Genomic DNA, 56,553 nt, shown 5'->3' with positions numbered 1-56,553 from the left:
CACGGCGGACCACCCCCGCGTGTGCGGGGCCCACTGTCCCCGTTCGCGTTGCTCCTGCTGAGCCCGTGGACCACCCCCGCGTGTGCGGGGCCCACGCGCAGTCGCGCGGGCACTCGGTGAGGTGCGGGGGACCACCCCCGCGTGTGCGGGGCCCATTACAACGACCGCCTGTTCACCTCCTGGTACGGCGGACCACCCCCGCGTGTGCGGGGCCCACTGTCCCCGTTCGCGTTGCTCCTGCTGAGCCCGTGGACCACCCCCGCGTGTGCGGGGCCCACGGCGAGGAGGTAGCTCTCCAGGCCCCGGAGGAGGGACCACCCCCGCGTGTGCGGGGCCCACACTTGCTGACCTGTGACGTTACCGCGAGGTCGGTCCATTTTCGATCGGTGCCATCGGGCACGTCACCCTTCCGTGCAGGCCGTACCGCGCTGCATTGTTCTCACCCCTTCGGGGAACTTGGCCCTCCATTTTCAGTGCCTCGTTCTACGATCCATCCAACTTAGATCACCTGAGCGGGAGTTGGAGCCATGGACACCGATGGCTGGCAGGAAGATGAGGCGCGATTAGCTGAGGCTGCCCTGGCTGTCCTCTGGGGAAAGTCGGCTGACCGTGCGGGGGGCACGACGAACCTGCTGCTGTCCCATCTGCTCGATACCGCAGCGGTCGCCGAGCGAATCTGGGACGAGCTCCTGGCTGCCTCGACCAAGAGGTATTGGGAAGGCATCGCAGGCGGCGACGGGCGTCGCTTGTTCGCTTGGTTGTGTGGGGTGCACGACTGCGGCAAGGCCACGCCGGCCTTCCAGCACCTATGGGCACCTGGCGCTGATGCGGTGCGCAGCGCCGGGCTCGGGTGGCATGGGCCCACGGTCGCCAACCCGCGCGCCAAGTGGCGTCACGAGCTCGCAGGGGCGTACCTGCTGAAGACGATCTTGCCGCAGGCCGATTGGGAAGACCGGCACGTGGCATGGGTGTGGCCGCTCGTGGCCGGGCACCATGGAGCGGTGCCCTCCGAGGACCGTACGCAGCCACCTCGGGCCGGGCGGAAGCAGATGCAGGGAGGCGAGCCCTGGCCGCGGGTACAGGCCCTTCTGCTTGAGCGCTTCAGCAGGGAACTCGGGTATCCGAGCCTGAGTGCCGTGCAGCCTGCCCACGTCCCGACACGTGCCGCGCAGTTGCACCTCAGCGGCATGGTCATCATGGCGGACTGGATCGCCAGCGATCAGGAGCACTTCGAGGGCTTGGACCAGCTGGCGCAGGTGCACATGGACAGCGCGAGAAGCCGAGCTGCGGTGGCTTGGAAGGAGTTGCGCCTCCGGGGAGGATGGCGACACCTCCAAGAGGCGGGGAGTGACGCCTTCGCCAAGCGGTTTGGGCACGATCCACGACCGTCCCAGGTGCTGGTGATGGATGCGGCGCGCCGTATGGAGCAGCCGGGGCTGTTGATCGTGGAGGCCCCGATGGGGGAGGGGAAGACCAAGGCTGCCTTGCTGGCGGCGGAGATTCTGGCCGCCCGCTTCGGAGCCGACGGAGTCTTCATCGGGATGCCCACCCAGGCGACGAGCGACCCGATGTTCGAGCAGGTGCGGGAGTGGCTGGGCGCTCTCGGCGACAGCGACGGCGACCTCGCCTCGCAGGTGGCCCTTCTGCACGGCAAGCGCATGTTCAACAAGGCGTGGCGCGACCTGGTGGAGGGGCGGGAGAGCGGGGATCCGGAGGCCGACTTCGCCGGTGTCAACGAGTACGGGGACTGCGAGGACGATGATCTTTTCGGCCCTGGGGTCGCTGCCTTCTCCGGGCGTGGGCTCTCCGGGGCCGCGCGGGGGCCGGCCGAGTGGTTCCTCGGCGCGAAGCGAGGCCTGCTGTGCCCATTCGTCGTGGGCACCATCGACCAGCTCCTGTTCGCCGCGACCCGCAGCCGGCACGTCATGCTGCGTATGGCGGGCTTGGCCGGGAAGGTCGTGGTGCTCGACGAGGTGCACGCCGCGGACGTCTACATGTCGCAGTTCCTCGTGGAGGGGCTGCGCTGGCTGGGTCAGGCTCAAGTGCCCGTGGTGCTGCTGTCCGCGACACTGCCCCCGCAACAGCGCCAGAAACTGGTCGAGGCATACCTTGCGGGCGCTGCGTCGCAGGAGGAAGCCACGCTCGACGAACTGCCGAACTCCCAGCGCTATCCGTCGGTGACGGCTGCTTGGGCGGCTTCCGACGGGACGGGGTACGGGATACACGTCGATGCCTGCGAAGGGTGGCGCAGCGATCTGCGGGTGGAACTCGCGCTTCTGCCGGAGGTCGTCCCCGACCGTTCCAGGGCAGCCGCATCCGAGGAGGCGCAGCGGAAGGCCGACGGTTCAATCGCGGCGCTCCTGCGCGCCGAACTCGCCGATGGCGGTTGCGCGCTGGTGATCAGGAACACGGTGGGCCGGGCCCAGTCGCTCTACACCGCGCTGAGTACGGAGTTCGGGAAGGACACTGTTCTGCTGCTCCACGGACGTCTGGCCGTCGCAGCACGAGCCGACCGCACCGAGCGATGTCTGAAGCTGCTCGGTGCTCCGGGGGAGCAGGGCACCGATGCGCTGCGGCCCAAGCAGTTGATCGTCGTGGCCACGCAGTTGGCGGAGCAGTCCTTCGACGTCGACGCCGACCTGCTCGTCACCGACCTGGCTCCTGTCGACCTGCTGCTCCAGCGGATCGGGCGGCTGCACCGGCACGACGGGCGGGTACGGCCGGACGGCCTCAGCCGGCCCCGGGTGTATCTGACCGGCCTGACCGGCCTCGGCCTCCCCGGAGGTGAAGCGTCGACCGCTCCTTGCGGCTCACCACCAGAAGCGTCGCCTCGCTTCCTCACCGCCTCGGAAGCGATCTACGGACGGCATCTGCTCCTGCGCACCGCTGCCGTGGTCAGAGAGTCACTGGACGCTGACGGAGCCGATGCGGGAACGTGGGCGGTTCCTGGCCAGGTACCGGAACTCGTCGCCTCCGTGTACGGCACCGACGAGGTCGTACCACCACCATGGGCAGAGGACGCACAAGCCGCCCAGTCGCTCTGGGAGACGGAGCAACGCCGTAGGGCGGAAGAGGCCGAGCGCTACCTCCTCACCCGACGAGGTGACAAGGAGGGTGCCACACTGGCCGGCCTGCACGAGGTGTCCTTGCCCGAAACAGGACTGGACGGAGAGCTGGACGCTGTCGTACGGGATGGGGAGCCCAGCGCCGAAGTGGTGCTCGTGACCCACGATGGTGCGACGTACCGGACGTTGTCCGGGCGAGCACTCTCCGCGAACGGTGATGTGGCCGATGACCTCCTTGATGACGTGCTGGGCGGCGCGGTCCGACTGCCCGGCGGCCCGGCTTCCAAGGCTGCCGAGACACTGCGCCCCCTCCCCGGTTGGATGGGCGACCCGCGCCTGCGTTACTCGCGGGCCCTCGTACTGGACGGCGAACGGGCGGGGCAACTCGGTGACCACCAGGTCCGTTACGACGACGCGCTGGGGCTGACAGTGGTTCTGAGCGCGACTGGAAGGTTCGGCCCGTGAACGGGAAGGGAACGGGCGCGGGCCGACGGACCCGCACCCTCCCTGCCCGCGGAGGCGGAGCCAACGACGGCCACAGACCGAACCACGGGACACCCCCGCTCCGGATGCGAGCAGCGTCTGCCGATCCGTCGTCGGAGTCGACACGTCCGCAGCGGGGCCACCGCGATTTTCTCATTCGTCCCGCTTGTCCTATGCAGGTGTGCCAACCTGCTGTGGCGAAGCCAGACCTCAGGAATTGAAGGGGCTCATCACCTTGATGAACCTGTTGACCGACCCCTGGCTGCAAGCCGGCCTGGCTGACGGTTCGGCTCTGCGGAGTGATCGGCCCGATGACGTCCTGCCGGAGCAGAGCGTACGCAGACTGCTTCTGGAAGCCGACAAGTTCACGGACATCGTGGTCGACCTGCCCACGCAGAAGGCCGCCATCTACCGCCAGGTGCTGCTACCGCTGGTGGTCGACGCCATCGGGCGACCGGCGGACGCCGCGGAGTGGCTCAGAATGTTCCAGGCAGGTGCCTTCACGGCGCGCCAGCGTACCGACCTCGCGGACTACCTGGACAAGCACCAGCATCTCTTCAACCTGTTCGACCCCCTCGACCCCTTCGCCCAAGTCGCCGATCTTCACACGGCCAAGGGGGACACCAAGGGTTCGGCGCTCCTGGTGGCCACAGCGGCGACGGGGAACAATGTGCCGCTCTTCTCGTCCCGGACCGAGGCGGACGCACTCGAGCTCACCCCGGCCCAGGCGGCCCGTTGGCTGATCCATACGCACTGCTGGGACACCGCCGCGATCAAAACGGGCGCCGTGGGTGATCCCATGGCGAAGTCCGGCAAGACGACTGGCAATCCGACCGGACCCCTCGGTCAGCTCGGCGTGACGATGCCGATCGGCGCCAACCTGTACCAGACGCTCCTGCTCAACATCCCGTACGGCCAGGCCCTTCTCCAGGACGACCTGCCGCAGTGGCGACGCCGGGCCAAGGAGGGGGATGTGCGGGAGACGCTCTCTTGCGCGACTCCGGCTTGGCAGACCAGAGCGGCCCGGGGCCTGCTCGACATCTGGACGTGGCAGGCCCGTCGTATCCGCCTGATCCCGGAAGAGACGCCGGACGGCCCGCGGGTGACCCGAGTCCTGGTGGCAGCGGGCGACCGGCTCGACCTCAACCCCGACACCGAGCCTCATACGGCCTGGATCACCGATCCCCCGGCCGGTGCGCGCAGCCGCGCGCCGTCAGCTCGGTCTGCCGCTGCCAAGACCGCGCGCCCCCGGCGCCACCTGCCCGGGCGCGCCGGCTGGCGCGGTCTCGACGCCCTTCTGGCGATCCAGGCACTCGACCAGGACCGCGGAGCGACGGCCACTCGCAGAGGCTTCACCAGCAGCCGGGCACTCAGACAGCTCAGCGATATCAGCCGACGACTGCCCTACCGCTACCCTCTGCGCGTCGAACTCACGGGCATCACCTACGGCAACCAGTCCGCCGTCATCGAGGACGTCTACTTCGACGACATCCCTCTGCCGGTGACCGCACTGGACCCGGACGGCGACGTTTACGGAGCGCTGCTGGGGGTCGTCCAGCAGGCGGAAGACCTGGCCACTGCTCTCAACCACCTCTCGGGGGACCTGCGCCGAGCCGTCGGTAGTGAACCCATTCCCTGGGACAAGGGCCAACGTCCCGGGGAGACCCTCCTCCACGCACTCGACCCGGTCGTACGCCGGCTGCTCGCCGGTCTGTGCAAGGCGGGTGACGACTTCGACCGCTGTGAGCAGGGCCTCGAAGCATGGGAGGCGAAGGCCGAGCAGATCACCTGGCGGGTGGCCGAAGGGCTCTTCACCACGGCCCCGCCCACCGCATTCACCGGCCGGAAGATCAAGAAGGACGGCAAGGAGCAGGTGTACCGCCTCAATACCGCCGAAGCCGCCTTCCGGAGCCGTCTGGCCACGATCCTCCGCCGACGTGCGGCAGCGCGCAGCACCAGCGAGCGCTGAACAGACCGTTTCCGCTGCCCAGCGATTCACCTGTCCCTGCCCCCGCTGCGCCCTCCGCCAGCGGCGACGTCGAAAGCTGCCCAGCATGTCCACCACGTCACAGCCCAGTCAGCACCCCGGTATCCCCGCCCCTGGACCCACGAACCGCTACTGGCACGGCCGCGTCAATGAACACGGTGAGTGGATCACCGACCACCACCACCGCGGCTCCCGCCGGCCTCCCGGCGAGGAACTCGCCGCGCTAAGGGCCGGTCTCGGCCGGAGCGCCTTCACCGAGCCACGCCTGTGGCCCTACTACAGCACCTTCACGGACGGCCGGATCACCGACGAACTGGAAGCAGAGCACGCCGCACTTTCCCTCTACGGACTCCACCAGCAGGGCCAGAGCGACGCCATGCACCGGCGCGGCACCAGCACCGGAAAGGCCTTGCGAGCCCTCCACGACCGATTCGGCGAAGACGCCGTGGACCGCCGCGTCGCCGCCGCGGTCAGCGCCACCACCGTCGGCGCGCTCGTCCACCGGCTCAGGGGCCTGGTCTCCCAGCTCCGCGTCGTACATCAGCCGCTGGACTACGACCAGTTGCTCCTGGACATCCAGCGCTGGCACTACCCGGAAGGGCGGTTGAGGGTCCGCCGACAGTGGGGACTCGCCTACCACCTGCGCCGCCCCCGCCCGGACGACGAGTAACAGTCCCGAGTCCCTCCAGGGGTCGACCGCCGGCACCTCCCAGCACCTGGGGCCGGGCCGAACTGCCGCGCAACGTTCCCTGTCCGCCGCTGCCACACCACCAGGTGGTAGCGGGCAGCGTTCGCGTACCTCGACGAACCCACTCACCATCTGTCACGAAAGACGACTCGCATGCGCCCTACTGCCACCGCCCGCATCCCGGAGCCCCGGATCTACGTCGACGTCCACATCCTGCAGACAGTGCCGCCTGCCAACTTGAACCGCGACGACCAGGGCAACCCCAAGGAGGCCTTCTACGGCGGGGTTCGCCGCTCACGGGTCTCCTCCCAGGCATGGAAGCACGCAACACGTAAGCACTTCGCCGAGCGCGTACCGGAGCAGGACCTGGCCACTCGCACGCGCCGCGTCATCGCCGCGCTGGCCGACCAAATCAAGGACGGTACGGAGCTGGGCGACGAGCCCGCCCTCCGCCTGGCCGAGGCCCTCCTGTCCCAGCTCGACCTCAGCGTCGGCAAGAAGAAGGGTGACACTGCCTACCTGCTCTTCTACGGACGTCGCCAACTCGACGCCGTGGCCGCACTGGTACGTGACAGGGCGCAGGAACTCGCCGCACTCGATGACGATGCCCTGGCCGACATCGTCAAGACCATGGCCGTGCGTGAGAAGTTCAGCACCGGTCACCCCATCGACGTGGCCCTGTTCGGCCGGATGGTGGCCGACGTCCCGTCCCTCAAGGTGGACGCGGCGGCGCAGGTGGCCCACGCGCTGTCGACCCACGCCGTCGAGCTGGAATTCGACTACTTCACCGCCGTGGACGATCAGCAGTCCGACGAGGAGACCGGCGCCGGCATGATCGGCAGCATCGGCTTCAACTCCGCCACGCTGTACCGGTACGCGACCGTGGGAGTGCACCAGCTCCTGCAGAACCTGACCGAAGGAGAGACCGCCATCCACGCGGTCGAAGAGTTCGTGACCTCCTTCGCCCGCTCCATTCCCAACGGCTACACCAACGCCTTCGCCCACCGCACCCTCCCCAGTCTCGTGAGCGTCGTCGTCCGGCGGGACCAGCCCGTCAACCTCGTCTCCGCCTTCGAGAGGCCCGTCAGCGCGATTGCGGGAGCGAACTCCTCCGGCATCGCGGCGGAGTCTGCCCGCCGACTGGCACGCGAGCACCTTCAGGCCATCGCCAACTGGGGAGACACCCCGGCCTTCACCGCCGCCTCACACACCTACATGGACGCCCCCAAAACCGGCGAAGCCCTGCAAGAGGCCTTCGGGAGCCCCGTTCCCTTCCCCAAGCTCCTCAGCGGGCTGCGTGCCCACCTCACCGACAGCCTCAAGCAGGCCGCACAGTGACCGCCCCGGCCACCGAGCCTGCCCGCTCGCCGAACGCCGAGTCGGCCGGGATCGGCGAAGACCACGCCGTGCTCATGCTGCGGCTGGCGGGACCCCTGCAGTCCTGGGGTGTACGCAGCGCCTTCAACCGGCGCGACACCGGGGCCGAACCCACCAAGTCGGGCGTCATCGGCCTGCTCGCGGCCTCGGTAGGTCTGCCCAGGGAGGAGCCGCTGGGCGAGCTGCTGGGTCTGCGACTGGGCATCCGCGTCGACCAGCCCGGCACCCTCCTGCGCGACTACCACACCGTCAGCGACTACCGGGGCCGTCCGCTTCCGCAGGCCGGTGTGACGGCCAAGGGCACCCAGAAGCCCACGTCACCCGCCAAGCACACCCATGTGACCACCCGGTACTACCTCCAGGACGCCGTGTTCGTCGCCGCGATCAGCGGACCTCGCGATCTGCTGCTCACCCTCGACACCGCCCTGCGCGCGCCCGCCTTCCCGCTGGCCCTGGGTCGCCGCTCCTGCCCGCCGACCCAGCCCCTCTGCCTCGGTATCCGGTCGACCGACATGGAAAGTGCCCTGCGCACTGAACCGTGGCAGCCCAGCGACCACGCGCGAAAGCAGTACGCCGCCCGACTGGGCCGCGAGCGCCGGCTCGGCCGACCCGCTTACCCCCCGTCGATCGACCGATCAGCCACCCTGGAGGACCCGAACGGCCACGACGTCCTCCAGGACGCTCCCGTCTCCTTCGACCCTCACCAGCGCAGCTTCACCAGCCGCCGCGTCCGGCACACCTGGCTCACCATCCCCTCGGGGTACGACAACGCAGACAGCGACGCCCACGACAACCCTGCCGACGACCCCGCCCACGACCCCTTCGCCCTGCTGGGCTGGTGACCACCATGACCTACCTCTCCCGCATCCGCATCAATCCTCTGCGCGCCGCCAGCCGAACCCTGCTGGCCAACCCCCGGGCTCTGCACGCGGCCGTGATGGGCGGTCTGCCCGACCACACGGACGACGAGCGAGTCCTCTGGCGCCTCGACCCGGACAACCCTCACCGGCCGTACCTCTTCGTCCTGACCCGCTCCCGCCCCGACTGGACCCACGTCGTCGAGCAAGTCGGCTGGCCGGACGCCGACGGCGAGCACGCCGCCGTACGCGACTACGCCCCCGTACTCGCCCAACTCGCCGTCGGCCGCGAGTTCGCCTTCCGGCTGACCGCCAGCCCCGTCCAGAACACCCGGACACCCACCAAGCCCACGCGGACGCAAGCCGAACGCCTTGCGGCCCACGCCGAAGCGGGCAACAAACGCCCCCGCAGCTTCCGCCTCGGACACCGCACCGCCTCCGCCCAGCTCGCCTGGATCCTCAGCCAGGCCCCCCGTCGCGGGTTCGACATCCCCGCGGTGCACTTGGAGGCCGCCGCCACCGGCCCCCAGCCACGCCCCCCAGCCACCGCCCCCGACACTGCGAAGCCGCGCCGTTCCCGCCCGGACACCAACCCGCCTTTCGAGGTCCGCATCACCGCACGCCACCGGCACTCCTTCCGCAAGCACGAGAAGGGGCACACCGTGGTCTTCCACAGCGCCACCTTCGAAGGGCGCCTCCGCATCACCGACACCCAGCTCTTCCGTTCCAGCCTGCTCGCCGGCATCGGCCCCTCGAAGGCCTACGGCTGCGGTCTTCTCACCCTCGCACCGCTGCCCGAGGCGAGGGGCTGAAGGGATGGCCGACATCTGGTGGAAAGCTGACCCCCACGACCTGCACCGCCTTGTCGACCGCGTTTCCAGCGTCTACGTCGAGCGCAGCCACCTCGACCGGGACGACAACGCCGTCGTCGTCATCAACAGACGCGAAACTGTCCGCATCCCCGCAGCCATGATCGCCGTCGTCCTCCTCGGGCCCGGAACCCGCGTGACCCATGGCGCCATCCGCCTGCTGGCCGACTCCGGCACCGCGATCTGCTGGGTCGGTGAGCAAGGCGTCCGCATGTACGCAGCGGGCCTCGGCCCCAGCCGCAGCGCCGGCCTGCTCCACCGGCAGGCCTGGCTCGTCACCCGGCCCAAGGAACGCCTGGCCGTCGCCCGCGCCATGTACGCCATGCGCTTTCCCGGCGAGGACGTCTCCAAGGCGACCATGCAGCAGCTCCGCGGCCGGGAGGGCACCCGCTTCAAGCGGCTCTATCAGGAGCACTCCCGCCGTACCGGAGTGCCCTGGAACGGTCGCGTCTACAAGACCGGCGACGCCTTCGCCGCCGGCGACGACGTCAACCGCCTCTTCTCCGCCGCCAACACCGCCCTGTACGGCATCTGCCACGCCGTCGTCGTCGGCCTCGGCGCCAGCCCCGGCCTCGGCTTCGTCCACACCGGCTCCGCCATCTCGTTCAACTTGGACATAGCCGATCTCTACAAAGGCGAATACACCCTCCCCCTCGCCTTCGATCTCGCCGCCCAAGGGCTCACCGACGAACGTGACGCCCGCGTGGCCCTGCGCGACCGGATCGTCGAGACCAAACTCCTCGGCCGCATCGTCAGCGACATCAAGACGCTCCTCAACCCACCCGACACCGACTTCGACACCCCCGAGACCAGCGCCCTGTGGGACGAACGCACCGGCACCGTCGCCGCCGGAGTCAACTGGTCGTCGAGCGAGCTTTCGGCGGTCATCTCCGCCGGACCATCGTCACCGACGGCCGGCACGGAATCGTTCTCGGCCGCCACCATGGGCGAACAGCACATCGCCGTCATCGGTCCCGAACCCGACACCACCGCGCCGGCCCCGGAGCAGCCGTCATGACCGTCATCGTCCTGATCGCAGCTCCAGAAGGCCTCCGCGGCCACCTCACCCGGTGGATGGTCGAAGTGAACGCGGGCGTCTTCGTCGGCAACCCAAGCCGCCGCATCCGGGACCGCCTCTGGGAACTGCTGGCCGCCCGCATCGGCGACGGTCAGGCCGTCCTCGTCGAACCGGCCGCCAACGAGCAGGGCTGGGCCGTCCGAACAGCCGGCCGCGACCGCTGGCGCCCCGTCGACTATGAGGGGCTGATCCTGTCCGCGCGAAACCGGCGTTGAGGGATGGGGCGCCCTCACTCGATGGGGTGACGGCAATCCATCCCGCCTCGCGGGGAGGGAGGTGGACATGTGGCGGAGCGCGCCGTACGCCTGGTGGGTCGGAATACCCCCGCGGGTGCGGGGCCGACGTGATCGTGAAGGCCAGGCCCGCGAACAGTCGGGGAACACCTCGCGGGTGTGGGGGTGACGCGAAGATCGCCTCACGGTCACGGCGGGCACCGGGAACACCCCCGCGGGTGCGGGGCCGACAGCACGGGTGCCCCCTGGTGTTCGGGTGGGTCGGGAACATCCCCGCAGGTGCGGGGCCGACGGCGACTACGCCTACTACGCCGACATCGTCCACGGAACATCCCCGCGGGTGTGGGGCCGACGCCTGTGCGGAAGCCCTGACCAGGCAGCGCACGGAACATCCCCGCGGGTGCGGGGCCGACCAAGCCCCGGAGACCCCGGACGGTCCCCGGGGCGGAACATCCCCGCGGGTGCGGGGCCGACCCTCGGGAGGAGGAGCGCGATGGGCAGCGCACCGCCGCGGGTGCGGGGCCGACCGCCTGGGCGACGTCGAGCGGGTACCAGGCCTCGGAACACCCCCGCGGGTGCGGGGCCGACCGGGGGCCTTCGCCGTGTGAGCGCCGGCCAGGAGGAACACTCCCGCGGGTGCGGGGCCGACTCGGGGCGGGGGAATCGCATCATCGGCTGCTCCGGAACACCCCCGCGGGTGCGGGGCCGACAGCCCCAAACGCTCGCGGTTGTGCCAGGCGAACGGAACACCCCCGCGGGTGCGGGGTCGACATGCGTGCCCCGGCGGCCCTTGCTGTCCGTTGCGGAACACCCCCGCGGGTGCGGGGCCGACCAGGCGGGTGTCACCGGCGAGGCGGGGCAGCGGGGAATACCCCCGCGGGTGCGGGGCCGACCTCGACGCTCACCTCGTCGAGACCGGCGCCCAGGGAACACCCCCGCGAGTGCGGGGCCGACAGCGCGTACTTCTCGAGGAGCCGGTCGACGTCCGGAACACCCCCGCGGGTGCGGGGCCGACTCGGCGCCCGGCACCGGATCTCACCCAAGGCTCGGAACACCCCCGCGGGTGCGGGGCCGACTGTTTGTGGGCGCACTGATGGCACTGCTGGCCAGGAACACCCCCGCGGGTGCGGGGCCGACTCGCGGCCCCGGCCGGCGAGGAACGCGAGGCGGGGAACACCCCCGCGGGTGCGGGGCCGACGGCAACGGCAGCCCGAGCTGGGACTGCTCCGGCGGAACACCCCCGCGGGTGCGGGGCCGACGTCAACGAGGGCTCCACCGCCGCGAACGGTGGCGGAACACCCCCGCGGGTGCGGGGCCGACTGTCTCGAAGCGGGCATCCTGACGCAGAGGCACGGAACACCCCCGCGGGTGCGGGGCCGACTCCAGCCTCAAGGGCAGCGAGGGCTTCGAGCGGGGAACACCCCCGCGGGTGCGGGGTCGACGCCCACATGGCGATCTGCGCGCGGAGTTCGATCGGAACACCCCCGCGGGTGCGGGGCCGACACGTCGGGCAGCACGACGTGGGTGGAGCTGCGGGGAACACCCCCGCGGGTGCGGGGCCGACGTTCGGGCTCAACCCCGGAGGGGGGTTCTCAGGGGAACACCCCCGCGGGTGCGGGGCCGACAAGAGCACCACGCAGCACGTACAGGCGAGCATGGGAACACCCCCGCGGGTGCGGGGCCGACGTCGTCAGCGCAACCGAGTCGCACAACATCAGCGGAACACCCCCGCGGGTGCGGGGCCGACTCCGTCGGCAGGGAGATCGAGGTGCGCGATACCGGAACACCCCCGCGGGTGCGGGGCCGACAAGGAGGTCCAGCAGACCGTCCAGAACCGCCTGGGAACACCCCCGCGGGTGCGGGGCCGACACGTGCCGCAGTGAACCACGGGGCCAGTAGTCCGGAACACCCCCGCGGGTGCGGGGCCGACCCGGCGCTGATGAGGTAGTGGATGCCGCGGCCCGGAACACCCCCGCGGGTGCGGGGCCGACACAGCCTCATGGTCGAGCGGACGAAGGAAGGACGGAACACCCCCGCGGGTGCGGGGCCGACATGCGGCCCGCGTACGGCGCCCAGGCCGCGGTCGGAACACCCCCGCGGGTGCGGGGCCGACCGCGCCAGCGGGGATCACGGCCCGCCCCTCCAAGGAACACCCCCGCGGGTGCGGGGCCGACCGTGCTGCGACGGATGAACATCAACGTGCTCCGGGAACACCCCCGCGGGTGCGGGGCCGACCCGGTCCCGAAGTGGATCCGTGCGCGGTAGAAGGGAACACCCCCGCGGGTGCGGGGCCGACCTCCCCAGCGCGGCGAGCGGAGAGCGCCGCCCCGGAACACCCCCGCGGGTGCGGGGCCGACGCGCGCGGCCCTATGCACACCTGGTATCAGCACAGGAACACCCCCGCGGGTGCGGGGCCGACAGCAAGGTGCGCACCTACAAGGCCGCGCCTGTGGGAACACCCCCGCGGGTGCGGGGCCGACGGGGTAAGAGTGCTCGCTCGCAAGATGCCGCGAGGAACACCCCCGCGGGTGCGGGGCCGACATGGCTCGGGCCTTCAGCATGGCGGCCGGGTACGGAACACCCCCGCGGGTGCGGGGCCGACTACTCGCTGCGCATCTACCAGGGCCGCCTGTGGGGAACACCCCCGCGGGTGCGGGGCCGACGCTTGCTGAGCTGCGGCTCTAGTTGAGTGGACGCTCGGTTTCAATCACCTGCATCTTGCCCATCAGGTCCGTCCAGCATGTCTCAAGGCTGCGCAGTGGCCCCGCTGTAATGCTCGGGGTCGGTCGTCGTCGGGGCCGACGCGCCGTTGGTTCGTGATTGAGGCAAGCGACACGCAACCGGTGCTTTGTGGCCTGCATCGTACGCCCGCGCGTTGCCGGGCTGTCTCTGTACGGGGCGGCTACCTGGGGCGAGTTGGGGGTCAGGTGCATGCGCCGGAGTCAACTCCCTGGTGAGCGGAGTCCTTTGACAGCGCGGAGAGCCCGCGCAGGGGGCGGAGTGAGGAGATCCGGGTTTTTGCCCGAAGGTTCAATATTTATCTGTACGATGTGACAATCTTCGGCGAAAAGGGATCTTGACTGGGCGCGCGGGGGAGCGTCGGGGGGCCAGGGCACGGGGGCGCGTCGGCGCTGGGTGCCGTCCTCCTCGTCCCCCCTCGTCCGGGGACCACATGGGAGGGGGACGCCCACGTGAACATGATGCTCGCCCGGCTCGGCGAGGGGGACCCGCGCACTCTGGGCGGTTACACCGTGCTCGCCGTCATCGGGCAGGACGGCATGGGCCGCGTCTACTTGGGGGAGAAGGCCGCCGGGGCGCCGCCCGTGGCGATCAAGACCGTACGGCCCGGGCTCCAGGACGAGCCCGAGTACCGGACGCGGTTCGCCCGGGAGGCGCAGGCGTGCCGGCGGCTGGCGGGGGCCGGGACACCGCGCTACCGCGGCGCCGACCCGGACGGCCAACCGCCCTGGCTCGCCGTCGACTACGTGCACGCCCCGCCCCTGAGCGTGCTCGTCCGCGAGGCGGGGCCCTTACCCCCGCCCGGGGCGATGTCGCTGGTCCGCGAACTGGCGCGCATCCTGCCCCGGGTGCACCGCCTCGGCATGGTCCACCGCGACCTGAAACCGGGCAACGTCCTGGTGGCCCGGCAGGGGCCCGTCATCATCGACTTCGGCCTCCTGCTCGACCTGGCCAGCCCCACCGATCCGCTCGACACCCCGCGCCGCGGCACCCCCGGGTACGCCGCCCCCGAGCACGGTGCCGCCAAGCCCGTCGGGGAGGCGGCCGACGTCTACGCCCTCGGCGCCATCCTCGCCTTCGCCCTGCGCGGCGCCCTTCCCGTCGACGGCACGAGCGTCCGGCGCAGACCCGACGGGCGCCCCGACATCGCCGGGCTCTCCACCGAGGCGTACGACCTCGTGGCCGACTGCATGGCCCTCGACCCCGCCGACCGGCCCGCCCCCGCCGAGGTCGTCGCCCGCGCCGACGCCCTGTCCCGGGGCGCCACGCCCGGCACCGCCCGCCCCGGCGCCTTCACCTGGCTGCCGCCCGCCGCCCAGGACGTCCTCCGCGCGTACGAGGAGATCCGCCTGCCCGAGGCACGGCCCGCCGACCACCCGGCCGCCGTTCCCACCGTCCCGCTCCCGCGCCCCGCCGCCCCGGCGACGACCAGGATCATGCCGCCCTCCGGCGGCGCGCGGCCCGCCGCCCGGCAGCCCGCCACCCGGCACGCGATCCCCGCCCGCTGGACCGCCCTCCTGCCCGGCCGCACCTACTACGCCGCGCCCGTCCTCCACCATGGCCTCGTCACGGTCGCCGCGCTCGACGGCACCGTCCGCGCCTTCGACGCCCGCACCGGTGACGTCGCCTGGTCACGGAAGCTGGGCGGACGGGTGGAGTGCGCGCCCGCCGCCGCCGGGGACATGCTCGTGGTATCCCGCGCCGACCGCTGGGTCTGCGCCCTGGACGCCGCCACCGGCGAGGAACGGTGGCGGCGCCCCACCGGCAACACGGCACCCTCCACACCCGCCGTCGCGGACGGCCTGGTCCTCCTCGGCGACCGGGAAGGGCTCGTCCGCGCCCTCGACGCCGAGGGCGGGGACCTCCAGTGGACCGCCCGTACCGGCGACCGCGCCGTCTACGGCGCACCCGCCGTCGCCGGCGGCCGCGTCTTCGCCGCCTCCTGGGACGGCTGCCTCTACGCCCTCGACGCCCACGACGGCACCCGCGTGTGGGAGGCCCAGACGGGCGGGGAGATCCACGGCGGACCGGTCGTCACCGGCGGCACCGTCCACGTCGGCAGCCGCGCCCGGTGCGTCTGCTCCTACCGCTGCGCGGACGGCCGGCCGGAGCGGACCACCGGCACCTACGGCCCGGTCCGCGCCCGTCCCGTCGCGTACGGGAACGAACTCTGGGCCGGCTGCGTCCGCGGCGGCGTCTACGGACTGGACCTCACCCGCGACGGCGCCGTCCGCCGCCTCGCGCTCGGCTCGGCGATCGGCTCCGAGCTGGCGGTCGACCAGCACAGCGTGTACGCCGGGGCCGCCGACGGCAAGGTGTACCGGCTGCGCCGCGACGGAGGCCCGGCCCGTTCCTGGTACGACGCGGGCGCACCCGTCGAGGCGGGGCTCCGGACCGCGGACGGCCTCCTCTACGTCGTCGGCACGGACTGCCGCCTGCACGCCGTCGACCTGGGCGCCGACCCCACCCAGCTCCTCGCCCCGGAGCGGGCCCGGTGACCCGCGCCCGCCGGGCCCGCGTCCGGCCGCGCATCCGGCTCGGGCTCCGGTTCCGGTTCCGGTTCCGGCGAAGCCCGGGCGGCGGGACGGCGGCGACCGAACCCGTCGTGTCCCTCGCCGCCCGGGCCAGGCGCGGACCGCACCTGTGGGCGGACGAGGTCGGCCGCACCTGGCTCGCCCTCGACCCGGACCGGGACCGGCCGGTCGCCTACCTCACCGCCCCGCACGCCCACTGGCGGACGACCGGCCAGGACGACGAGGCCCTCACCCGGGCCGTGCGGATCGCCCGGGAACCGGTGGTCGAGGGCACCCTGCCCTGGCTCGCCCGCGTCGAGGACGGCCCCTTCGCCGGCTGGCTGGTGGCGGAGTACCGCGAGGGGCGGCCCCTGCCGGGCGTCCTGGCGGGCCGTTCCGTACCGCTGCCCGTGGCGCTCCTGACGGCCCGCCGGGTCGCCTCCGCCCTGTCCGCCCTGCACCAGGCCGGCCGCCACCACGGCGGCTTCGGGACGGTGTCCGTCCTGTGCACACCGGACGGGCCCCTGGTCACCGGCCACTCCCTGCTGGCCCACCTCGACCGGGCCCGCCGCCCGGGCCCGGCCGACGTCCACGCCTTCGGGCAACTCCTGCGGACGCTCTTCCCGCACCACCTGCCCGGCCGGGAGGGGCGCCTGCTGCGGCGGCTGATCCGCCGGTGCTGCCGGAGGCACGCGGTCCTGCGCCCGTCCATGGCACGGGTGTCCCGGCGCCTGTCCACCGTCTTCTACGGGCTCAACCTCACGGACGGCACGGCACGTGAGGCGTACGCGCTGTTCGTGGCCTCCGCACCCGCCGTCGGCGTCGTCCCGGCACCCCCGCCCCGGACCAGTGCCAGCACCAGTACCAGTGCCAGTACGAGTACGCGTACGGAAGCGCCCGCCGGCGCCGCCCCCTCCGCCGCGTCCCCGGCCGCCGAACCCCTGGACCACGCCTACGACTCCGGCCCGCCGGACCCCGCCCCGGAACCGGAACCCGCGCGACCGCCTCAACCGGAACCCCAACCGGAACCAGAACCGGAGCCGGAACCCCAAAGAGAACCCGAACCCGAACTCGCCACCCCGCGCGGTGACCACGACGACGATCCGCCCGCCGAACCGGCGCGCGAGCCCGTGCGGGAGGCGGCGCACGCCGCCCCGGACGACGGCCATGTCGCCCGGGCGACCGTCCCCCTGTACGCCGCGCCCGTCGCGTACACCAGCACCGGTGACGAGAACGACGAGAGCCCGGACCTGTCCGGCGGGCGGGACGAGGGGCACGGTGCCCCACCGCCTCCCTGGACGCCCTGGACGCGGGCCCTCGGCTTCCTGCCGGAGGCCGCCCCCGCCGGCGACGGCGACCTCCTGTTCGTCGCCGGGACCGACGGCGAACGCGGCGCGGTGGCCGCCGTCGGCCTCCACGACGGCGAGGTCCGCTGGCAGCACGGCACCGACGCCCCCTGCCGCGTCCGGCCGTTGCGGGCCGGGGGAAGGGTGATCGTCGCGGACGACCACGGCACGGTGTACGGCCTCGACGCGGCCACCGGGCAGGTGACCGGGGTGTCCACGCTGGACGACCGGCCCGCCGGGGACCCAGTGTTCGCCTGGTCGGCCGTGTGGCTCGGCGGCGTCTCCGGCCGGCTGCACGTCCTGCGGGGCGGCCCCACCCGCTCCGAACCGCTGCGGCTGCCGGGCACCGCCGACGCGCTGACCGCGACCCCGGCCGTGCACCCCGAAGGCGCCCTGTGCCTGGCGACGTACACCGGTCTGGTCTGCCTCGCGCCCGACGGCCATGTGTGCTGGACCCGGCCGGACCTCTCCGACACGGGCGGCCTCGACCCCGTCTGGGACGGCGACGACCTGCTCGGAGTCGCGGCCCACGGGCTGCTGTTCCGCCTGAGCGGCGACGGACGGATGGTGTGGCGCGCCGAGTTGCCCGACCGGCCCACCGCCGGCCCCCTGGTCGTCGGCGGAACGGTCGTCGTCGTGACCGCCGACGGCACCGCCCACGGGGCCGACGCGCGGAGCGGCGCGCCACGCTGGCGGGCCCCCACGGGCTCGCCGCCGGCCGGGCGGCCCGCCGCCGGGGGCGACGGCACCGTCCTGCTCGCCGGCCGCGACCGGTGGCTGCGCTGCCTCGACGTCCGCGACGGCACGGCGCGCTGGTCCGCCCGTACCGGCGGACGGGCCTGCCGGGGCGGACCGTACCCCTGGGGCGACCGCGTCCACATGGGCGCTTCCGACTGTCACCTGTACGCCATCGACGCCCGTGACGGCACCACCGGCGGCAGCGGAGCACTCCACGTCCACCCGCTGATCGACGACAAGTTCGCTGCCGCGCTGCGGACGCCCTAGCCCCGCCGGACGGCCGCACCCGCCGGCCGGCCCACTCCCAGCCCCACCCGTTCCGGTGTGCGCGCCCTGCCCGGGCCGCCACCGCCTCCACCTCACACCCAGGGGGACACCATGCCGTACGAGCGGAAGATCAAGCGGAACCAGCGGACCTATGTCGTCATCCTCATCGACCAGTCGGGATCGATGGAGACCCCGATGGCCGCCACCGGCCGCGCCAAGAGCGAGGAGGTCACCGACGCGCTCAACCGGCTGCTGCTGGAGCTGATCAGGGCGGCGGCCCCCACCGGACGGGACGTCAAGGACTACTACGACGTCTCGATCTTCGGCTACAACCACACCGTACGGTCGCTCTTCGGCGGCAAGCTCGCCGGCCGGGACAGCGTCAGCGTCGGCGAGCTGCACGCCGCCCCGGCCGCCATGCGCCAGCGCGAGATCGTCACCACCGACGCCGACGGCACCGAACACCGGGCCACCGTGCACGACCCCGTGTGGGTCACGGCCTCCGCCGCCGGCAAGACCAGCATGGCCGCGGCCTTCGCCCACGCCCTGCCGCTGCTGGAGGAGTGGGTGGAGGAGAACCCGACCAGCTTCCCGCCGATCGTGATCAACCTGACCGACGGCATCCCCACCGACGAGGGGCTGCACGAGACGGTGCAGCGCATCCGCTCGCTCTCCACCGCCGACGGCCAGGTGCTGGTTTTCAACCTCCATGTGTCGGCCGACTCCAGGGACACCTGCCGGTTCCCCGTCGCCCCGGACGGTCTGCCGCCCGAGGGCCAGCTCCTCTACAGCATCTCCAGCGTGCTGCCGGACGTCCTGCGCGAACAGGCGCAAGGGCTGCGGATGGACGCCCCGCACGGATGCCGGGGCCTGGTCTTCAACGGGAACGTCGTGGACATCACCAAGGTGCTGCGGATCGGCACGCTCGCGTGAGCGTCACCATCACCGGCGGCCGGATGCAGAAGGAGGGGGACGCGATGACGGAGTGCGCGGACGCCTGGTACCACCTCGTCCAAGGGGGCCCGGTCGGGCAGGAGTTGTGCGCCGGCCGGGCCGGCGACGACGTGACCGTACGGTGTGCGGTCGCCGACGGGGCCACACTGAGCGCCCTGCCGGAACCGTGGGCGCGGACCCTGGTACGGGAGTTGTGCGCCCTGCCGGTCCGGACCCTGGCCGACCCGGAGACCCTGCACGCGGCCCTGCGGATGCTCAGCGACGGCTGGCCGGCCGCCCTGCGGTCGTACGTCACCGGGCTCGGCCGCCCCCTGGACTGGCTGGAGCCGCACGCCCTCCAGCACGGACCGGCCGCCGCCTTCGTGGCCGTCGGCGTCCTCCCCGTACCGGGCGGGCGGCGGTGGCTGGCCGCGGCGGTGGGCGACTGCTGCCTGTTCCACACGCGCGGGGACCAGCTGGTCGCCGCGTTCCCGCTGGACCTCCCGGAGCGGTTCGGGCACAGCCCCGACCTGGTGCGCGGCCTGGACTGCCTCGGCCCCGGGGGCCTCTCGGTGATCCGTACGGCGACCGGGTGGATCCGCGCCGGCGACACACTGCTGCTCGCCAGTGACGCCCTCGCCAAGTGGGCGCTGGTGCAGCACACCGGGGGCCGCCCGGGCTGGCGGACCCTCACCGAGGTGGCGGTCGCCTGCGCGGAGCCCGGCCCGTACGAGGAAACGCCACCCGGCCGGTACGAGGACGAGGCCCCCGGCCGGTACGGGGACGAGGCCCCCGGCCCGGCCGCCGAGGGGCAGCCCGGCTCGTACGCCGACGAGGCCCCCGGCCCGCACGCCCAAGGGACACCCGGTTCGTACGGCGAGGACGCCTCCGGCTCGTACGGCGAGGACGCTTCCGGGCCCTATGGCGAAGACGCATCCGGTGCGGCGGGCGGTCCGCCGGGGGACGCGGGGGCGCTGCGGGCCTTCGTCGGCGGGCTCCGGGAGACCGGGGCCATCGAGGACGACGACGTGACCCTCGTCGCCGTGCGGTTCCTGGACGACGGGTGGACGAGCACCCGTCCCGGCCGGAGGGCGGACGTCCATGCCCGGCCGTGAGCGGGAGGCGGCCGACCCGCCGAGCCTGACCGACTACATGATGGCGGTGCAGCACCCGCGGCTGTGCTTCCCCGACGACGAGACCCTCGCCGCCTCCACCACCGTGCTGGACACCCTGGGCCCGGTGACCGGCAGCGGCGTCTTCGGCTGCGTCTTCCGCCTGACCTCCGAGGACGGCGCCCTCACCTGGGCGGTGAAGTGCTTCACCAGCCACTCGGACACCCGAGCCGAACGCTATCGCACGGTGTGCGCCGCGCTGGCGGAGCTGGACCCCGCCGAGGAACGCTGGCTGGTCCCCATGGAGTTCGCGCCCGAGGGCGTGCTGGTGGACGGCCGCCGCTGGCCCATGGTCAAGATGCCGTGGCTCACGGCCGTACCGCTCCTGGACTGGATCGAGCGCCGCAAGGAGTCCCCGGCCGCCCTGCGCGCGGTGGCCGCCGACTTCACCCTGGTCGTACGGCGCCTGGAGGAGCGGCGGATCGCACACGGCGACCTCCAGCACGGCAACATCCTGATCTCCGCACCCCGGCGGGTGCGGCTGATCGACTACGACGCCATGTACGTCCCCGCCCTCGCCGGTACGGCCAGGCCCGAGCGCGGGCACCGCAACTACCAGCGCCCGCGGCCCGTCCCGTACGGCCCGCTGGCCGACCGCTTCCCGGCCCGGGTGATCCAGCTCGGCCTGCTCGGGCTCGCCGCCGACGCGGAGCTGTGGGACCTGCTGCGCGAGGACGACGACCGGCTGCTGCTCGGCCAGGAGGACTTCGAGGCACCCGGCGACTCGGAGGCGCTCGCCGCGCTCGCGGACAGCCCGGACCCGCAGGTACGGGCCATCACGGCGCAGCTCGTGGCGGATCTGCGGTCCACCGCCGACGCGCCGCCCCCGCTGGCGGACGTGGTCATGGACCCGGTGCTCCGGCCGGCCGGGCCCCGCCGGACGGCACGGCCCAAGCCGTCCGCAGCCGACGCCTCAGCTTCCGCCTCCGCTTCCGCTTCTGCCTCGGGTTCCGCTTCCGCGTCGACGTCCGCGCCCGCGTCCGGGGCGGCTTCGGGAGCGCAGCCGGGCACGGAGCCCCGGCCTACCTCGGCACCCGCCCCGGAGCCGGCAGCGCAACCCGCGCCGGAGCCCGCGTCGGGCCCCGCCCCGGGGACCGGTTCCGAGCGGAAGCCGGACCCCGGGCCCCGCACCTCGCACCCCCCTGGCCGCCGCAGGTTCAGGGAGCCGGTGGTGCTGGTCTGCTCCTTCGTCCTGGTGCTGATCTTGTGCCTGCTCGGCTTCCTCCTCGTCGTCGCTCCGCCGTGGTCGCCGCTCCGCTGAGGCGCGGGGCGGGGCGGGGCGGAGCTCAGGCCACGACGTCCCGCGGCGGCTTGCCCGCGAGGTGGTCGGCGACGTTCTGGACGGCCGCCAGGGCGATGCGGACCAGCGTCTCCCGGGTGACGCCCGCCGCGTGCGGGGACAGGACGACGTTCGGCGCGGAGAGCAACCGCAGGGACGGCGGGGGCGGTTCGGGGTCGAAGACGTCGATGCCGGCGCCCGCGAGGGCGCCGGCGGCCAGCGCGTCCGCCAGGGCGTCCTGGTCGATCAGCGCGCCCCGGGCGGTGTTCACGACGAACGCCGTGGGCTTGAGCAGCGCCAGGCGCTCGGCGTCCAGGAGGTGACGGGTGTCCTCGGTGAGCGGGGCGTGCAGGGTGACGTAGTCGGAGGCGCGCAGCAGCTCCTCCAGCGGGACGTACCGGGCGCCGCCCAGGGCGGCCTCCGTCTCCGGCGAGGCCCGCCGGCGGCCGGTGTACAGCACCGCCATGTCGAACGCGACCGCCCGGCGGGCGACTTCCGTCCCGATGTGGCCGAGGCCCACCACGCCGAGCGTCTTGCCGGACAGCTCGGTGAGCGACTGCTGAAGGCGCGGCAGCGCCCACTCGCCGGCGGCCAGTGCGGTGTGCGCGGGCACCAGTTGCTTGGCGAGCGCCAGCATCAGCGCGAACGTCTGCTCGGCCACGTTCTGCCGCTCCGCACCGCTGGACCCGATCGTGCACACCGGGATGCCCCGTGCCCGGGCGGCGTCCACGTCGACGTAGTCGTGCCCGTGGCTGGCGCACTGGACCAGTTCCAGCCTCGGCGCGGCGGCGATGTGGGCGGCGGTGACGGGTCCGAGGCCGGTGACGACGACGTGCGCCTCGCGCAGCGCCGCCGGGTCCTCGTCGGCCGACTCGACGACGGTGACCCGGGCCTCGGGCGGGAAGACCGTGGCCAGGGCGGCGCCGGCGTCCCGTCCGCCCACATGGGGAGGGATGACGGCGAGGACGTTCCTCGGCTCCGGGACGTTCTCCGGGCCGGGGAGGTTCTGCGGGCGGGGGACGTCCTCCGGGCCGGGTACGGGTTCCGGGCCGGGGACGGCTGCCGGGCCGGGGAGGTTCTCCGGGCCGTGAACGGGTTCCGGGGTGGTGGGGGCGGTCATGCGGACTCCTCGATCAGGTCGTCGGGGCCGGCCGTGCCGGGCGTGGAGTGGCCGGACAGGGCCAGGGTCAGGTCGAGTTCGGCGAGCAGGCAGCGGATGACGTGCTCGACGCCCGCCTGTCCGTCGAGGCCGAGCCCGTACGCGTACGGACGGCCCACCAGCACCGACTTCGCGCCGAGCGCCAGCGCCTTGAAGATGTCGTCGCCCGTGCGGATGCCGCTGTCGAAGAGCACCGTCAGCCGGTCGCCCGCCGCCGCGGCCACCCGGGGGAGGGCGTCGGCGGCGGCGACCGCGCCCGCCACCTGCCGGCCCCCGTGGTTGGACACCACCACGCCGTCCACGCCCGCCTCGGCGGCCAGCAGGGCGTCCTGCGGGTGGAGGACGCCCTTCAGCACGAGCGGACCGTCCCAGTGCTCCCGCAGGAACGCCAGGTCGGGCCAGGTCTTGGCCGGGTCGGCGAACATCCCCACGAAGTGCGCCACCGCCGCGTTGGGGTCCTCGTGCACGGGCTTGGCCAGCCCCGCCCGGAACGCCGGGTCCGTGAAGTAGTTGGCGGTGCCCACCCCGTGCAGGAAGGGCAGGTACGCCTGGTCCAGGTCGCGCGGCCGCCACGCCAGCAGCGGTGTGTCCAGCGTGACGAGCAGGGCGGTGTACCCGGCGGCCCTGGCCCGCTCCAGGAACGAGCGGGTGACCTCCCGGTCCTTCGCCCAGTACAGCTGGAACCACCGCTCGCCGTCGCCCATCGCCTCGGCGACCTGCTCCCTGGGCGTGCTGGACGCCGACGACAGCACGAACGGCACGCCCTGGGCGGCGGCGGCCCGCGCGGCGGCCGGCTCCGCGTCCGGGTGCATGATCGACAGCACGCCCACCGGCGCCAGGGCGAGCGGTGCCGGCAGGGTCCGGCCCAGCACCTCGACCGTCAGGTCGCGCGCGTGGACGTCCCTCAGCATGCGCGGCACGATCCGCCGCCGCTCCAGCGCCGCCCGGTTGGCGGCGGCCGTACTCCCGCTGCCCGCCGCCCCCGCGACGTACCCGACCGGCCCGGGGCCGAGGCGCCGCTCGGTCAGCTCCTCCAGCCGGGTCAGGTCCGTGGGCAGCCGCGGTACGGCGCCGTTCATCCCGTTCAGATAGATCTCGTACTGGAAGTCCGCCCAGTGCTTCGCCATGTCTCCTGCGTCCCGTCCCCAGGTCGTCGAGATGGTGCGTCCCCCGGATCCTCGCCACCCGGGAGCCCCGCGTCCACCCCCGCGTCCACCCCCGCAACGTCGCTCCCACAACGTCCATGGCGTCACAGTCGCCGCCCCCGCCTTGTGCAGAGCGGCACACGACCGGGGCCGTCCGCGCCCCTAGCCTCACCGGAACACACAACGAGGGGTGGTACCGGTGAACTGGCTGATCCACGACTACCGCGAGAGCGATCTCGCCGCCGTCGTCCACTTGATCGACACCACGGCCGAACTCGGGCAGGAGTCGGTGTTCTCGCTCGCCGAGTGCATCGGCGCGCTGACCTCCCGCCAGCCCGCCGTCGTCGCGGTCCACCAGGGCGCGCCCATCGGCGCGGCGCTCGCGTGCGTGGCGGGGGAGCGGGCCTGGGTGATGCGCATCGCCATCGCCCCGGCCTGGCGCGGCAGGGGGCTCGCCAGCGCCCTGCTGGTCGAGCTGGAGCGGCGTCTCGTCGCCGCCCGGGTGGGGCGCATCGCCTATGTGCTGCCCGAGGAGGAACTGGTCGGCGAGGGCCTGCTCAACGCCGGCTACACCCGGCAGCCCGCCGTCGCCTACTTCGAGAAGGTCGAGCCGCTGCACGGCCCGGCCGCCAACCTCCTGGAGGACCTCGGCGGCAGCTTCCTGCCGGGCGACCTGTGGGGCAAGGTCGCCGGCATGGAGGCGGAGAAGGACCTGATCGAGCGGCGTGTCGTCCTGCCGCTCGCCCAGCCCGAGCGGGCCGCCCGGCACGGGGTCCGCCCGCCGCGCGCCATCACCCTGTTCGGCCCGCCCGGCACCGGCAAGACCACCTTCGCCCGGGGTATCGCCTCCCGGCTGGGCTGGCCGTTCGTGGAGCTGCTGCCGTCCCGGCTGGCCGACGAGGGCAACCTCGCGGCGGCGCTGCGCGGCGCGTTCGCCCGGATCTCGGAGCTGGAGCGGGTGCTGGTCTTCATCGACGAGGTCGAGGAGATCGCCCCCGTACGCGCGGAACCCGCCCAGCCCGGCGGGATGCACGGGGTCACCAACGAGCTGCTGAAGCTGATACCGCGCTTCCGGGAGGGCGACGAACGCCTGCTGGTGTGCGCGACCAACTCGATCCGCTCGCTCGACCCCGCCTTCCTGCGGCCCGGCCGGTTCGACTACCTCATCCCGATCGGTACGCCGGACAAGGCGGCCCGCGCCGCGATCTGGTCCCGCTACACCGACGGCCGCCCCGACGTGGACGTGGACGTGCTGGTCGCGGCCAGCGACCTGTTCACGCCGGCCGACATCGAGCACGCGGCCCGGATCGCCGCCCAGGCCGCCTTCGAACGGGACCTGGGCGACCAGGACCGGGCGCGGACGCCCGGCGCGAGCACGGAGGACTATCTGGAGGCCGTCGCCCAGTGCCGGCCGACCGTGTCCCCGGCGATGATCGAGCAGTTCGGCGCGGACATCACGGCCCACGCCAGGTTCTGACGTCCCGCCTATGCGGTACGGCGGTAGGTGGCGCCGTCCCGGGTACGGGTCAGCATGCCGCCGACGACCAGGTACCGGCGCAGCGCCGAGCAGTCGTCGTGCACCGTGCGGAGGGCCTCGTTCACCTCGGGCTCGGTGTAAGAACGGCCCGGCTCGAACAGCGTCTCGGCGAGGTGCGTGAGCAACTGCTCGCGGCGGGCGGGCTTGCGGGGGACGGCGGTCAGCCGCCCGTGGGAGAACAGGGCGGCCACGTCGCGCGCGCCGCCCGTACGGGTCTCGGACATGACGGGAAGCCTGCCGCGAACCGCCCGGGCGGGCAACGCAATTACCGGCCCGGGGCCCCAGCCGTCCCGGGAGCGTCGTCCGTACCGGGGACCCCGGCCGTACCGGCGGCCGGGGCGGCGGGGGCGGCCAGGGCCGCCGCATGTGTCCCCCAGTGGTGGGCGCCGCCGGGGCTCGTGACTGCCGTCGCGGCGGCCGGCCCGGCGGCGCGGGGCTACATGATCTCCTGGCCGGACCCCGGCAACCAGTGCTTCCCGGGGCCCGCCAGGACGAAGTCGTAGGCGGCCCGCGCCGAGAACGCCGGCTGACCGCCGCGCACCAGGAGGCCGGCGGCCAGGAAGGCCGGGTCGTCGGTCGTGGCGGGGACGTACGGGACGGCGACGCAGCGCATCCCGGCCGCTGCCGCCGCCGCTGCCCCGGGCGGGGCGTCCTCCAGGACGACGCAGTGCTCCGGCTCGATGCCCAGGCGGCGAGCCGCCTCCAGGAAGACGTCGGGCGCCGGCTTGCCGCGCTCGACCTCCTCCGCCGACACCAGGGTCGTGAGGTACGCGTCCAGCCCCGTACCGGCGAGCACGGCCTCGATGGCGGCCCGGGACGAACCGGACGCGACGGCCATCGGCACGCCCTCGGCGTGCAGCAGCTCCACGAACGCCCGCATCTCGGGGAAGACCTCGGTCGCCGCGCCCGCCAGCTCCAGATAGTGCCGGTTCTTGCCGGCCAGCAGCTCGTCGAGCGGCACGTTCAGCCCGTACTCCTCCTTCAGGGCCGCAAGGGTCTCGCGCGTCCCGATCCCGATGAAGTCGGTGTGCCGCTCCCAGCCGAAGTCCCGGACGCCGTACTGCTCCAGGAGCCGGCGCCCCGCCTCGTAGTAGTTCGGCTCGCTGTCCACCAGCGTGCCGTCGAGATCGAAGATGACCGCGTGGGAGGTGCTCATGCCCCCAGCATGCCGTCCGGCCCGCGCGCCCCCGGAACCACCCCCGGCCGCCAGAACTGCCCCCGGAACCCGCCGCCGCCCCCGGCCGCCGGAACCCACCCCCGGGTCCCGGTCCTACTCCGGTCTCAGCCCCGGTGGGGGCCGGCCGCCCGGCCCACGGCCTCCACCAGCGGCAGCAGCCGGTGCGGCACCCGCTCGCGCAGGGCCATCTCCGTCCGCGTACGGACCACGCCCGGCAGCTGGATCAGTCGCTGGATGACGTCCTCCAGGTGGCCGTTGTCCCGCGCCACCACCCGGGTGAGCAGATCCCCGCCGCCGGTGATCGAGAACGCCTCCACGATCTCGGGGATCGCCGCCAGCGCGTCCCCCACCTCGTCCAGGTGCCCCTGCGTCACCTCGATGTGGACGAAGGCGAGCACCGGGTGCCCGAGCGCGGCGGGGGAGAGGAACGGCCCCGTGCCGGTGATCACGCCGTCCCGCTCCAGCCGGTCGAGCCGCGCCTGGAGGGTGCCGCGCGCGATGCCGAGGATCCGCGCGTACTCGCGCACACTGGTGCGCGGCTGCTCGATCAGCAAGCGCAGGATCCGGGTGTCCAGCTCGTCCACTGCCACGGTTCCACGGCCCCCTCCTGGTACGGCGGTACGGCAGTCGCCGAGATCACCGTACCAATGGCCCACCACAGCCTCGGGCGCCTCTTTGCGGCCGACGGGCTCCACACCGGCCCATTGGCCTCCTCCTGCCCAGCGCACCCCGCCCGCTACTGGGCCAATGGCACAGTTGTCAAGGGCCGAGTTGAGCCAACGGGCCGGAAAGTGTTGTCATGGGGGTGTCGATGGCGCTGCGGATCCCGCGGCGCCTTTTTTATGGGCGTTTCATGGGCGGCTCATGGGCGGTTCATGGGCGCGTGCCGGAGCAGCGGCACCGACGAGGTCCGAAGGGGCGGGAGACTGTGCTGAAGAGGGTGTTCGTGGCTCCGGATCCCGGGCGGGTGCGCCTGCGCAGCGCCGTCCGGGCCGTCCTCGGCATCAGCCTGGCCGTGGCGGTCTGCGGGCTCGCCGGGCATTCCCTCACCGCGGCCATCACCGGCGGTCTCGCCGCGCTCCTCGCGCTCTTCACCGTCACGGACGCCACCGTGCGCGGGCAGATGGTGACCACCGCGCTGCTGCCCGTCGCCGGCTTCCCCGTGCTCGCCCTCGCCGCCGTCCTGCACGACCACCCCGCCGCCCGCGACGCCGCCTTCCTCGCGGTCATGGGAGCCGGCGTGTACGCGCGCCGCTGGGGGCCGCGCGGCCACTCCCTCGGGGTGTTCGCGTTCATGACCTTCTTCGTGACGCAGTTCCTCCACACGCTGCCCGGCCAGCTCCCCGAGCTGTACGCGGCGGTCGCCCTGTCCCTCCTCTGCTCCTCCGCCGTCCGCTTCGGGCTGTGGAGCTACGAACGGCGGCTCCCCCCGCCCGCCGCGCCCGCGTCCCCCATCGAGGGGCGCGGCCTGGCCCGTACGACCACCCGGCAGGCCGTCCAGGCGACGATCGGCGGCGCGGTCGCGCTGGTGATCGGCCAGGCGCTGTCCGGCGAGCGCTGGTACTGGGCCGTCGGCGCCACCTGGTGGATCTTCGTCAACACCACCTCGCGGGGCGAGACGCTCGTCCGGGGCTTCCGCCGCGTCCTCGGCACCCTCATCGGCATCGCCGCCGGGCTGGTCCTCGTCGTCCCGATGGCCGGCGCCCCGGTGCCCACGGCCGTCCTGGTCGCCGTCTGCGTGTTCGGCATCTTCTACACGGCCGCCGTCTCCTACACCTGGATGATGCTCGCCGTGACCCTGATGGCCGGGGCGCTGTACGGGCTCCTCGGCGTGCTGGACCACGCCCTGCTCGCGCTGCGGGCGCTGGAGACCGGGGCCGGGGCGCTCGGCGCCGTCCTGGCTGTGCTCCTGGTCCTGCCGGTCACCACCCACGCGACCACCGACGCCTGGGTCCAGCGCGCCCTGCGCTGTGTGCACACCTGCACCGCGGAGGCCGCCGCGCGTCTCTCCGGCACCCCCGGCGCCGACCCGTCCCTGCACGTCGCCGAGCTGGAGGTGCTCCTCGGCCGGGTACGCCTCTCCCTGGCGCCGCTCGTCCACCCGCTGAGTCCGCTGCGCGCCCGCAAGGCCCGTGCCCGGCAGGTGCTGGCGCTGCTCGACGCGTGTGCGCGTGAGGTACGCGGCCTGGCCTCGATCGCGGCCGACCCCGAGGCGTCCCACGACGCCCGGCTGGCGGCGGCGTGCTGGCGGGTGGAGGAGGCCGTCGAGGCGCTCACCACCCCGGAGCAGGCCCGCCGCGCCCGGACCGCGCCTCTGTCCGTCGAGGCCCCTCACGCCCCCGAGGCCGTGACGCCCGAGGCCGTGACGCCCGAGGCCGTGACGCCCGAGGCCGTCGCGCCCGCGCCGCTGGAAGCCCCGGTCGTCATCCCCGCCGCCCTGGAGGCACCGCCCGCCCCCGCCGCGCTGCCCGCTCCGGCCCCGGTCCGCGCCCTCGACGCCCCGCCGCCGGCGCGTGTCGCCGTCCCGCACACGGTGGCCGCCACCGCCGCCACGGCGGCCGTCATGGCGGTGCACGCCGCCGAACCGGCCCTCGCCCACCTCCACAGCCTGGAGCGCGCCCTCACCGAACTGGCCGCGCCCCTGCGCACCGCACCCCGCCGGACCCGCCAGCCCGCGATGCCGTGACGCCGCAATGCCGTAACGCCGCAATGCCGTAACGCCGCGATGCCGTAACGCCGCGATGCCGTAAAGGCCCACCACAAGAGCCCCTCACTTGGTCTAGACCTGCTAGCGTCGGCCGCGCACCGACGACGGCGGGCCGAGAGGGGCAGCAGGGTGGCGGACCAGGCAGGGCGGCGGTACGGCGACGACCAGGGGGCGGCGGGCCGGGGCGGAGCCGGGGCGCCGCGCCCGCGCCGCGCCTTCATCGGCTCGTACACCTCGAACGGCGGGCGCGGGGTCACCGTGGCCGCCGTCGACCCGCGTACCGGCGAACCGGTCGTGACGGGCGCCTCGGACGCGGTGACCGACCCGTCCTTCCTGGCCCTCGCGCCGGGCGGCGACGTCCTGTACGCGGTCAGCGAGACCGAGGAGGGCGCCGTCGCGGCCTTCGACGTCACCGGGCGTGTGCCCGTACCGCTCGGTCAGCCGGCCCCGGTGCGCGGCGCCCACCCGGCCCACCTCACGCTCGCCCACGGGCACGCGCTGACCGCCAACTACGGCTCCGGCAGCGTGAGCGCCCTGCCGCTGGGCCCGGACGGCGCGCCCCGCCCCGCCTCCGGAGTGCTGCGCCACCGGGGCGCGGGCCCCCACCCGGAACGGCAGGCCGGCCCGCACGCCCACCAGGTGGTGGCGGACCCCGCCGGGCGGTGGGTGCTCAGCGTGGACCTGGGCACCGACTCGGTACGGGTCGTGGGCCTGGACCCCGCGACCGGCGAGCTGACCCCGCACGGCGAGACCGCGCTGCGGGCGGGCAGCGGCCCCCGGCACCTCGCCTTCCACCCGGCGGGCGGCCACCTCTACGTCCTCGCCGAGCTGTCCCCCACGCTCACCGTCTGCCGCTGGGACGCGGAAACGGGCGGGCTCGTGCCCCTGGGCGAGACGCCCCTCCTGCCGAACGGCGCCGAGGGGCAGGCGTACCCCTCCGGGATCGTCGCCGCCCCCGACGGGCGCTTCCTCTACGCGGCGGTGCGCGGCGCGGACCTGATCACCGTCCTGGCGGTCGGCGACCCGGGGCGCGCCCGCGTGGTCGCCGCGGTGCCCTGCGGCGGGCGGTGGCCCCGTGACCTGGCCCTCGACCCCGAGGGCGGGCGCCTGTACGTGGCCAACGAGCGGTCCGGTGACGTCACCTGGTTCACCGTCGACCCCGAGACGGGCGTCCCGCTGCGGGAGGGCGCCATCGCCGCCCCGGCGGCCTCCTGCGTGATCCTCGACTGAGCGGCACGGCCCGCACGGGTCGCAAGGGACGGCCCGGACCGTACGAGCGCGGATCGGACCGTACGCGTCACAAGGGACGGACGGCCCGAACCGTACGAGCACGGTTCGGACCGTACGCACCGCAGAAGGGCCCGCGCCGGACAGTCCGGCGCGGGCCCTTCTCCGTGCGTACGGTGGTCCTCAGCGGACCGGCGTGCCCTGCGGCTGCGGGGCGATGCCGAGCGCCGTCGTGTACTGCGACAGCACCAGCTTCCCGACCGCCGGGTAGGCGCCGAGCGCCTCCGCCACCGGGCAGTCCGCCGCCTTCACCGCGTCGTCGAGGAGCCCCTCGGGCAGCTCCGGGCCGATGAGGTACGGGGCCAGAGCCAGCTGCGTCGAGCCGGAGCCCCGCAGCTGGTCGGCGACCGCCGCCACCGAGCCCTGCTGGTCCAGCGCGGCGGCCATCACCGGCACGGCGAGCCGGGCGGCCAGCAGCATGCCGGTGATCCCCGCCGCCTGCACGGCCTCCTCGCCGCCGACCGTGGCCAGCACGATGCCGTCGGCCGCCGTGGCGACCGTGAACAGCCGCGCACGGTCGGCGCGGGCGAGCCCCGCCTCGGACAGGCGCACGTGCACCGCCTCCGCGAGCAGCGGGTGCGGGCCCAGCACGTCGGTCAGCTCGACGGCCGCGCCGCTCTCCGCGACAGCCTGCTGTATCCGGCCGGTCAGGGCGCTGTCCGGGCCCGCCAGGAGGGGCACCACCACGGCGGCCGGGCCCTGGGGCTCGGCGACCTCGCGGCCGGCGGCCCGGGCCAGCTCGTACCGCTCGACACGCAGCGCGGCGGCCCGCTCCAGGACGGCCGTCAGCGTGGGGTACTCGGCGCCGTCACCGTCCAGGAAGCCGATCGCGGCCTCCAGCCCGGGAAGCTCGGAACGAGCGATGCTCACTACCTCTTCGGCCAGGCCGCGCACGGAGGCGGAAGGGGTGCCGGGAACGGCGAGGACGAGCGCGGGCGCACCCTCGGGGGCGGCCACGGGTTCAGGGCGACGGTGCCGCCCGGACTGTCGGGGTCGCGGCATTCGTACAGGCAGGCCGGAAGCAGGCCCAGTGGGGGAGCTCATGGCGCCGCATGCTACTGGCTTTACCTGCTCCGACGCTTGGGGAGGGGGCGGTCAGGCGCCCTCTGTCCGGCTATGTCCGATCAGTCGTCCGGCGGGTGATTGTCTCCAGCATGCCCGGCTCGTTCGGCAGGGCCAGGGTGTCCGTGGCGAGGGCGCCGGCCAGGGCGAGCGCCCCGTCGAGCGGGTCGCCCGCCGCCGGTACCGTCCGGGCGTGTGGCACCTGCCCGGCCAGCTCCGCGCGCAGCGGTACGAGGAGAGGGTCGCCCATCCGGAACAGGCCGCCGGTCAGCGCCACTTCCGCACCGTCACCGGGCGGGCAGACGGCGGCGACCGCCTCCGCGGCGTGCCGTGCCGCCCGCGCCAGGATCGCCACCGAAACCGGGTCGCCCCCGGCGCCGCACCGCCCCACCTCGGGCGCGAACGAGGCGAGCACGGCGGGCCGGTCGGCGCGCGGGTAAAGCAACCCCGGCAGACCGGCCGGCGGCCCGAAAACCGCCTCCACGCGCGCCAGCAGGGCCGCCGAGCCGCCCCGCCGCCCGTCGTGCGCCCGCAGCGCGGCCTCCAGGCCGGCCCGGCCGATCCAGGCGCCGCTGCCGCAGTCGCCCAGCAGATGGCCCCAGCCGTCCGCGCGGCGCCACCGCGTCAGGTCCGTGCCCAGCGCGATCAGGCCGGTGCCCCCCGCGACCACGGCTCCGGGCCGCTGCCCGAGCGCCCCGGCGTAGGCGGTCACCGCGTCGGCGGCCAGCACCTGCCGGTCCACGCCCAGCGAATGGTGCAACGCCCCGGGCAGGGCGGCGCGCAGCTCGTCCCCCAGGGTCGCCATGCCCGCCGCACCGACCGCCACCGCGGCGATCCGCCCGGCCCCGGACCGCCCGGCCCCGGCCCGTCGCAGCAGGCCCTCGGCCGCCGGGACCAGCCGTTCCAGCAGATGCCGCGCGTCGATCCCGCCCGGTCCGGTGCGCACGGGCTCCCCGAACGCCACCGTCTCCACGGTCCGTACGCCCTGGGGCCCGCAGTCCTCGGCCACGGCCCCGAGGGCGATCCGCAGGCCCGAGCCGCCCGAGTCGACGCCCAGCACCCATCCCCCGAACGGGGGAGCGGTCATGGGAGCCGCCAGTCGACCGGCTCGGAACCCTGCCGCACCAGCAGCTCGTTGGTCCGGCTGAACGGCCGGGAGCCGAAGAAGCCGCGGTCCGCCGACATGGGCGACGGGTGCGCCGACTCGATCGCGGGCAGATCGCCGAGCAGCGGCCGCAGATTGCGGGCGTTGCGCCCCCACAGCACCGACACCAGCGGCTTGCCCCGCGCCACCAGGGCCTTGATGGCCTGCTCGGTCACGGCCTCCCAGCCCTTGCCGCGGTGCGCGTCCGGCTTGCGCGGGGCGGTGGTGAGCGCCCTGTTGAGCAGCAGGACGCCCTGCCGGGTCCAGGGCGTGAGGTCGCCGTTGGACGGCCGGGGCAGCCCCAGGTCGGAGTGCAGCTCGCGGAAGATGTTCTCCAGGCTGCCGGGCAGCGGCCGCACCTCGGGCGCCACCGAGAAGCTCAGCCCCACGGCGTGCCCGGGCGTCGGATACGGGTCCTGGCCGACGATCAGGACCCGCACCTCGTGGAACGGCTGCTGGAATGCCCGCAGCACCTGCTGTCCGGCCGGTACGTAGGTGCGTCCCGCCGCGATCTCCGCGCGGAGGAAGTCACCCATGCCGGCGATGCGTTCGGCCACCGGCGCGAGGGCGTCCGCCCAGCCCGGCTCGACGATTTCTTTCAACGGTCGTGCTGCCACGGCCGTTCACCCTACCGGCCCAACGGCCGCCCCCGCGCCCGCCGTACCCCGCGCCGGGCCCCGGACACCCGACACCGTCCCCCCATGCATGCCGCGACCCTGCCGCGCCGTCCCGTCCGGGGCCCTCGTCCCGGGGTGCCCGCCCGGCCGGGCCGGAGCACCCTGGAGGTATGCCCCGCGCCAACGAGGAGGTCGAGGCGCTGCTCCAGGAGTACGCCGACCTCATCGCCATCACCGGAGGCGACGCCTTCAAGGCGCGCGCCTACGAGAAGGCGGCCCGTGCCATCGGCGGCCACCACGCCGACGTCGCCGGCCTCGACGCCAAGAGCCTGCGGGACATCCCCAACGTCGGCCGGTCGATCGCCGACAAGGTCGTCGAGTACCTCCGTTCCGGCCAGGTCGCCACCATCGAGGAGACCAGGGCGTCGATCCCGCCGGGCGTGCGGGAGCTGATCACCATCCCCACCCTGGGGCCGAAGAAGGCCATGGTGCTCCACGAGGAGCTGGGCGTGACCTCCGTGGACGGGCTGCTCGACGCCATCCACCAGGAGCGGCTGCGCGACCTCAGGGGCTTCGGCGAGAAGACCGAGGCGAACATCCTGCACGGCATCGCGCTGATGCAGAGGGCGGGGGAGGGCCGCGTCCTGATCGGCGCCGCCATGGACGTGGCCGAACAGATCACCGGCGAGCTCTCCGCCCTTCCCGGCTGCGTGCGGTGCTCGTACGCCGGATCGCTGCGCCGGATGCGGGAGACCATCGGCGACATCGACATCCTCGTCGCGGCCGAGGAGGCGGCACCGTTCATGGCGGCGCTGACCGCCCTGCCGCAGACCGCCGAGACCATCGCCCACGGTGCGAAGAAGACGTCCGTCCGCACCACCAAGGGCCTCCAGGTGGACCTCCGGGTGCTGCCCCCCGCCTCCTGGGGAGCGGGACTCCAGTACTTCACCGGCTCGAAGGCGCACAACATCCGCACCCGCGAGATCGCCGTGCGCCAGGGGCTCAAGTTGTCGGAGTACGGGCTCTTCGACGCCGAGAGCGGCGACCTCGTCACCTCGGAGACCGAGGAGGAGATCTACGCCCGCCTCGGTCTCCCCTGGATCCCCCCGGCGCTGCGCGAGGACCGGGGCGAGATCGCCGCCGGGCTCCGCGACGAGATCCCGGACCTCGTCCGCGACGAGGACGTCCGGGGCGACCTGCACACCCACACCGACCTCACCGACGGGCTCGCCCCGCTGGAGGACATGGTCGCCGCCGCCGCTGCCCGCGGCTACGCCTACTACGCCATCACCGACCACGCCCCCGACCTGTACATGCAGCGCATGACCGACGAGAAGATGCTCGCCCAGCGCGAGCGCGTACGGGAACTCGACCGCAAGCACCACGGGATGCGCCTGCTGCACGGCACGGAGCTGAACATCGGCCCCGACGGCGACGTCGACTGGCCGGCCGACTTCCTGGCGGGCTTCGACCTCTGCGTGGCGTCCGTGCACTCGCACTTCAACCAGAGCCGGGAGGCCCTCACCCGCCGGTTCGTGCGCGCCTGCGAGAACCCGTACGTCTCCGTCATCGGCCACCCCACCACCCGCCGCATCGGCAAACGCCCCGGCCTGGACGCCGACTTCGACGCGGTGTACGCGGCGTGCGCCGCCACCGGCACCGCGCTGGAGATCAACGCCCACCCCGAACGGCTGGACCTGCGCGACGAGGAGATCCTGCGCGCCAAGCGCCACGGGGTGAAGTTCGCGGTGAACTCCGACGCCCACTCCGTCACGCACCTGCCGTACATGCGGTACGGAGTGGGCACCGCCCAGCGCGGCTGGCTCACCAAGGACGACGTCATCAACACCTGGCCCCTGGCCCGGCTGCGGCGCTTCCTGCGCAAGGGCAGGCCCTGACGGCGGCGGGCCGGAGCCCCCGAGCCGGCCGGGGCGGCGCGGCCGTCAGCCGACCACCGCCGCCCGGACGCACAGCACGTCCGGCAGGTGCGAGGCGAGCAACTGCCAGCTGTCGCCGTCGTCCGCGCTCGCGTACACCTCGCCATTGCGGTTGCCGAAGTAGACGCCCGCCGGGTCGGCGCCGTCGGTGCACATCGCGTCACGCAGCACGGTGCCGTAGTGGTCGCCCTCCGGCAGACCGGCCGACAGGGCCTCCCAGCTGGCGCCCGCGTCACCGGTGCGGTACACCCGGCAGCGGCGCCCGGCCGGGACGCGGTCGGAGTCGGCCGTGATGGGGAAGACGTACGCCACGCCGGTGCGGTGCGGGTGCGCCACCGCCGCGAAGCCGAAGTCCGAGGGCAGGCCGGCGCCGATGTCCTTCCAGGAGGCCCCGGAGTCGTCGCTGCGGTAGACCCCCCAGTGGTTCTGGAGATACAGCCGGTCCGGGTCGCCGGCGTCCTGCGCGATCTTGTGCACGCACTGGCCGAACTCGGGGTCGGGGTCGGGCAGGAACACCGCCGACACGCCCCGGTTGGACGGCGACCAGCTCGCGCCGCCGTCGAGGGTGCGGAACACCCCGGCCGTCGACACCGCGACCGTCACGGCGTCCGGGGTCCTCGGGTCGGTGACGACCGTGTGAAGCCCCTCTCCGCCCCCGCCCGGCTCCCACCGCGACCGGGTGGGGTGCTCCCACAGCGGCCGGACCAGCTCGAAGCTCTCCCCGCCGTCCTCGGAGCGGAACAGCGCGGCGGGCTCGGTGCCCGCGTACACCACCCCGGGAGCCGCCGGGCCGGCCGGGTGGAGCTGCCAGACCCGCTCCAGCGAAGCCCCGGTGTCCTTCGGGAACTTGACGGCCTGCCGCACCGGCTCGGTCCAGGACGCCCCGAGGTCGTCGGAGTGGAACACCGACGGCCCCCAGTGCGCGCTGTCCCCGCCGGCCAGCAGCCGGGGCGTGCTCCCGCGCAGATCGATGCCGATCGCGTACACGGCCTGGGCATTGAAGTGCGGGCCCTCGAACTCCCACCGGCCGCCTCGCCTGCGGCCGGTGAACAGCCCCTTGCGGGTGCCTACGGTCAGTAGCACGTCGGTCATCGCCGACACCTCCTGGACGCCTTTGTCGCGGATGGGGTCAGTTTGCACCCCGCCACTGACAACCGGCGCCCAGGACGGCGTCCGCGCAGGTCAGACGGAGCGGTGGTACTGCACCGGGACATGCGGCTCAGCACCCAGCTCCCGGGCGGCGTGCCGCGCCCACGAGGGGTTGCGCAGCAGCTCCCGGCCGAGCAGCACCGCGTCCGCCTCGCCGTTGGCGACGATCTTCTCCGCCTGCCGGGGTTCCGTGATGAGCCCCACCGCGGCCACCGGCAACCCGGCCTCCGCCTTCACCCGCGCGGCGAACGGCACTTGGTAGCCCGGGCCGACGGGGATGCGGACGCGCGGGGCGTTGCCGCCGGTCGACACGTCCAGCAGGTCCACCCCGTGCTCCCGGAGCAGCGCGGCGAAGCGGACCGTGTCGTCGCCGGTCCAGCCGGCCGTGCCCTCCAGCCAGTCGGTGGCCGAGATCCGGAAGAACAGCGGCAGCTCGTCGGGCCAGACCGCGCGCACCGCGTCGACCACCTCCAGGGCGAACCGGGTGCGGTTCTCGAAGGAGCCGCCGTACTCGTCGGTGCGGTGGTTGCTGTGGGGGGAGAGGAACTCGCCGATCAAGTACCCGTGCGCACCGTGGATCTCCACCACCTGGAAGCCCGCGTCCAGCGCCCGGCGGGCCGCCGCCGCGAAGTCGGCGGCGATCGCGTGGATCGCCTCCCGGGACAGCTCCTCGGGCACCGGGTGCCCCTCGTCGAACGGCAGCGGGCTCGGCGCGAGGACGGGCCGCCAGCCGTCCGCGTCGGGACCCACCGGGGCGCCGCCCTTCCAGGGGCGGTCGGTGGACGCCTTGCGGCCGGCGTGGGCGAGCTGGATCCCGGGGACGGTGTTCTGGCTCTTCAGGAAGCCGGTGATCCGGCGCAGCGCCTCGACCTGCGTGTCGTTCCAGAGGCCGAGGTCGTACGGGCTGATGCGGCCCTCCGGGGAGACGGCGGTGGCCTCCAGCAGGATCAGGCCGGTGCCGCCCGCCGCCCGGGCCGCGTAGTGGGCGAAGTGCCAGTCGCCCGCCACGCCCGCGTGCGGCCCGGTGGCCTCGGCGGAGTACTGGCACATCGGCGCCATCCAGACGCGGTTCGGGATGGTCAGCGACCGCAGGGTACGGGGCTCGAACAGTGCGCTCACGGCGGGACTCCATTCACGACGGACGGATCGACCGGTGGACCGGCGGACTGCGGGACCGGTGGGACCGGGGTACGGGTCGTACGATAGTCCTCGTAGTACGTCATCTGTCAAACTATGAGAGTCGTCGAACTATCTGATCCGTCGAAACGACCTGATCCGCCGAACTGCCAGATCCCTCGAACGACCTGATCCCTCGAACGACCAGATCCGTCGAAGTACTACGTCCGCCGAACTACGAGCGCTCTCGTACCATGGAGCCGCCCGACCGAAGGGGAGCCGCCGTGACCGCCTCCGCGACCAGCCCGCGCGACCTCGCGCACCCCGCGCGCGAGGAGATCCGCCTCGAAGCCGTCCTCCACGCCCTGTCCGACCCCATGCGCCTGCGTGTCGTCCGCGAACTGGCGGCGGCGGACGGGGAGGTGGCGTGCTCGGGCATCGAACTGCCGGTGACCAAGTCGACCACCACCCACCACTTCCGGGTCCTGCGCGAGAGCGGCGTCATCCGCCAGACCTACCGGGGCACCGCCAAGATGAACGCCCTCCGCGAGGACGCCCTGGGCGCGCTCTTCCCCGGCCTCCTGGACGCGGTCCTCGCCGCCGCCGACGCCCAGACCGCCCGCCTGGGCGCCCCCTGACCCGGGGCGACGCCCCCTGACCCCGTGCCGGGGCCGACCGGGCCCGGTCCGCCTCAGGCGCCTCAATCCTGGCCGGCCGCCGCCAGCAGGCCCGGCCAGTCGGCGATCTTGACCGTGCCGCGCCCCAGGGTCCGCCCCAGAGCCTCCTCCGCGCGTTCGATGGACAGCCACCCAGGCCACTCCACCGGTTGCAGGCCCCACGCCCGCAGCGCGGCCACCGGGTCCTCCGCCACCGCCCGCCGGGCCAGCGCCGGGGCGTCCGCCAGCAGTGAGCCGGCCGTCTCCTTGGCACACGGCCGGTTGGTGCCGATCACCCCGGTCGGGCCGCGCTTGATCCACCCCGCGACGTACTCGCCCGCCGACGGCACCCCGTCCCGCAGGACCCGCCCCGACGCGTGCGGCACCGTCCCGCGCACCTCGTCGAACGGCAGCCCCTCCAGCGGCACGCCGCGATAGCCGACCGCCCGCAGCACCAGCTGCGCCGCCACGTCCTCGTACGCCCCGGTCCCGCGCACACCCCCGGCCCCGTCCGGCACCGTCCGCTCGAAGCGCACCCCGGCGACCCTGCCGTCCCGCTCCAGCACCTCCACCGGCCGCAGGAAGAAGCGCACCCGGATCGTCCGCGCCCGGGGCTCCCACCCGGTGGGCTCCGCCCAGGCGCGCACCACCTCGACATTGCGCCGGCTGACCGCAGGGAGCCCCGCCGGATCGGCGTACGCCGGGTCCAGGGCCAGGTCCGCGGGGTCCACCTCCACCCGCGCGCCGGGCATCGCGCCCAGTTCTCGCAGCTCCTTGGTGGTGAACCTGGCCTGCGACGGCCCGCGCCGCCCCACCATGTGCACCTCCCGCACCCGGCTCGCCGCCAGCGCCCCCAGCGCCGCCTCCGGCACGTCGGTGCCGTGCAGCTCCTCCGGTCCGCGCGCCAGGATGCGGGCGACGTCGACGGCCACATTGCCCACCCCGATCACCACCGCCGACCGGGCCCCGAGCACGAAGCCGCCCGGGGCCGCGTCCGGATGGGCGCTGTACCAGGAGACGAACTCGGTGGCCGAGAAGCTGCCGGGCAGGTCCTCGCCGGGGACGCCCAGGCGGCGGTCCCTGGCTGCGCCCACGCAGTAGACGACCGCGTGGTACAGCTCCAGCAGCCGCGCCGGGGTCAGCTCCCGGCCGACCTCGACATGGCCCAGGAAGGCGATCCGCTCGTGCTCCAGCACGGTGCGTAGGTTGTGCTGCAGGGACTTGATCTTCTCGTGGTCCGGGGCCACGCCGTACCGGACGAGGCCGTACGGGCACGGCAGCCGGTCCAGGACGTGCACCCGCACGTCCGGGACGAGGGTCTGCTCGACCAGCGACTGGGCGGTGTAGACCCCGCTGGGGCCGGAACCGACGACGGCGACTCGAAGCACTGCTGCGCTCCTTCCCGCGGGACTCCCAGCATCCCACCGAAACCACCGGAAAGCCGGACGCGGGACGTGCCGCGCGGCCCGGCGGCTCCCGTCACATCCCGCGCATCCGGACGATCTCGGCCGTCTGCTGGGCGATCACGTCATTGGCCATCTCCTCCACCAGCACGTTGTTGCCCTGAGAGAGCGCCTCGGTGGCCATGGTGACCGCCCCCTGATGGTGGGTGATCATCAGGGTCAGGAACAGCTCGTCGAAGGCCGGGCCGCGCGCCGCCCGCAGGCGCTCCAGCTGGCCGGCGGTCGCCATGCCCGGCATTGAGCCGTGCCCCGAACCGCCCCCTGGACCCTGCCCCGAACCGCCCCCCGAGCCCTGCCCCGAACCGCCCCCCGAGCCCTGCCCCGAGCCATGCCCGTGTCCCGTGCCGTGCCCGTGCCCCTCTCCGGGTGTGCCGGACGGCCGGGACCCGCGGTGCTTTTCCAGCCAACCCCGCATCGCGCCGACCTCCGGCCGCTGGGCCGCCGCGATCCGCGCGGCCACCTGCTTGACCTGCGTGGACGCCGCCCGCTGGGGGACGAGCGCGGTCATCTCCAGGGCCTGGCCATGGTGGACGATCATCATCTCGACGTACGCGAAGTCCGCGGAGTTGGGCGTGTCCGGGGGCACCGCGGCGCGCGCCTCCTCCGGGGACAGCGTCCTCGCGGGCTCACCCGGCTTCCCGGGGGCCACCACGGTCCCGCCGCCCCCGCCGGCCGCTCTCGTCTGCGATTCCCCGCCCGTGTCCCGGGGCTCCGGGTCGCACGCTCCCAGGGCGAGGGCGGCGGTCAGGACGGCTATGGCCACGACGCTCGTGCTGCGCTGGGACACCCAGACCTCCAGAGGCGCGGGGACGGCGGGACCGGCGGTGCGCCGGCGGACCCTCAGTACGGCCGTGCGGGGGCTATTGAGATGTACATGCGAAGGACGATACTGCCGGACGACGCTCCTTTCGGCTCTGAACGGCGAGACACCGAGAAAAGACCGGGAACCGAGACAGAAGGAGAACGACGCGATGACCCCGTCGCGCACCACCGTGCGACGCAGACGTCTGGGCGTGGCCACCGCCGCCGCCGGACTTCTTGCGACCCTCCTGACGGCCGCGCCCGCGGGCGCCGTCCCCGACCCCGGAGACGTCCCGGCACCCCCGGGGACCGTCTCCGCCCAGGAAGAGGCGGAGGCCCGCGCCGCCATCCGCTCGGGCGAGATACCGGGCGTGGACGAGATCGTCCACAGCCCCAACATCACGCACCTCGCCAACGTCCCGCGCGAGGCGTTCACCGGCATCAACTCCGACCTGGCCTTCCAGGGCAAGTACGCCTTCGCCGGCAACTACGACGGCTTCCGGATCTTCGACATATCCAGACCCGCATCCCCGAAGACCGTCGCCCAGGTCCTCTGCCCCGGCTCGCAGAACGACGTGTCCGTCTCCGGCGACCTGCTCTTCCTCTCGACCGACTCCTCGCGCAGCGACGACTCCTGCACCAGCACCACGCAGCCCGCCACCGAGAAGTCCTCCTGGGAGGGCGTGAAGATCTTCGACATCAGCGACAAGCGGAACCCGAAGTACGTCGCCGCCGTCGAGACCGCCTGCGGCTCCCACACCCACACCCTGGTCCCCGAGCGCAGGAACGTGTACGTCTACGTCTCCTCGTACTCGCCCAGCGCCGCCTTCCCCGACTGCCGGCCGCCGCACGACGGCATCTCCGTGATCAAGGTGCCGCGCAAGGCGCCGGAGAAGGCGGCGGTCGTGGGCTTCCCGGTCCTCTTCCCGGGTGAGGGACCCGACGGGGGCGGCAACCCCGGCGCGCCCACCAACCCCGGCGTCACCAAGACCACCGGCTGCCACGACCTCACCGTGCTGCCCTCCAAGGACCTCGCGGCCGGCGCCTGCATGGGTGACGGCATCCTCTTCTCCATCAAGGACCCCGAGCGTCCCAAGGTCATCGACCGGGTCCAGGACAACGTCAACTTCGCCTTCTGGCACTCTGCGACCTTCAACCAGCGCGCGAACAAGGTCGTGTTCACCGACGAGCTGGGCGGTGGCGGCGCCGCCACCTGCAACGCCGAGGTCGGCCCGGACCGGGGCGCCGACGGGATCTACGACATCGTCGGCAAGGGCGACCGGCGCAAACTGGTGTTCCGCAGCTACTACAAGATCGACCGCCACCAGGCGGACACCGAGAACTGCGTCGCCCACAACGGCTCCCTCATCCCGGTCAGGGGCAGGGATCTCATGGTCCAGGCGTGGTACCAGGGCGGCGTCTCCGTCTGGGACTTCACCGACTCCGCCCGGCCCCGGGAGATCGCCTACTTCGAGCGCGGCCCGATTAGCGCCGACCAGCTGGTCGGCGGCGGCTCCTGGTCCGCGTACTACTACAACGGCCACATCTACTCGAACGACATGGTCAAGGGCCTCGACGTGCTGAGGCTCGACGACCGCCGCACCGACCCGGCCAAGCGCGTCCGGATGCACGAGCTCAACGTCCAGACGCAGCCCGACTACGCGGAGGACTTCGACGACTGACCGTCGCCGGGCGTGCCGCCGGGCGGCCCCCCGGCCGGCGGCACGCCCAGCTCCCAGTCCAGCCCGTACCGCTGGAACAGCTCCGCCCGCAGCCGCGCCGGCGCCATCGGCGCGCCCGGCAGCAGGACGGCGAAGACGGCGCCCATCAGCAGCGCCCGCAGCAGCGGGTAGTCGGTGTCCACGTTCCGCGACCCGAAGCGGTCCATCGTGTCCCGCAGCAGGAACGCGAGGCGCTGCTGCTCCGGCCCCTGCACGAAGCCCTCCGCCTGGAGGATGCCCGCCATGTGCGTACGCATCAGCAGCGGCTGGTCCACCGCCAGCCCCAGGATCGCGTCGATGGCCCGCGCCAGCCGCTCCCGCCCGTCCTCGCTGCGCGGCTCCCGCTCCAGTGCCGCCTGGAGCGTCAGGTGCATCAGCCGGTGCACCGCCGACTGGAGCAGCTGCCGCTTCCCCGGGAAGTAGTACGACACCAGCCCCCGCGCCGAACCGGCCCGGTCCGCGATGTCGGCCAGCGTCGTCGCCTCGTACCCCCGTTCGGCGACCAGCTCGACCGTCGCCTGGAGCAGCCGCTCCCGGGAACGCCGCCGCAGCTCTTCATTGACCGATGCGCTGCGCGGGGACATGCATAACTCCTGCGTTGACTGGCTCGCAGCCAATATACTCAGGGCGTGCCTTCCGGTCTGGGCGACGCGGGGGATCGTCCAGACCGGGAGGACGCTCTGCCCTGCGTACGGGCCCGGGCGCTACGCCCCGCCGCCCGCCCCGGGCCCCTCCGCCCCGCCGCCCGCCCCGGCCCGGCGCCGCGCCGTCCGCTCGTACACCAGCACCCCGACGGACACGAGGCACACGCCCAGCAGCCAGCCCCCCAGCACGTCCGTGGCCCAGTGCACGCCCAGGTACACCCTGGTCAGGCCGACGCCCAGCACCGACAGCACGCCGGCGGCCAGCACGGCCGTCCGCAGCCGCCGGTCCGCGCCGCGCCGGGCCAGCAGCCACAGCAGCAGCCCGAAGGTGGCGGCGGCCGTCATGGCGTGGCCGGACGGGAAGGCCGCGAAGTGGGCCGTGTCCACCGGGTCCGGCCACTGCGGCCGGTCGCGGCCCACGACCGCCTTGAGCAGCTGCTGGACGGCGGACGCGGTCAGGCTCACCGCCGCCGCCCACACGGCGAGCAGCCGCTCCCCGTGCCACCACAGCCACACCACCACCACCGCCACCAGCCCGCGCATCGCCCACGGATCCCACACCCAGTCGCTGAGGATTCGGTTGACGCCGGTGAGTCCGGGGCTGCGGACGGCCGAGTCGTGCATCCCGTCCGCCACCGTCCGGTCGAAGGCGATCAGCGGACCCCACTCGGCGGCGACCAGGGCCAGCAGCACGGCGGACAGGACGCCCGACCAGAGGGCCACGGCGGAGGCGGACGAGGAACGGGTGGCGGAGGAGGTGGGGGAGCGCATGCACTGATCCTCCCCGGACCCCGCCCGGGTATTACCACCCCGTTCGGTGCTACCCCAGCGCCGCCCGCAGGGCCGGCACGAACGCCACCAGCAGCGGGACCACCGGGACGAACGCCCCGGCGGCGGTGAGGCGCAGGCGGCGGGAGGCCGGCAGGCGCGGCTCGGCGGTGAGCAGGCGGTGCACCCGGCGCGGCAGCTGGGCGTCGGCGGCGGGGCAGGGGCCGAACACGCCCCGGTCCTCGTTCAGTTCGACCAGGGCGAGGGCGATCGTGAGCCGCCCGTACCGCCGGGAGGCCACGTCGTCCGCCGCCAGCTCCACCAGCCGGTGCATCTCGTCCCGGAAGGCCGCGAACACCGGGATCTGCGGGAACCCGGTGGCCAGCGCCGACGAGCAGTGCAGCAGCCAGTCGTGGCGCGCCCGCGCGTGACCCTGTTCGTGGGCCAGCACCGCGTCCAGCTGATGCCCCTTCAGTCGCCGCAGCGCGGCCGTGGTGACCACCAGCCGGGGCACCGGCCCGGGCAGCCGCCACGCGTCCGGCCGCTCGCCCTCCAGCAGCACCAGAGCGTCCGGCCCCGGCTCCTCGCCCGGCAACAGCGGGGAACGGTCCCGCAGTTCGGCGCGCTTGTGCCGGTGCCGCAGCCGGGCGCGCCGCACCTCGCGGGTGAGCATCGCCCCGGTCCACAGCCCGCCGCACGCCAGCAGCACCGCGAGCACGGCCGACCACGGGCCATGGGCGCCCAGTTCGTACGCCTCGACCACCGCGCGCGGCGCGGGCGCGAACACATGGCCCCGTACCGCCTGCCAGGCGGCCGCCGCGCTGAACGTCATCGACAGCGCGAAGCACAGCAGCACCGCGGCCACCACGCACTGCCACACCCACAGCGCCACCACCGGCTCGCGCTCCGGCCACTCGACCCGCGCCAGCATGCGCGGAGCCGCCACGGCGGTGAGAAGGCCGAGCCCGAGCAGCGCGAGGGAGACCAGCATGGGCTCACCTTATGAGCGACGGGCTACGCACCGGTATGGCCCGGGGCGTCAAGTGACGCACACCACGGATTCCGTGGCGCGCCGCCCCGGAATCCGCAGCCCCGCCCCTCCGGCGCCCCCGCCGCGTCCGCAGCCCGCCCCTCCGGCGCCCCCGCCTCGTCACAGCGACCCGAGCATCGCCAGCATCGCCATTCCCATCACCACCCGGTACGCCAGAGCCACCTCCGGTCCCACGGCTCCCTCGCGCGCCACCGGTCCCTTGTGCCCCGCCGCTCCCTCGCCCACCACCGCTCCCTCATACACCACGGCTCCCTCGTGCACCAGCCCCTCATGCACCACCAGCCCCTCACGCCCCGCCGATCCGGCAGGCCCCGGGGGCACCAGCCGTGCCCCCGCCCGCATCACGTACGCCGCGTAGTAGACGAGCAGGGCGCCCGTCACCAGCGGCACCCCGCCCGCCGCATGGGCCGCGTGGGCGTCCGTCCCGGCCATCGCCACCGCCATGTAGACCATCGCCAGCGACCCCACCGCGTGGTGCAGCTGGTGTCCCGCCCCGCCGCCCCCCGCCCCCGGCGACCGGGCCGCCCCCCGCGACCGGGCCGCCCGCGGTCCACGGGTCGCCCACAGCGCGCGGGCCGCCGCGGCGCCGAACACCGCCGCGTACACCGCCCACGCCCACCCCGGGGGGCCCACGGCCGCCGCCGGGACCGCCATCACGGCCATGCCGAGGCCCATCACCGCCTCGTCCGCCGCCACCCGGCGCTCCGCGCCCGTACCCCCGGCCGCCCGCAGCAGGCAGGCCACCCCGGCCGCACCGCACAGCGCCACCAGCAGCCACCCGGACACCGCGGAACCGTGCACGACGTACCTCCCTGGGCGAGACGGCTCCAGGGACATGCCCGGACCGGGGAGGGCGCACGCGAGCGCAGGGGCGTGAGGGGGAGCGCGCACAGGGCGCGTTAGGCTCCGGAAGGGCAACCGAGCGTGAGGGAGACCCATGGACACCGCGATGCCCCCGGGGGCGGACGAACTGATCTACCGGGACGCCACCGAGGCCGACGTACCCGCGCTCGTCGAGCTGGTCGAGTCGGCGTACCGGGGCGACTCCAGCCGCGCCGGCTGGACCACCGAGGCGGACATCCTGGACGGGCAGCGCACCGACCCCGAGGGCGTCCGCGAGGTCATCACCTCGCCCGGCTCCCGCCTCCTGGTGGTGGAGCGCGCCGGGACGATCGTGGCCTGCTGCCAGCTCGAACACCGGGGCGACGCCGCCTACTTCGGCATGTTCGCCGTCCGCCCCGGCCTCCAGGGCGGTGGCCTCGGCCGGCGCGTCCTCACGGCGGCGGAGCGGCTCGCCGCCGACGCGTGGGGCGCCCGCGAGATGCACATGACGGTGATCTCGGTCCGCGAGGAGCTGATCGCCTGGTACGAGCGGCGCGGCTACCGCCGTACGGGACGGACGTCCCCGTTCCCGTACGGCGACGAGCGCTTCGGCCTGCCGCGCCGCGACGACCTGCGCTTCGAACTGCTCGTCAAGGACCTGACCGGAGCCCCGACCGCCGGATGACCGGCCCGGCCTAGATCGGCGCCGACCCCGTTCCCGGCGCGCGGTCCATGGCGCCCGGCTTGCCCAGCGAACCGGTGTCCCGGGGCCGGTCGTCGCGCGGACCGGTGTCGCCCGGCCGCTCCGGGCCCTCGGTGCGGAACGCCAGCCGGCCGTCGCCGACCGTCACCAGGACCCGGCCGCCGGCCGGCAGCCGCCCGTCCAGCAGGAGCCGGGACAGCCGGTTGTCCACCTCGCGCTGGATGGTGCGCCGCAGCGGGCGGGCCCCGTACTCGGGCTGGTGGCCGCGCCGGGCCAGCCAGTCGACCGCCTCCGGCGAGAGGTCCAGCGTGACGTCCTGGGCCCGCATCCGGCGCCGGGTGTCCTCCAGCAGCAGGTCGGTGATGCGCCGCAGCTGGTCCTCGTCCAGGCGCCGGAAGAGGACGATCTCGTCGATGCGGTTGAGGAACTCGGGCCGGAAGTGCTCGCGCAGCGGCCGCAGCGCCCGTTCCCGCGCGGCGTCCTCGTCCGCGTCCCCGCCGCCGGCGCCGAAGCCGAGCACCCCGCGCCCGGTGCCGATCGCCTCGGAACCCAGGTTGCTGGTCATCACGATCACCGTGTTCTTGAAGTCGACCGTGCGGCCCTGGGAATCGGTCAGCCGCCCGTCGTCCAGCACCTGGAGCAGGATGTTGAAGACATCCGGGTGCGCCTTCTCGACCTCGTCCAGCAGGAGCAGCGAGTACGGGTGGCGCCGTACCGCCTCGGTGAGCTGGCCGGCCTCCTCGTGGCCGACGTAGCCGGGCGGGGCGCCGACGAGCCGGCTGACGGTGTGCCGCTCCTGGAACTCGCTCATGTCCAGCCGGACCATCCGCTCGTCGCTGCCGAACAGGGCGTCCGCCAGCGCCCGCGCCAGCTCGGTCTTGCCCACCCCGGTCGGGCCGAGGAAGAGGAAGCTGCCGATCGGCCGCCTCGGATCCGCCAGGCCCGCCCGCGAGCGGAGCACCGCCTCGGACACGGCCGTGACGGCCTCGTCCTGGCCGACCACCCGGCGGCGCAGATGCTCCTCCAGCCCCAGGAGGCGGTCCTTCTCCTCCTGGGTCAGGCTGCTGACCGGGATGCCGGTCTGCCGGCTGACGACCTCGGCGATGTCCTCGGCGGTGACCTCGACGACCGTGCCGTCGCCCGACGGCCGCTCGCCGGACCCGGCCCGGAGCCGCTCGTTGATCTCCTGGATGCGGTCGCGCAGCTCGGTCGCCTTCTCGTACTGCTCGTCGGCCACCGCCTGCGCCTTGTCCCGCGCCAGCTGCTCGGCCTGCCGCTCCAGCGCCCGCGCGTCGGTGTCGGTGTGCGTCCGCAGCCGGACCCGGGCGCCCGCCTGGTCGATCAGGTCGATGGCCTTGTCGGGCAGGAAGCGCTCGGTGAGATAGCGGTCGGACAGCTCGACGGCGGCCAGCAGCGCGCCGTCCGTGTAGCGGACCTGGTGGTGCGCCTCGTAGCGGTCCTGGAGCCCGCGCAGGATCTCCACCGCGTCCTCCGGGCTGGGCTCGGGCACCAGGATCGGCTGGAAGCGCCGGGCGAGCGCCGCGTCCTTCTCGATGTAGCGGCGGTACTCCTCCATGGTCGTCGCGCCGATGACGTGCAGCTCGCCCCGGGCGAGCGCGGGCTTGAGCATGTTGCCCGCGTCCATGGAGCCGCTGTCGCCGCCCCCGCTGCCCGCTCCCGCGCCGACGACCGTGTGCAGCTCGTCGATGAAGACGACCAGCTCGCCCGAGTGCGCGCGGATCTCCTCGATGATGGCGTTCAGCCGCTCCTCGAAGTCGCCCCGGTAGCGGGTGCCGGCGACGACGCCCGACAGGTCCAGGGCGACGACCCGGCGGTCGCGCAGGGTGTCCGGCACGTCGTGCTCGGCGATGCGCTGCGCCAGGCCCTCGACGATGGCGGTCTTGCCGACACCGGCGTCGCCGATCAGGACGGGGTTGTTCTTGCCGCGCCGGGACAGTACCTCCACGGTCTGCTCGATCTCGTCCTCGCGCCCGATGACCGGGTCGATGCGCCCGGCCCGGGCGAGGTCGGTGAGGTCGCGGCCGTACTTGTCGAGCGTCGGCGTGCCGTGCTGGGGCGCCGGCCGGGGCTCGGCGTCACCCACCCACGGCCCCTGGCCGCCGCCGCGGCCCGGGCCGGGCCCCGGCACGGAGCCCGGGTCGAACTTGGCGGCGTTCAGGATGCGGCCCGCCGCGGACTCCGGGTTGGACGCCAGGGCCGCGAGGACGTGCTCGGGGCCGATGTAGGAGGCGCCGGTGTGCCGGGCCAGGTCGTGGGCGTCGAGCAGCGCCCGCTTGACCGCCGGGGTGACGGCGATCCGGGACTGCGGCGGCCCCTCGCCTGCGGTGCGGTCGATCTCCTCCGCCAGGGCGTCCGGGTCGGCGCCGGCGCGGGCGATCAGGTCACGCGTCGGCTCGGTGGCGAGGGCGGCGCGCAGCAGGTGCTCGGTCTCCAGGTCGGTACTGCCGTGCTCGGCCGCGTACGAGGCGGCGTCGCCCACCATCCGGCGGGCGGGCTCACTCATCAGGCGCCCGATGTCGATGTACCGGGGGACGGGCCGCCCACCCGCGGGAGGCGACCCCGAGCCGCCCCCGAAGAAGCGGGCCAGGAACTCGCTGAACGGGTCGGAGCCGTAACCCTCCGGACCCATGAAACCGCTGCTCATATGCGTCCGTTCCGGTGTCCGACGGTGGCCGGGACACGCTGTACGAGAAGACCTGCTGGATCCAGGTCGCGGGTTCCCGAGCGCATTCCGGTTACACCTGTGACGAACGGTACGCATGCGGTCCGGCCCGTCCGGGTGATCCGGCCGGGCCGGGACGCGCCGGACCGGGCCGGCCGGGAGCCGGGTGATCAGGCCGTGAAGCGGCCCGTACGCCGGATCTCGGGGTGGTCCGTGGTGGCGCCGTCCAGCTCCAGGGCCCGGACCAGCCGCAGGTGCTGCGGGGTGTTGACGACCCAGGCGATGACGCCGAGCCCCGCCGCGCGGGCCCGCTCGGTGGTCTCCAGGGTGAGGCGCCGGATGTTCAGCGCCAGCGTGCCCGCACCCACCGCCAGGGCCCGCGCCACCACGTCGTCGCCCCAGTGACTGGCGATGAGCACCGTGCGGACGCCCGGCACCATCCGGGCGATCTCGGCGACCGCCTCGTCGTGGAACGAAGAGACCTCGACCCGCCCGGCCAGTCCCCGCCGGTGGATCACCTCGGCGAGCGCCCGGGCCGCCGCCACGTCCTTGATCTCCGCCTGGATCGGGATGCGCACGGCGTCGAGGACCTCCTCGAACACCGGGATCCGCTCGCCGAGCCCGGCGTCGAGCCCGCGCAGCTCGGCGAGCGTCTTGTCGGCGATGGCCCCGGTGCCGTCGGTCGTCCGGTCGACGTCGGCGTCGTGCATGACCACGAGCGCCCCGTCCTTGCTCAGGTGCAGGTCCAGCTCGATGACGTCCATCCCGGCGTGCTCCGCGCGGACGAAGGACCGCAGGGTGTTCTCCGGCTCGACACCCATGACTCCGCGATGACCGATGGTGAGGAAACTCAAGATCTTCTCGCTTCCGTCGACGGAGGGAGCCGCGCGGCGCCGTGCCGCCGGCGGCACCGTCGCAGCCTAACGATCCCGGGGGAGGACGGAAGCCGTCCCGCGCGGGAAGGCGGGAGGAAGGCGCAGGACGGCGGGAAAGTGGCGCGCCGGGTGGCGTACGGCCGCCGGCGGGGGGCAGGAGAACCCCTTCGCGGGGAGCGGGGAGCGGGGAGCGGGAAAGCGGCCGGGGAGGCCGCCCGGGTGCGGTGCGACGCCCTCCGCCCGTACGCGGACGCTCCGTTGGGCACGACCGCCGGGGGCCGGTCCGCCGCCCGACCGGAGGGCGTGAGTCCGTGGAAGCCGTCGCCTCGCCCCGCTCCGGCAGGAAAAACAGCGGCGACCACGGGGGGTCGACAGGATAATTTCTTCCGCCTCCCCTTGTGGTGGAGAACCGGACATGGATACGGTTCTTTGACGCGAGGTTCTCCCGTGGAGGAATGGTGATGACGGAAATTCTTGTGCAGGACGCTGTGGGCGGGGACGTGACCGCCGCTGCCCGGGTGATCGACCACCCGGCCTGGCCCGCGCTCAAGGATGCCGTGGAGGAGATCCGCCCCTGGCAGTCCGCGGACGGCTCCATCGACTTCGAGGCCGAGGGCGCGCCCTCCCGTGCCGTCGTCGACACCACCCTGGACCGGGTCGTCGCCGCCGTCGAGCAGCTTTCCCCGCTGCTCCCGCACGACACCGCCTACCACCGGGCGCTCGTCACCGACCTGCGCGCCTGGGCCGACGGCGGCTACGCCGTGCCCGACTTCCTGGACTCGCTGCTGGCCTTCCAGCCGGCCGCCGACCGGGTCGACGGACTCCAGCACCTGGTGCTGTTCCCGATGTACACGCAGAACGGCAACCCGGACCGCAACCTGGAAGCCGTCGTCCTGCGCATGGTCTGGCCGGAGTGGCTCGCCGAGCTGGAGGCCACCCGCTACGACAACCCGCTGTTCTGCGGCATCACCTTCGAGGACTTCACCGCCGGGTACGACACCAACTCGGCCGTGCTCTTCCCGGAGACCATCGCCGTCCGCGAGGCCCCCGAGCGCTTCAGCTGGGGCGGCATCTTCTGCGACCGCGAGGCCGCCCGCTTCCGCCGCGTCACGGAGGCCGCCGTGGACCTCCTCGGCCTGGAGCTGCCTGAGGACATCCGCGCGATGCTCGGCGACCAGAAGCGCTGCGAGCAGGCGTTCGTGCTCTGGGACATGGTCCACGACCGCACCCACAGCCACGGCGACCTGCCGTTCGACCCGTTCATGATCAAGCAGCGCCAGCCGTTCTGGATGTACGGCCTGGAGGAGCTGCGCTGCGACCTCACCGCCTTCAAGGAGGCCGTGAAGCTGGAGGCCGAGGGCAACCCGCACGGCCGCGACGTCCAGTACGCCGTGCTCTTCGACCGGATGTTCCGCTTCCCGGTCACCGGCGACCGCAACCGGAACTACGACGGCCTCGGCGGCCAGCTCCTCTTCGCGTACCTCCACAAGCACGACGTGGTGCGCTGGACCGACAACACCCTGCACATCGACTGGGAGCGCGCCCCGCGGGTGACCAACCAGCTGTGCGGTGAGATCGAGCAGCTGTACCGCGACGGCATCGACCGCCCCAAGCTGGTCCACTGGTTCGCCGCGTACGACCTGGTCTCCACCTACCTCGCCCCGCACCCCGGCTCCCGCTGGGCCAAGGGCCCCGACGCCCTCGACCTGACCCTGCCGCCGCGCAAGCTCGTGGACGACGTGCTTCCCGACGAGTTTCCGCTCAGCATGTTCTATGAGGCCCTCTCCAAGAAGCTGAAGAACGTGATCGCCTCCACCAAGGGCATCACCGCCGCGAAGGCCGGCGAGAGGGCCGCCGCGTGAGCTCTCGTACGGAGGAGACGACGACCATGAACGGCAAGGGCAACGGAGACGGCGGCCCGCTCGAGGGTGCCGTGGTCGCGGTGGCCGGAGCGGCGGGAGCGGCCGGGCGCGCCGCCCTGCTGCGGCTCGCGGAGGCCGGTGCGACCGTGGTCGCCTCCGACGCGGACCCCGAGCGCCTCGCCGAGGCGGTCGACGCCGCCCGGTACGCGCACGGCGGGGCCACCGTCGTGGGCGACACCGTGGACCTGCTCGACCTGGGCGCCGCCCGGGAGTGGGCCGACAAGACCGAGAAGGAGTTCGGCCGGGTGGACGGCCTGGTCCACCTGGTCGGCGGCTGGCGCGGCAGCGCCACCTTCGCCGCGACGGACCTCGCCGACTGGACGCTGCTGGAGAAGCTGCTCATCCGCACCGTCCAGCACACCTCGCTGGCCTTCCACGACGGGCTGCTGCGCAGCGACCGCGGCCGCTACGTCCTGGTCAGCGCCGCCGGCGCCAGCAAGCCCACCGCCGGCAACGCCGCCTACTCCGCCTCCAAGGCCGCGGCCGAGGCGTGGACCCTCGCGCTCGGTGACGCCTTCCGCAAGGCGGGCGGCGAGGAGGGCCCGAAGGCGGCGGCTACGATCCTGGTCGTGAAGGCTCTGGTGCACGACGCCATGCGCGCCGAGCGCCCGAACGCGAAGTTCGCGGGCTTCACGGACGTCACGGATCTGGCCGACGAGATCGCCGCCGTCTGGGACAAGCCCGCCCGGGAAGTGAATGGACAGCGCCTGTGGCTGACCCCCAAGCCGTGACCCCCGACGCCGCCGGCGGCGCCGCGCGCCCCGTCAGGACCGACGCCCGGCGCCGTCACGACCCGGACGTCCGGGGATTCGCCAGCGACAACTACGCCGGGGTCCACCCGGAGATCCTCGCGGCGATCGCCCTCGCCAACGGCGGCCACCAGGTCGCCTACGGCGAGGACGTCTACACCGACCACCTCCAGCGGGTGATGCACAGTCACTTCGGGCCCACCGCCCAGGCGTTCCCGGTCTTCAACGGCACCGGCGCCAATGTCACCGCCCTCCAGTCGCTCACCGACCGCTGGGGCGCGGTGATCTGCGCCGAGTCCGCCCACATCAACGTGGACGAGGGCGGCGCGCCCGAGCGGATGGCGGGGCTCAAGCTGCTCACCGTGCGCACCCCGGACGGCAAGCTCACCCCCGAGCTGATCGACCGTCAGGCGTTCGGCTGGGACGACGAGCACCGGGCCATGCCGCAGGTCGTCTCGATCACCCAGAACACCGAACTGGGCACGGTCTACACCGTGGACGAGGTCCGCGCGATCGTGGACCACGCCCACGCACTGGGCATGAAGGTGCACCTCGACGGCGCCCGGATAGCCAACGCGGCCGCCTCGCTGAACGTCCCGATGCGGGCGTTCACCAACGCGGTCGGGGTGGACGTGCTGTCCTTCGGCGGGACGAAGAACGGCATGCTGGCGGGCGAGTGCGTGGTCACGCTCAACCCGGACGCCGCCCGGTACATGAAGCACCTGCGCAAGATGTCGATGCAGCTCGCCTCCAAGATGCGCTTCGTGTCGGTGCAGTTCGAGGCGCTGCTCGCCAAGGACCTGTGGCTGCGCAACGCCCGGCACGCCAACGCGATGGCGCAGCGCCTCGCGGAGGGCGTCCGCGCGGTGGACGGGGTGGAGATCCTCTACCCGGTGCAGGCCAACGCGGTGTTCGCCCGGCTGCCCCAGGAGGTCACCCGGCGGCTCCAGGAGCGGTTCCGGTTCTACTTCTGGGACGAGGCGGCCGGGCACGTCCGCTGGATGTGCTCCTTCGACACCACCGAGGACGACGTCGACGCCTTCCTGCTGGCCCTCAAGGAAGAGATGGCCCGCGGCTGACGGTGCACCCACCTTCTGCATGGGTATACGGCCGACCGGAATTCGATTGAATCCGGTCGGCCGTGATCATAGGGTCGGCCACCATGGAACCGACCCTCCTCGCGGACGACGCATCCGCCTATCTGGCCGCCGACGAGGCCGTCGACCACGAGCATCCCCACGTCCGCGCGGTCGCGGACCGGCTCGCGGCCGAGCACGGCGACGACGCATACACATACGCGGAGGCGGCCTTCGCGTACGTACGTGACCGCATCCCGCACTCGAGGGACACCGGCGACCGGCGCGTCACCTGGCGCGCCTCCGACGCACTCGCCCTGGGCACCGGGATCTGCCACGCCAAGGCGCACGCCCTCGCGGCGCTGCTGCGCGCCCGCTCCATCCCCGCCGCCCTCTGCTACCAGAAGTTCGAGGTGGTGCACGGGCTGATCGCCGTACGGCTCCCCGGGGGCGGCGGCTGGGTCCGGCAGGACCCGCGCGGGGGCGCGGCCGGTGCGGCGGCACGGTTCCGTACCGACCGGGAGCAGGTCGCCTTCACCGTACGCCCGGAGTTCGACGAAGCGGACTACCCGGCGCTGTATGCCGCACCGCACCCGCTGGTGCTGGACGCCCTGAAGGCCGCCCGCGACCGCTCCCACCTGGAAGCGCTGCTGCCCACGCACCTGCCGCCCACCCGCGCCTGACGCGGGACGCGGGACGCGTCAGTTGGCCTCGCGGACCTCGGCCGGCGTCGGCGCGGTGCCCCCGAGGTGCGCCGGGATCCACCAGGTGTCGGCCGCGTCCCTGGGACGCACCGGGTACGCCCGCTGGGCGGCCTCCAGCAGCTCCTGCACCCGCTCGCGCAGCCGGCGCGTGATCGCCCCGGCGTACTGGTCGGACGGCGCCTCCACCGGCTCGCCGACCCGGATCGTCACCGGGATGTGGCTGCGCCGGAAGTTGCGCGGCCGGCCCTTGGTCCACAGCCGCTGGGTGCCCCACACGGCCATCGGGATCAGCGGTACGCCCGCCTCCTGGGCCAGCCGGGCGGCGCCCGACTTGAAGCTCTTGAGCGTGAAGGACGGGGAGATGGTCGCCTCGGGGAACACACCGATGATCTCGCCGGAGCGCAGCGACTCCAGGGCGTGCCGGTAGGCGGCCTCGCCCTGCTGGCGGTCGACGGGGATGTGCTTCATCCCGCGCATCAGCGGCCCGGAGATCTTGTGCCGGAAGACCGAGTCCTTGGCCATGAACCGCACCAGGCGCTTCTGCGGCAGCGCCGCCAGGCCCGAGAAGATGAAGTCGAGGTAGCTGATGTGGTTGCTGACCAGCACGGCCCCACCGGTGCGGGGGATGTTCTCCGAACCCTGAGTGTCGATCTTCAGGTCGAGCGCCTTGAACATCGTGAGAGCGGCGCCGATGACCGGCCGATAGACGAGTTCTGCCATCGGGAGAAGACCCCTTCTTCAGTGCCTGGGGAGGATTCTCCCGGCGGAAGTTACGCAGCCGTAGGTATCCGGCATTGGGCCGATCGTGCACCATGAGGGGCGCCCAGGCCAGTCCTGGCGACTCCGGACAGCGAGATTCTCATCACGTCATGTCCGCCCGGAGGCGTCCGTCGCGCACTCCCGGGAATCCTACGGACGTCCGGAGCGCTGCACCGGGCGGCACCCCGGAAGGGTCGCCCGGCGGCGCCGGGACGACCCGGGTAGGCCGGGAGCACGAGAGGCGCGGGACGACGGTGAGAGGCGGGGAGGACGCGGTGCGTGAGGCCGGGACGCGGGCCAGGAGGCTCGGCGCGGACGAGCTGGGCGCGGAGCTGGGCGAGCGGGCGACGCTCGTGCAGTTCTCCACCGCCTTCTGCCAGCCCTGCCGGGCGACCCGCCGCACCCTCGCCGAAGTGGCGGACATGGTCGACGGCGTGGCCCACGTCGAGATCGACGCCGAACAGCGCCTCGCGCTCGTACGCGACCTGGGCATCGTCAGAACGCCCACCACCCTGGTCCTGGACCGCGAGGGCCGGATCGTCCGCACCGCCGCCGGGCAGCCGCGAAGAGCCGACGTCGTCGCCGCCCTCGGTCACGCCGTGGCCGCCACCCCCTGACGGCCGCCCCCTGCCCTCACCCGACTGACGTGCAGTGACGCATCTCGCACCGCCCGCCGCCGGACGGCCTTGACGGTGCGCGCCCCCGCTCGACAGGCTGACGCCGTGCCCCAGCGACTCCTTCCCCGCGGACGGGCCGGCGGCGGCCCGGCCCGTGGCACGAGCGCGCGCTGTCCGGCTCTCTGAGCAGCCACGGACCACCTCCCCGCGCCCCCCGCAGAAGGACAGCCCCACCATGACGGTCTCGCCCGACCTCGCCACCACCCCCGGCGCCGCCGGGGAGCCCCGGCCCGCCACGCCCGGCCTGCTCCGTTCCGTCTTCCGGCGGCACGCGGCGGGCGTCGCGGTGATCACCGCCCGGGGCGAGAGGCCCGTGGGCTTCACCGCCACCTCGCTCACCTCCGTGTCCGCCGACCCGCCGATGGTGTCGTTCGGCGTCGGGACCTCCTCCTCCAGCTGGCCGGTCCTCGCGGAGGCGGAGTACGTCGGCGTCCACGTCCTGGGCGAGGACCAGCGGGACCTGGCGGCCACCTTCGCGCGCAGCGGCGCCGACCGGTTCGCCGCGCCCACCCGCTGGCACGCCGGGCCCGAGGGTGTCCCCGTGCTGGACGGCGTCCTGGCCTGGCTGGTGTGCCGGGTGGTCGCCCGTGTCCCGGCCGGGGACCACCGGCTGGTGCTGGCCGAGGCCGTGGCCGGGGAGCCGGGCGGGGGCGGCGCCGGAGGCAGGCCGCTGCTGTACCACGGCGGGCGCTTCAACGCTCTGCGCGACTGAGGAATCCCGGTTACGGAGCGTTGGCAAGGTCACAGTTCAAAGCGCTTGCTCAGCGGGAAACCAGTGGATGTACTGACGAGTAATATTTCGGTGAGGGGCGTCCGCC

45 protein-coding genes and 2 CRISPR repeat arrays are annotated in these 56,553 nt (G+C 73.6%); of the genes, 26 read left to right on the top strand and 19 right to left on the bottom strand.

Translation table 11 applies throughout. The features are described 5' to 3' along the window. Nucleotides 1-6: 6 nt before the first annotated feature. Nucleotides 7-339: a CRISPR direct-repeat array (repeat unit 28 nt; unit sequence GGACCACCCCCGCGTGTGCGGGGCCCAC). Between the two features lie 188 nt (nt 340-527). From cas3 to ACF08D_RS19390, 13 genes are all read left to right on the top strand, one after another. Further along, nucleotides 528-3,530: a CRISPR-associated helicase Cas3' gene (gene cas3, locus ACF08D_RS19450; protein ID WP_392223943.1), complete on the top strand. Its 3,003-nt coding sequence runs from the start codon at nt 528-530 to the stop codon at nt 3,528-3,530. A 256-nt stretch (nt 3,531-3,786) separates the two neighbouring features. Next, nucleotides 3,787-5,517, top strand: a complete 1,731-nt coding sequence (gene casA, locus ACF08D_RS19445; RefSeq protein WP_392223942.1) for a type I-E CRISPR-associated protein Cse1/CasA — start codon at nt 3,787-3,789, stop codon at nt 5,515-5,517. A gap of 85 nt (nt 5,518-5,602) precedes the next feature. Next, nucleotides 5,603-6,205 (top strand): type I-E CRISPR-associated protein Cse2/CasB, encoded by a 603-nt coding sequence (gene casB, locus ACF08D_RS19440; protein WP_392223941.1) that lies wholly within the window; start codon nt 5,603-5,605, stop codon nt 6,203-6,205. Nucleotides 6,206-6,376: 171 nt separating this feature from the next. After that, nucleotides 6,377-7,561 (top strand): type I-E CRISPR-associated protein Cas7/Cse4/CasC, encoded by a 1,185-nt coding sequence (cas7e, locus tag ACF08D_RS19435; protein ID WP_392223940.1) that lies wholly within the window; start codon nt 6,377-6,379, stop codon nt 7,559-7,561. A 74-nt stretch (nt 7,562-7,635) separates the two neighbouring features. Further along, entirely contained in the window at nt 7,636-8,442 is an 807-nt protein-coding gene (gene cas5e, locus ACF08D_RS19430) for a type I-E CRISPR-associated protein Cas5/CasD (protein WP_392224104.1), read from the top strand. Nucleotides 8,443-8,447: 5 nt separating this feature from the next. Then, a complete protein-coding gene (gene cas6e, locus ACF08D_RS19425) occupies nt 8,448-9,269 on the top strand; it encodes a type I-E CRISPR-associated protein Cas6/Cse3/CasE (protein ID WP_392224103.1) in 822 nt (273 codons plus the stop codon). A gap of 4 nt (nt 9,270-9,273) precedes the next feature. Further along, entirely contained in the window at nt 9,274-10,344 is a 1,071-nt protein-coding gene (gene cas1e / locus ACF08D_RS19420; RefSeq protein WP_392223939.1) for a type I-E CRISPR-associated endonuclease Cas1e, read from the top strand. After that, nucleotides 10,341-10,619 (top strand): type I-E CRISPR-associated endoribonuclease Cas2e, encoded by a 279-nt coding sequence (gene cas2e / locus ACF08D_RS19415; RefSeq protein WP_383444986.1) that lies wholly within the window; start codon nt 10,341-10,343, stop codon nt 10,617-10,619. The genes cas1e and cas2e overlap by 4 nt, the downstream gene beginning before the upstream one ends. A 100-nt stretch (nt 10,620-10,719) precedes the next feature. Beyond that, a CRISPR array of direct repeats spans nt 10,720-13,300; the repeat unit is 28 nt; unit sequence GGAACACCCCCGCGGGTGCGGGGCCGAC. 534 nt (nt 13,301-13,834) lie between these two features. Beyond that, complete coding sequence (locus tag ACF08D_RS19410) at nt 13,835-15,874, top strand: PQQ-binding-like beta-propeller repeat protein (RefSeq protein WP_392224102.1); 2,040 nt, start codon at nt 13,835-13,837, stop codon at nt 15,872-15,874. Between the two features lie 107 nt (nt 15,875-15,981). Beyond that, the gene (locus ACF08D_RS19405; RefSeq protein WP_392223938.1) at nt 15,982-18,240 is read left to right on the top strand and encodes a PQQ-binding-like beta-propeller repeat protein; all 2,259 of its coding nucleotides are present in this window, start codon (nt 15,982-15,984) and stop codon (nt 18,238-18,240) included. A gap of 111 nt (nt 18,241-18,351) precedes the next feature. Then, complete coding sequence (locus ACF08D_RS19400; RefSeq protein ID WP_392223937.1) at nt 18,352-19,173, top strand: vWA domain-containing protein; 822 nt, start codon at nt 18,352-18,354, stop codon at nt 19,171-19,173. Further along, nucleotides 19,170-20,288 carry a hypothetical protein gene (locus ACF08D_RS19395; protein ID WP_392223936.1) on the top strand — a complete coding sequence of 373 codons (1,119 nt, stop codon included), beginning with the start codon at nt 19,170-19,172 and terminating at the stop codon, nt 20,286-20,288. Before ACF08D_RS19400 ends, ACF08D_RS19395 begins: the two co-directional genes overlap by 4 nt. Next, nucleotides 20,275-21,606 carry a hypothetical protein gene (locus ACF08D_RS19390; protein WP_392223935.1) on the top strand — a complete coding sequence of 444 codons (1,332 nt, stop codon included), beginning with the start codon at nt 20,275-20,277 and terminating at the stop codon, nt 21,604-21,606. The genes ACF08D_RS19395 and ACF08D_RS19390 overlap by 14 nt, the downstream gene beginning before the upstream one ends. Before the next feature lie 25 nt (nt 21,607-21,631). Here the strand turns inward: ACF08D_RS19390 and ACF08D_RS19385 are convergent, their stop codons facing one another. Then, the gene (locus tag ACF08D_RS19385; RefSeq protein ID WP_392223934.1) at nt 21,632-22,744 is read right to left on the bottom strand and encodes a 2-hydroxyacid dehydrogenase; all 1,113 of its coding nucleotides are present in this window, start codon (nt 22,742-22,744) and stop codon (nt 21,632-21,634) included. Continuing rightward, on the bottom strand, nt 22,741-23,910 hold the full coding sequence (locus ACF08D_RS19380; protein WP_392223933.1) for a lactate 2-monooxygenase: 1,170 nt from the start codon (nt 23,908-23,910) through the stop codon (nt 22,741-22,743). The genes ACF08D_RS19385 and ACF08D_RS19380 overlap by 4 nt, the downstream gene beginning before the upstream one ends. 217 nt (nt 23,911-24,127) lie before the next feature. Between ACF08D_RS19380 and ACF08D_RS19375 the strand changes: the two genes are divergently transcribed. After that, on the top strand, nt 24,128-25,405 hold the full coding sequence (locus ACF08D_RS19375; protein WP_392223932.1) for an ATP-binding protein: 1,278 nt from the start codon (nt 24,128-24,130) through the stop codon (nt 25,403-25,405). Nucleotides 25,406-25,413: 8 nt separating this feature from the next. Here the strand turns inward: ACF08D_RS19375 and ACF08D_RS19370 are convergent, their stop codons facing one another. From ACF08D_RS19370 to ACF08D_RS19360, 3 genes are all read right to left on the bottom strand, one after another. Further along, on the bottom strand, nt 25,414-25,689 hold the full coding sequence (locus tag ACF08D_RS19370) for a DUF2087 domain-containing protein (RefSeq protein ID WP_392223931.1): 276 nt from the start codon (nt 25,687-25,689) through the stop codon (nt 25,414-25,416). Nucleotides 25,690-25,901: 212 nt separating this feature from the next. Then, nucleotides 25,902-26,621: an HAD family hydrolase gene (locus ACF08D_RS19365; RefSeq protein WP_392223930.1), complete on the bottom strand. Its 720-nt coding sequence runs from the start codon at nt 26,619-26,621 to the stop codon at nt 25,902-25,904. Nucleotides 26,622-26,746: 125 nt separating this feature from the next. Further along, nucleotides 26,747-27,232, bottom strand: a complete 486-nt coding sequence (locus tag ACF08D_RS19360; RefSeq protein WP_392223929.1) for an Lrp/AsnC family transcriptional regulator — start codon at nt 27,230-27,232, stop codon at nt 26,747-26,749. A gap of 338 nt (nt 27,233-27,570) precedes the next feature. On the opposite strand from ACF08D_RS19360, the gene ACF08D_RS19355 reads away from it, so the two are divergent. Next, the gene (locus tag ACF08D_RS19355; protein ID WP_392223928.1) at nt 27,571-29,328 is read left to right on the top strand and encodes an FUSC family protein; all 1,758 of its coding nucleotides are present in this window, start codon (nt 27,571-27,573) and stop codon (nt 29,326-29,328) included. 240 nt (nt 29,329-29,568) lie between these two features. Beyond that, nucleotides 29,569-30,579: a lactonase family protein gene (locus ACF08D_RS19350; protein ID WP_392224101.1), complete on the top strand. Its 1,011-nt coding sequence runs from the start codon at nt 29,569-29,571 to the stop codon at nt 30,577-30,579. Nucleotides 30,580-30,759: 180 nt separating this feature from the next. Here ACF08D_RS19350 and ACF08D_RS19345 read toward each other — a convergent pair whose 3' ends face one another. From ACF08D_RS19345 to ACF08D_RS19335, 3 genes are all read right to left on the bottom strand, one after another. Continuing rightward, complete coding sequence (locus tag ACF08D_RS19345; protein WP_392223927.1) at nt 30,760-31,680, bottom strand: sirohydrochlorin chelatase; 921 nt, start codon at nt 31,678-31,680, stop codon at nt 30,760-30,762. 70 nt (nt 31,681-31,750) lie between these two features. After that, the gene (locus ACF08D_RS19340) at nt 31,751-32,785 is read right to left on the bottom strand and encodes an N-acetylglucosamine kinase (protein ID WP_392223926.1); all 1,035 of its coding nucleotides are present in this window, start codon (nt 32,783-32,785) and stop codon (nt 31,751-31,753) included. Continuing rightward, nucleotides 32,782-33,459, bottom strand: coding sequence for a uracil-DNA glycosylase (locus tag ACF08D_RS19335; RefSeq protein ID WP_392223925.1), 678 nt, complete (start codon nt 33,457-33,459; stop codon nt 32,782-32,784). Before ACF08D_RS19335 ends, ACF08D_RS19340 begins: the two co-directional genes overlap by 4 nt. 170 nt (nt 33,460-33,629) lie before the next feature. Between ACF08D_RS19335 and polX the strand changes: the two genes are divergently transcribed. Further along, a complete protein-coding gene (gene polX, locus ACF08D_RS19330; RefSeq protein WP_392223924.1) occupies nt 33,630-35,357 on the top strand; it encodes a DNA polymerase/3'-5' exonuclease PolX in 1,728 nt (575 codons plus the stop codon). A 45-nt stretch (nt 35,358-35,402) separates the two neighbouring features. Here the strand turns inward: polX and ACF08D_RS19325 are convergent, their stop codons facing one another. Both ACF08D_RS19325 and ACF08D_RS19320 read right to left on the bottom strand, forming a co-directional pair. Continuing rightward, on the bottom strand, nt 35,403-36,488 hold the full coding sequence (locus tag ACF08D_RS19325) for a WD40/YVTN/BNR-like repeat-containing protein (RefSeq protein ID WP_392223923.1): 1,086 nt from the start codon (nt 36,486-36,488) through the stop codon (nt 35,403-35,405). A gap of 90 nt (nt 36,489-36,578) precedes the next feature. Further along, nucleotides 36,579-37,664 carry an NADH:flavin oxidoreductase/NADH oxidase gene (locus tag ACF08D_RS19320; protein WP_392223922.1) on the bottom strand — a complete coding sequence of 362 codons (1,086 nt, stop codon included), beginning with the start codon at nt 37,662-37,664 and terminating at the stop codon, nt 36,579-36,581. 251 nt (nt 37,665-37,915) lie between these two features. Here ACF08D_RS19320 and ACF08D_RS19315 point away from each other — a divergent pair, with 251 nt between their 5' ends. Then, complete coding sequence (locus ACF08D_RS19315; RefSeq protein WP_392223921.1) at nt 37,916-38,299, top strand: ArsR/SmtB family transcription factor; 384 nt, start codon at nt 37,916-37,918, stop codon at nt 38,297-38,299. Nucleotides 38,300-38,361: 62 nt separating this feature from the next. Here the strand turns inward: ACF08D_RS19315 and ACF08D_RS19310 are convergent, their stop codons facing one another. Both ACF08D_RS19310 and ACF08D_RS19305 read right to left on the bottom strand, forming a co-directional pair. Beyond that, on the bottom strand, nt 38,362-39,705 hold the full coding sequence (locus ACF08D_RS19310) for an FAD-dependent oxidoreductase (RefSeq protein ID WP_392223920.1): 1,344 nt from the start codon (nt 39,703-39,705) through the stop codon (nt 38,362-38,364). 91 nt (nt 39,706-39,796) lie between these two features. Continuing rightward, nucleotides 39,797-40,567, bottom strand: coding sequence for a DUF305 domain-containing protein (locus ACF08D_RS19305; protein WP_392223919.1), 771 nt, complete (start codon nt 40,565-40,567; stop codon nt 39,797-39,799). Nucleotides 40,568-40,751: 184 nt separating this feature from the next. Here ACF08D_RS19305 and ACF08D_RS19300 point away from each other — a divergent pair, with 184 nt between their 5' ends. Beyond that, nucleotides 40,752-42,263 (top strand): LVIVD repeat-containing protein, encoded by a 1,512-nt coding sequence (locus ACF08D_RS19300; RefSeq protein WP_392223918.1) that lies wholly within the window; start codon nt 40,752-40,754, stop codon nt 42,261-42,263. On the opposite strand, the gene ACF08D_RS19295 is transcribed toward ACF08D_RS19300, so the two are convergent. The 4 genes from ACF08D_RS19295 to ACF08D_RS19280 form a co-directional block, all read right to left on the bottom strand. Beyond that, on the bottom strand, nt 42,239-42,886 hold the full coding sequence (locus ACF08D_RS19295; protein WP_392223917.1) for a TetR/AcrR family transcriptional regulator: 648 nt from the start codon (nt 42,884-42,886) through the stop codon (nt 42,239-42,241). The genes ACF08D_RS19300 and ACF08D_RS19295 overlap by 25 nt on opposite strands. 120 nt (nt 42,887-43,006) lie before the next feature. Further along, on the bottom strand, nt 43,007-43,717 hold the full coding sequence (locus tag ACF08D_RS19290; RefSeq protein ID WP_392223916.1) for a phosphatase PAP2 family protein: 711 nt from the start codon (nt 43,715-43,717) through the stop codon (nt 43,007-43,009). 49 nt (nt 43,718-43,766) lie between these two features. After that, nucleotides 43,767-44,705: a M56 family metallopeptidase gene (locus ACF08D_RS19285; protein ID WP_392223915.1), complete on the bottom strand. Its 939-nt coding sequence runs from the start codon at nt 44,703-44,705 to the stop codon at nt 43,767-43,769. Between the two features lie 159 nt (nt 44,706-44,864). Beyond that, on the bottom strand, nt 44,865-45,566 hold the full coding sequence (locus ACF08D_RS19280; protein ID WP_392223914.1) for a DUF5134 domain-containing protein: 702 nt from the start codon (nt 45,564-45,566) through the stop codon (nt 44,865-44,867). Between the two features lie 136 nt (nt 45,567-45,702). Between ACF08D_RS19280 and ACF08D_RS19275 the strand changes: the two genes are divergently transcribed. Continuing rightward, a complete protein-coding gene (locus ACF08D_RS19275) occupies nt 45,703-46,272 on the top strand; it encodes a GNAT family N-acetyltransferase (protein WP_392223913.1) in 570 nt (189 codons plus the stop codon). Between the two features lie 10 nt (nt 46,273-46,282). On the opposite strand, the gene ACF08D_RS19270 is transcribed toward ACF08D_RS19275, so the two are convergent. Further along, nucleotides 46,283-48,955, bottom strand: coding sequence for an ATP-dependent Clp protease ATP-binding subunit (locus tag ACF08D_RS19270; RefSeq protein ID WP_392223912.1), 2,673 nt, complete (start codon nt 48,953-48,955; stop codon nt 46,283-46,285). 188 nt (nt 48,956-49,143) lie between these two features. Further along, on the bottom strand, nt 49,144-49,827 hold the full coding sequence (locus tag ACF08D_RS19265; RefSeq protein WP_392223911.1) for a glycerophosphodiester phosphodiesterase: 684 nt from the start codon (nt 49,825-49,827) through the stop codon (nt 49,144-49,146). Nucleotides 49,828-50,309: 482 nt separating this feature from the next. On the opposite strand from ACF08D_RS19265, the gene ACF08D_RS19260 reads away from it, so the two are divergent. From ACF08D_RS19260 to ACF08D_RS19245, 4 genes are all read left to right on the top strand, one after another. After that, nucleotides 50,310-51,710: a DUF6421 family protein gene (locus ACF08D_RS19260; protein WP_392223910.1), complete on the top strand. Its 1,401-nt coding sequence runs from the start codon at nt 50,310-50,312 to the stop codon at nt 51,708-51,710. A gap of 26 nt (nt 51,711-51,736) precedes the next feature. Further along, the gene (locus ACF08D_RS19255; protein WP_392224100.1) at nt 51,737-52,501 is read left to right on the top strand and encodes an SDR family NAD(P)-dependent oxidoreductase; all 765 of its coding nucleotides are present in this window, start codon (nt 51,737-51,739) and stop codon (nt 52,499-52,501) included. After that, the gene (locus tag ACF08D_RS19250; protein ID WP_392223909.1) at nt 52,480-53,598 is read left to right on the top strand and encodes a threonine aldolase family protein; all 1,119 of its coding nucleotides are present in this window, start codon (nt 52,480-52,482) and stop codon (nt 53,596-53,598) included. The genes ACF08D_RS19255 and ACF08D_RS19250 overlap by 22 nt, the downstream gene beginning before the upstream one ends. 83 nt (nt 53,599-53,681) lie before the next feature. Beyond that, complete coding sequence (locus ACF08D_RS19245) at nt 53,682-54,278, top strand: transglutaminase domain-containing protein (protein ID WP_392223908.1); 597 nt, start codon at nt 53,682-53,684, stop codon at nt 54,276-54,278. An 18-nt stretch (nt 54,279-54,296) separates the two neighbouring features. Here ACF08D_RS19245 and ACF08D_RS19240 read toward each other — a convergent pair whose 3' ends face one another. Continuing rightward, nucleotides 54,297-55,019, bottom strand: coding sequence for a lysophospholipid acyltransferase family protein (locus ACF08D_RS19240; RefSeq protein ID WP_392223907.1), 723 nt, complete (start codon nt 55,017-55,019; stop codon nt 54,297-54,299). 314 nt (nt 55,020-55,333) lie between these two features. Here ACF08D_RS19240 and ACF08D_RS19235 point away from each other — a divergent pair, with 314 nt between their 5' ends. Beyond that, complete coding sequence (locus tag ACF08D_RS19235; RefSeq protein ID WP_392223906.1) at nt 55,334-55,675, top strand: TlpA family protein disulfide reductase; 342 nt, start codon at nt 55,334-55,336, stop codon at nt 55,673-55,675. A gap of 235 nt (nt 55,676-55,910) precedes the next feature. Then, nucleotides 55,911-56,447, top strand: a complete 537-nt coding sequence (locus tag ACF08D_RS19230) for a flavin reductase family protein (RefSeq protein WP_392223905.1) — start codon at nt 55,911-55,913, stop codon at nt 56,445-56,447. Nucleotides 56,448-56,553: the final 106 nt, after the last annotated feature.

The organism is Streptomyces sp. NPDC015131 (genome assembly GCF_043079975.1).
Taxonomy (GTDB): Bacteria; Actinomycetota; Actinomycetes; order Streptomycetales; family Streptomycetaceae; genus Streptomyces.
The sequence above is the reverse complement of the archived record's forward strand: the minus strand, read 5'-3'. Positions and strand labels throughout refer to the sequence as shown.

Bases quoted from the DNA above. Each gene is read 5' to 3' on its own strand.
- ACF08D_RS19345 (WP_392223927.1), bottom strand. From the start codon at position 31,680: ATGAGCTCCCCCACTGGGCCTGCTTCCGGCCTGCCTGTACGAATGCCG.
- ACF08D_RS19365 (WP_392223930.1), bottom strand. From the start codon at position 26,621: ATGAGCACCTCCCACGCGGTCATCTTCGATCTCGACGGCACGCTGGTG.
- polX (WP_392223924.1), top strand. From the start codon at position 33,630: ATGCCCCGCGCCAACGAGGAGGTCGAGGCGCTGCTCCAGGAGTACGCC.
- ACF08D_RS19385 (WP_392223934.1), bottom strand. From the start codon at position 22,744: ATGACCGCCCCCACCACCCCGGAACCCGTTCACGGCCCGGAGAACCTC.
- cas7e (WP_392223940.1), top strand. From the start codon at position 6,377: ATGCGCCCTACTGCCACCGCCCGCATCCCGGAGCCCCGGATCTACGTC.
- ACF08D_RS19255 (WP_392224100.1), top strand. From the start codon at position 51,737: ATGAACGGCAAGGGCAACGGAGACGGCGGCCCGCTCGAGGGTGCCGTG.
- ACF08D_RS19390 (WP_392223935.1), top strand. From the start codon at position 20,275: ATGCCCGGCCGTGAGCGGGAGGCGGCCGACCCGCCGAGCCTGACCGAC.
- ACF08D_RS19300 (WP_392223918.1), top strand. From the start codon at position 40,752: ATGACCCCGTCGCGCACCACCGTGCGACGCAGACGTCTGGGCGTGGCC.
- ACF08D_RS19410 (WP_392224102.1), top strand. From the start codon at position 13,835: ATGATGCTCGCCCGGCTCGGCGAGGGGGACCCGCGCACTCTGGGCGGT.
- ACF08D_RS19285 (WP_392223915.1), bottom strand. From the start codon at position 44,705: ATGCTGGTCTCCCTCGCGCTGCTCGGGCTCGGCCTTCTCACCGCCGTG.
- ACF08D_RS19240 (WP_392223907.1), bottom strand. From the start codon at position 55,019: ATGGCAGAACTCGTCTATCGGCCGGTCATCGGCGCCGCTCTCACGATG.
- ACF08D_RS19315 (WP_392223921.1), top strand. From the start codon at position 37,916: ATGGAGCCGCCCGACCGAAGGGGAGCCGCCGTGACCGCCTCCGCGACC.
- ACF08D_RS19290 (WP_392223916.1), bottom strand. From the start codon at position 43,717: ATGCGCTCCCCCACCTCCTCCGCCACCCGTTCCTCGTCCGCCTCCGCC.
- ACF08D_RS19370 (WP_392223931.1), bottom strand. From the start codon at position 25,689: ATGTCCGAGACCCGTACGGGCGGCGCGCGCGACGTGGCCGCCCTGTTC.
- cas5e (WP_392224104.1), top strand. From the start codon at position 7,636: ATGCTGCGGCTGGCGGGACCCCTGCAGTCCTGGGGTGTACGCAGCGCC.
- ACF08D_RS19325 (WP_392223923.1), bottom strand. From the start codon at position 36,488: ATGACCGACGTGCTACTGACCGTAGGCACCCGCAAGGGGCTGTTCACC.
- cas6e (WP_392224103.1), top strand. From the start codon at position 8,448: ATGACCTACCTCTCCCGCATCCGCATCAATCCTCTGCGCGCCGCCAGC.
- casA (WP_392223942.1), top strand. From the start codon at position 3,787: ATGAACCTGTTGACCGACCCCTGGCTGCAAGCCGGCCTGGCTGACGGT.
- cas2e (WP_383444986.1), top strand. From the start codon at position 10,341: ATGACCGTCATCGTCCTGATCGCAGCTCCAGAAGGCCTCCGCGGCCAC.
- ACF08D_RS19230 (WP_392223905.1), top strand. From the start codon at position 55,911: ATGACGGTCTCGCCCGACCTCGCCACCACCCCCGGCGCCGCCGGGGAG.
- ACF08D_RS19260 (WP_392223910.1), top strand. From the start codon at position 50,310: ATGACGGAAATTCTTGTGCAGGACGCTGTGGGCGGGGACGTGACCGCC.
- ACF08D_RS19245 (WP_392223908.1), top strand. From the start codon at position 53,682: ATGGAACCGACCCTCCTCGCGGACGACGCATCCGCCTATCTGGCCGCC.
- ACF08D_RS19295 (WP_392223917.1), bottom strand. From the start codon at position 42,886: ATGTCCCCGCGCAGCGCATCGGTCAATGAAGAGCTGCGGCGGCGTTCC.
- ACF08D_RS19270 (WP_392223912.1), bottom strand. From the start codon at position 48,955: ATGAGCAGCGGTTTCATGGGTCCGGAGGGTTACGGCTCCGACCCGTTC.
- ACF08D_RS19400 (WP_392223937.1), top strand. From the start codon at position 18,352: ATGCCGTACGAGCGGAAGATCAAGCGGAACCAGCGGACCTATGTCGTC.
- cas1e (WP_392223939.1), top strand. From the start codon at position 9,274: ATGGCCGACATCTGGTGGAAAGCTGACCCCCACGACCTGCACCGCCTT.
- ACF08D_RS19275 (WP_392223913.1), top strand. From the start codon at position 45,703: ATGGACACCGCGATGCCCCCGGGGGCGGACGAACTGATCTACCGGGAC.
- casB (WP_392223941.1), top strand. From the start codon at position 5,603: ATGTCCACCACGTCACAGCCCAGTCAGCACCCCGGTATCCCCGCCCCT.
- ACF08D_RS19380 (WP_392223933.1), bottom strand. From the start codon at position 23,910: ATGGCGAAGCACTGGGCGGACTTCCAGTACGAGATCTATCTGAACGGG.
- ACF08D_RS19340 (WP_392223926.1), bottom strand. From the start codon at position 32,785: ATGACCGCTCCCCCGTTCGGGGGATGGGTGCTGGGCGTCGACTCGGGC.
- cas3 (WP_392223943.1), top strand. From the start codon at position 528: ATGGACACCGATGGCTGGCAGGAAGATGAGGCGCGATTAGCTGAGGCT.